This is a genomic window from Pseudomonas sp. B8(2017), assembly GCF_002113575.1.
Taxonomy (GTDB): domain Bacteria; phylum Pseudomonadota; class Gammaproteobacteria; order Pseudomonadales; family Pseudomonadaceae; genus Aquipseudomonas; species Aquipseudomonas putida_Z.
In genome coordinates, this window is record NZ_NEIO01000005.1 from 226745 (window position 1) to 281803 (window position 55059).

At 63.0% G+C, this 55059-nt stretch carries 55 protein-coding genes (2 of these 55 only partly in view); 24 read left to right on the forward strand and 31 right to left on the reverse strand.

What is annotated here, in order from left to right; translation table 11 throughout:
- Both CAG22_RS10695 and CAG22_RS10700 read left to right on the forward strand, forming a co-directional pair.
- A protein-coding gene (locus CAG22_RS10695; RefSeq protein WP_085705450.1) for a lyase family protein crosses the window boundary here: on the forward strand, positions 1 to 1280 show its 3' portion. 97 nt of this gene lie to the left of the window's left edge; 1280 of the gene's 1377 nt are visible here — the last part of the coding sequence; its start codon lies off the left edge, out of view; it ends in the stop codon at positions 1278 to 1280.
- 75 nt (positions 1281 to 1355) lie between these two features.
- Positions 1356 to 1967 (forward strand): superoxide dismutase, encoded by a 612-nt coding sequence (locus tag CAG22_RS10700; protein WP_085705451.1) that lies wholly within the window; start codon positions 1356 to 1358, stop codon positions 1965 to 1967.
- A gap of 360 nt (positions 1968 to 2327) precedes the next feature.
- Here CAG22_RS10700 and CAG22_RS10705 read toward each other — a convergent pair whose 3' ends face one another.
- The 10 genes from CAG22_RS10705 to CAG22_RS10750 all read right to left on the reverse strand — a co-directional run bounded on the left by CAG22_RS10705 (position 2328) and on the right by CAG22_RS10750 (position 9340).
- Positions 2328 to 2600 carry an HPr family phosphocarrier protein gene (locus CAG22_RS10705; protein WP_023660775.1) on the reverse strand — a complete coding sequence of 91 codons (273 nt, stop codon included), beginning with the start codon at positions 2598 to 2600 and terminating at the stop codon, positions 2328 to 2330.
- Between the two features lie 19 nt (positions 2601 to 2619).
- Positions 2620 to 3474: an RNase adapter RapZ gene (gene rapZ / locus CAG22_RS10710; protein WP_085587488.1), complete on the reverse strand. Its 855-nt coding sequence runs from the start codon at positions 3472 to 3474 to the stop codon at positions 2620 to 2622.
- 2 nt (positions 3475 to 3476) lie between these two features.
- On the reverse strand, positions 3477 to 3941 hold the full coding sequence (gene ptsN / locus CAG22_RS10715; RefSeq protein WP_015269060.1) for a PTS IIA-like nitrogen regulatory protein PtsN: 465 nt from the start codon (positions 3939 to 3941) through the stop codon (positions 3477 to 3479).
- A 12-nt stretch (positions 3942 to 3953) separates the two neighbouring features.
- Positions 3954 to 4262: a ribosome hibernation-promoting factor, HPF/YfiA family gene (hpf, locus tag CAG22_RS10720; RefSeq protein ID WP_003255135.1), complete on the reverse strand. Its 309-nt coding sequence runs from the start codon at positions 4260 to 4262 to the stop codon at positions 3954 to 3956.
- A 79-nt stretch (positions 4263 to 4341) separates the two neighbouring features.
- Positions 4342 to 5835 (reverse strand): RNA polymerase factor sigma-54, encoded by a 1494-nt coding sequence (locus CAG22_RS10725; protein WP_015269061.1) that lies wholly within the window; start codon positions 5833 to 5835, stop codon positions 4342 to 4344.
- A gap of 175 nt (positions 5836 to 6010) precedes the next feature.
- Entirely contained in the window at positions 6011 to 6736 is a 726-nt protein-coding gene (gene lptB, locus CAG22_RS10730; protein ID WP_085705452.1) for an LPS export ABC transporter ATP-binding protein, read from the reverse strand.
- Positions 6737 to 7261, reverse strand: coding sequence for a lipopolysaccharide transport periplasmic protein LptA (gene lptA, locus CAG22_RS10735; RefSeq protein WP_015269063.1), 525 nt, complete (start codon positions 7259 to 7261; stop codon positions 6737 to 6739).
- Complete coding sequence (lptC, locus tag CAG22_RS10740) at positions 7248 to 7820, reverse strand: LPS export ABC transporter periplasmic protein LptC (protein ID WP_025337824.1); 573 nt, start codon at positions 7818 to 7820, stop codon at positions 7248 to 7250. Before lptC ends, lptA begins: the two co-directional genes overlap by 14 nt.
- An 8-nt stretch (positions 7821 to 7828) precedes the next feature.
- Positions 7829 to 8353: an HAD family hydrolase gene (locus CAG22_RS10745; protein ID WP_024086339.1), complete on the reverse strand. Its 525-nt coding sequence runs from the start codon at positions 8351 to 8353 to the stop codon at positions 7829 to 7831.
- Between the two features lie 12 nt (positions 8354 to 8365).
- A complete protein-coding gene (locus CAG22_RS10750) occupies positions 8366 to 9340 on the reverse strand; it encodes an SIS domain-containing protein (protein ID WP_003257920.1) in 975 nt (324 codons plus the stop codon).
- Positions 9341 to 9588: 248 nt separating this feature from the next.
- Between CAG22_RS10750 and CAG22_RS10755 the strand changes: the two genes are divergently transcribed.
- From CAG22_RS10755 to CAG22_RS10825, 14 genes are all read left to right on the forward strand, one after another.
- Positions 9589 to 10398: an ATP-binding cassette domain-containing protein gene (locus tag CAG22_RS10755; RefSeq protein ID WP_012270662.1), complete on the forward strand. Its 810-nt coding sequence runs from the start codon at positions 9589 to 9591 to the stop codon at positions 10396 to 10398.
- Complete coding sequence (mlaE, locus tag CAG22_RS10760) at positions 10398 to 11195, forward strand: lipid asymmetry maintenance ABC transporter permease subunit MlaE (protein ID WP_025337825.1); 798 nt, start codon at positions 10398 to 10400, stop codon at positions 11193 to 11195. The genes CAG22_RS10755 and mlaE overlap by 1 nt, the downstream gene beginning before the upstream one ends.
- Complete coding sequence (gene mlaD / locus CAG22_RS10765; RefSeq protein WP_003257921.1) at positions 11195 to 11680, forward strand: outer membrane lipid asymmetry maintenance protein MlaD; 486 nt, start codon at positions 11195 to 11197, stop codon at positions 11678 to 11680. Before mlaE ends, mlaD begins: the two co-directional genes overlap by 1 nt.
- A gap of 9 nt (positions 11681 to 11689) precedes the next feature.
- Positions 11690 to 12337, forward strand: coding sequence for a phospholipid-binding protein MlaC (locus CAG22_RS10770; protein ID WP_025337826.1), 648 nt, complete (start codon positions 11690 to 11692; stop codon positions 12335 to 12337).
- Positions 12334 to 12636, forward strand: a complete 303-nt coding sequence (locus CAG22_RS10775; protein WP_025337827.1) for a lipid asymmetry maintenance protein MlaB — start codon at positions 12334 to 12336, stop codon at positions 12634 to 12636. Before CAG22_RS10770 ends, CAG22_RS10775 begins: the two co-directional genes overlap by 4 nt.
- 117 nt (positions 12637 to 12753) lie before the next feature.
- Positions 12754 to 12993, forward strand: a complete 240-nt coding sequence (locus tag CAG22_RS10780; RefSeq protein WP_003255121.1) for a BolA family protein — start codon at positions 12754 to 12756, stop codon at positions 12991 to 12993.
- 23 nt (positions 12994 to 13016) lie between these two features.
- Complete coding sequence (gene murA / locus CAG22_RS10785; protein WP_085705453.1) at positions 13017 to 14282, forward strand: UDP-N-acetylglucosamine 1-carboxyvinyltransferase; 1266 nt, start codon at positions 13017 to 13019, stop codon at positions 14280 to 14282.
- 167 nt (positions 14283 to 14449) lie between these two features.
- Positions 14450 to 15085 (forward strand): ATP phosphoribosyltransferase, encoded by a 636-nt coding sequence (gene hisG / locus CAG22_RS10790; RefSeq protein WP_003257924.1) that lies wholly within the window; start codon positions 14450 to 14452, stop codon positions 15083 to 15085.
- A 134-nt stretch (positions 15086 to 15219) separates the two neighbouring features.
- Positions 15220 to 16545 carry a histidinol dehydrogenase gene (gene hisD, locus CAG22_RS10795; RefSeq protein WP_085705454.1) on the forward strand — a complete coding sequence of 442 codons (1326 nt, stop codon included), beginning with the start codon at positions 15220 to 15222 and terminating at the stop codon, positions 16543 to 16545.
- A gap of 2 nt (positions 16546 to 16547) precedes the next feature.
- Entirely contained in the window at positions 16548 to 17594 is a 1047-nt protein-coding gene (hisC, locus tag CAG22_RS10800; RefSeq protein WP_075043871.1) for a histidinol-phosphate transaminase, read from the forward strand.
- 241 nt (positions 17595 to 17835) lie between these two features.
- A complete protein-coding gene (locus CAG22_RS10810) occupies positions 17836 to 18486 on the forward strand; it encodes a FadR/GntR family transcriptional regulator (RefSeq protein WP_025337831.1) in 651 nt (216 codons plus the stop codon).
- 13 nt (positions 18487 to 18499) lie between these two features.
- Positions 18500 to 19780 carry an MFS transporter gene (locus tag CAG22_RS10815; protein WP_085705456.1) on the forward strand — a complete coding sequence of 427 codons (1281 nt, stop codon included), beginning with the start codon at positions 18500 to 18502 and terminating at the stop codon, positions 19778 to 19780.
- A gap of 179 nt (positions 19781 to 19959) precedes the next feature.
- Positions 19960 to 20436, forward strand: a complete 477-nt coding sequence (locus CAG22_RS10820; protein WP_085587497.1) for a nuclear transport factor 2 family protein — start codon at positions 19960 to 19962, stop codon at positions 20434 to 20436.
- On the forward strand, positions 20429 to 20725 hold the full coding sequence (locus tag CAG22_RS10825) for a GIY-YIG nuclease family protein (RefSeq protein WP_013971092.1): 297 nt from the start codon (positions 20429 to 20431) through the stop codon (positions 20723 to 20725). Before CAG22_RS10820 ends, CAG22_RS10825 begins: the two co-directional genes overlap by 8 nt.
- Positions 20726 to 20847: 122 nt before the next feature.
- On the opposite strand, the gene yejK is transcribed toward CAG22_RS10825, so the two are convergent.
- On the reverse strand, positions 20848 to 21855 hold the full coding sequence (gene yejK, locus CAG22_RS10830; RefSeq protein ID WP_085664594.1) for a nucleoid-associated protein YejK: 1008 nt from the start codon (positions 21853 to 21855) through the stop codon (positions 20848 to 20850).
- A gap of 370 nt (positions 21856 to 22225) precedes the next feature.
- On the opposite strand from yejK, the gene CAG22_RS10835 reads away from it, so the two are divergent.
- Positions 22226 to 22507: an HU family DNA-binding protein gene (locus tag CAG22_RS10835; protein WP_003257928.1), complete on the forward strand. Its 282-nt coding sequence runs from the start codon at positions 22226 to 22228 to the stop codon at positions 22505 to 22507.
- Positions 22508 to 22557: 50 nt separating this feature from the next.
- On the opposite strand, the gene rlmF is transcribed toward CAG22_RS10835, so the two are convergent.
- The 5 genes from rlmF to CAG22_RS10860 form a co-directional block, all read right to left on the reverse strand.
- Positions 22558 to 23511: a 23S rRNA (adenine(1618)-N(6))-methyltransferase RlmF gene (gene rlmF, locus CAG22_RS10840; protein ID WP_085705457.1), complete on the reverse strand. Its 954-nt coding sequence runs from the start codon at positions 23509 to 23511 to the stop codon at positions 22558 to 22560.
- 179 nt (positions 23512 to 23690) lie between these two features.
- Positions 23691 to 26537 (reverse strand): valine--tRNA ligase, encoded by a 2847-nt coding sequence (locus tag CAG22_RS10845; RefSeq protein WP_013971095.1) that lies wholly within the window; start codon positions 26535 to 26537, stop codon positions 23691 to 23693.
- Between the two features lie 209 nt (positions 26538 to 26746).
- Positions 26747 to 27112 (reverse strand): hypothetical protein, encoded by a 366-nt coding sequence (locus tag CAG22_RS10850; RefSeq protein WP_015269071.1) that lies wholly within the window; start codon positions 27110 to 27112, stop codon positions 26747 to 26749.
- A 5-nt stretch (positions 27113 to 27117) separates the two neighbouring features.
- Positions 27118 to 27549 carry a DNA polymerase III subunit chi gene (locus CAG22_RS10855; RefSeq protein WP_025337838.1) on the reverse strand — a complete coding sequence of 144 codons (432 nt, stop codon included), beginning with the start codon at positions 27547 to 27549 and terminating at the stop codon, positions 27118 to 27120.
- Positions 27550 to 27598: 49 nt separating this feature from the next.
- Complete coding sequence (locus tag CAG22_RS10860) at positions 27599 to 29092, reverse strand: leucyl aminopeptidase (protein WP_085705458.1); 1494 nt, start codon at positions 29090 to 29092, stop codon at positions 27599 to 27601.
- A gap of 301 nt (positions 29093 to 29393) precedes the next feature.
- On the opposite strand from CAG22_RS10860, the gene lptF reads away from it, so the two are divergent.
- On the forward strand, positions 29394 to 30509 hold the full coding sequence (gene lptF, locus CAG22_RS10870; RefSeq protein WP_025337841.1) for an LPS export ABC transporter permease LptF: 1116 nt from the start codon (positions 29394 to 29396) through the stop codon (positions 30507 to 30509).
- On the forward strand, positions 30502 to 31563 hold the full coding sequence (lptG, locus tag CAG22_RS10875; protein WP_025337842.1) for an LPS export ABC transporter permease LptG: 1062 nt from the start codon (positions 30502 to 30504) through the stop codon (positions 31561 to 31563). Before lptF ends, lptG begins: the two co-directional genes overlap by 8 nt.
- Positions 31564 to 31740: 177 nt before the next feature.
- Here the strand turns inward: lptG and CAG22_RS10880 are convergent, their stop codons facing one another.
- From CAG22_RS10880 to gcvH, 6 genes are all read right to left on the reverse strand, one after another.
- Positions 31741 to 32229, reverse strand: coding sequence for an RDD family protein (locus tag CAG22_RS10880; RefSeq protein WP_075043880.1), 489 nt, complete (start codon positions 32227 to 32229; stop codon positions 31741 to 31743).
- A gap of 91 nt (positions 32230 to 32320) precedes the next feature.
- Positions 32321 to 32533, reverse strand: a complete 213-nt coding sequence (locus CAG22_RS10885; RefSeq protein WP_003257941.1) for a cold-shock protein — start codon at positions 32531 to 32533, stop codon at positions 32321 to 32323.
- Positions 32534 to 32889: 356 nt separating this feature from the next.
- A complete protein-coding gene (gene gcvT, locus CAG22_RS10890) occupies positions 32890 to 34011 on the reverse strand; it encodes a glycine cleavage system aminomethyltransferase GcvT (protein WP_085705459.1) in 1122 nt (373 codons plus the stop codon).
- A 27-nt stretch (positions 34012 to 34038) separates the two neighbouring features.
- On the reverse strand, positions 34039 to 35415 hold the full coding sequence (locus tag CAG22_RS10895; RefSeq protein ID WP_085705460.1) for an L-serine ammonia-lyase: 1377 nt from the start codon (positions 35413 to 35415) through the stop codon (positions 34039 to 34041).
- Between the two features lie 153 nt (positions 35416 to 35568).
- The gene (gcvP, locus tag CAG22_RS10900; protein ID WP_085705461.1) at positions 35569 to 38424 is read right to left on the reverse strand and encodes an aminomethyl-transferring glycine dehydrogenase; all 2856 of its coding nucleotides are present in this window, start codon (positions 38422 to 38424) and stop codon (positions 35569 to 35571) included.
- Positions 38425 to 38435: 11 nt separating this feature from the next.
- Positions 38436 to 38819: a glycine cleavage system protein GcvH gene (gene gcvH / locus CAG22_RS10905; RefSeq protein WP_003257943.1), complete on the reverse strand. Its 384-nt coding sequence runs from the start codon at positions 38817 to 38819 to the stop codon at positions 38436 to 38438.
- A gap of 473 nt (positions 38820 to 39292) precedes the next feature.
- On the opposite strand from gcvH, the gene CAG22_RS10910 reads away from it, so the two are divergent.
- From CAG22_RS10910 to CAG22_RS10925, 4 genes are all read left to right on the forward strand, one after another.
- Positions 39293 to 41350 carry a carbon starvation CstA family protein gene (locus tag CAG22_RS10910; RefSeq protein WP_025337847.1) on the forward strand — a complete coding sequence of 686 codons (2058 nt, stop codon included), beginning with the start codon at positions 39293 to 39295 and terminating at the stop codon, positions 41348 to 41350.
- A 13-nt stretch (positions 41351 to 41363) separates the two neighbouring features.
- Positions 41364 to 41567, forward strand: coding sequence for a YbdD/YjiX family protein (locus CAG22_RS10915; RefSeq protein WP_003257949.1), 204 nt, complete (start codon positions 41364 to 41366; stop codon positions 41565 to 41567).
- Positions 41568 to 41675: 108 nt separating this feature from the next.
- Positions 41676 to 43022: a cache domain-containing protein gene (locus CAG22_RS10920; protein ID WP_085705479.1), complete on the forward strand. Its 1347-nt coding sequence runs from the start codon at positions 41676 to 41678 to the stop codon at positions 43020 to 43022.
- A gap of 32 nt (positions 43023 to 43054) precedes the next feature.
- Complete coding sequence (locus tag CAG22_RS10925; RefSeq protein WP_085691748.1) at positions 43055 to 43687, forward strand: response regulator transcription factor; 633 nt, start codon at positions 43055 to 43057, stop codon at positions 43685 to 43687.
- Here CAG22_RS10925 and gltS read toward each other — a convergent pair.
- The 7 genes from gltS to arcD (CAG22_RS10960) form a co-directional block, all read right to left on the reverse strand.
- Positions 43684 to 44883: a sodium/glutamate symporter gene (gltS, locus tag CAG22_RS10930; RefSeq protein ID WP_085705462.1), complete on the reverse strand. Its 1200-nt coding sequence runs from the start codon at positions 44881 to 44883 to the stop codon at positions 43684 to 43686. The genes CAG22_RS10925 and gltS overlap by 4 nt on opposite strands.
- 309 nt (positions 44884 to 45192) lie before the next feature.
- Entirely contained in the window at positions 45193 to 46701 is a 1509-nt protein-coding gene (locus CAG22_RS10935; protein WP_085705480.1) for a sigma-54-dependent transcriptional regulator, read from the reverse strand.
- A 198-nt stretch (positions 46702 to 46899) separates the two neighbouring features.
- Positions 46900 to 47268, reverse strand: coding sequence for a DUF5064 family protein (locus CAG22_RS10940; protein WP_013971111.1), 369 nt, complete (start codon positions 47266 to 47268; stop codon positions 46900 to 46902).
- Between the two features lie 55 nt (positions 47269 to 47323).
- Positions 47324 to 48253, reverse strand: coding sequence for a carbamate kinase (gene arcC, locus CAG22_RS10945; protein WP_003257953.1), 930 nt, complete (start codon positions 48251 to 48253; stop codon positions 47324 to 47326).
- Positions 48254 to 48433: 180 nt separating this feature from the next.
- The gene (locus CAG22_RS10950) at positions 48434 to 49444 is read right to left on the reverse strand and encodes an ornithine carbamoyltransferase (RefSeq protein ID WP_025337853.1); all 1011 of its coding nucleotides are present in this window, start codon (positions 49442 to 49444) and stop codon (positions 48434 to 48436) included.
- Between the two features lie 69 nt (positions 49445 to 49513).
- A complete protein-coding gene (gene arcA, locus CAG22_RS10955) occupies positions 49514 to 50767 on the reverse strand; it encodes an arginine deiminase (RefSeq protein ID WP_075043890.1) in 1254 nt (417 codons plus the stop codon).
- Positions 50768 to 50800: 33 nt separating this feature from the next.
- Entirely contained in the window at positions 50801 to 52228 is a 1428-nt protein-coding gene (gene arcD / locus CAG22_RS10960) for an arginine-ornithine antiporter (protein ID WP_025337855.1), read from the reverse strand.
- Positions 52229 to 52664: 436 nt separating this feature from the next.
- Here arcD (CAG22_RS10960) and arcD (CAG22_RS10970) point away from each other — a divergent pair, with 436 nt between their 5' ends.
- The gene (gene arcD / locus CAG22_RS10970; protein WP_085587515.1) at positions 52665 to 54092 is read left to right on the forward strand and encodes an arginine-ornithine antiporter; all 1428 of its coding nucleotides are present in this window, start codon (positions 52665 to 52667) and stop codon (positions 54090 to 54092) included.
- Here the strand turns inward: arcD (CAG22_RS10970) and CAG22_RS10975 are convergent.
- Both CAG22_RS10975 and CAG22_RS10980 read right to left on the reverse strand, forming a co-directional pair.
- Positions 54072 to 54488 (reverse strand): YbaN family protein, encoded by a 417-nt coding sequence (locus CAG22_RS10975; RefSeq protein ID WP_075043892.1) that lies wholly within the window; start codon positions 54486 to 54488, stop codon positions 54072 to 54074. The two genes, arcD (CAG22_RS10970) and CAG22_RS10975, sit on opposite strands and share 21 nt — an antisense overlap.
- A gap of 54 nt (positions 54489 to 54542) precedes the next feature.
- Positions 54543 to 55059, reverse strand: partial view of a biliverdin-producing heme oxygenase gene (locus CAG22_RS10980; RefSeq protein WP_025337858.1) — the 3' portion only. It continues 77 nt past the right edge of the window; the window shows 517 of its 594 coding nt (coding positions 78–594); the start codon falls outside the window, past its right edge — the gene reads right to left on this strand; its stop codon occupies positions 54543 to 54545.

The following is a 55059-nucleotide window of genomic DNA, read 5'->3' on the forward strand; positions in this document are numbered from 1 at the left end:
TCCCGATCAGCGGCCAGCGCATGCCGGCCCAGTTCATTCGCGCGCTGCTGCTGGCCAAAGCTGCCGCGGCCAAGGCCAACGTCGAACTGGAACAGCTGTCGACCGCGCAGGGTCAGGCCATCGTCACGGCAGTCGAGCAACTGCTGGCGGGTGACTTCATCCAGCATTTCCCGGTGGATATGTTCCAGACCGGCTCCGGCACCAGCTCGAACATGAACGCCAACGAGGTGATCGCGACTCTGGCCAGTCGCGTGCTGGGTGAAGCCGTCAACGCCAACGACCACGTCAACTGCGGCCAGAGCAGCAACGACATCATCCCGACCACCATTCACGTCAGCGCCGCCCTGGCCCTGCACGAGCAACTGCTGCCAGCCCTGGCGCACCTGGTACAGGTGATCGAGGCCAAGTCGGCACAGGTGCATCAGTACGTGAAGACCGGCCGCACCCACCTGATGGACGCCATGCCAGTGCGCATGAGCCAGGTGCTGGATGGCTGGGCGGCGCAGATCAATGGCGCCAAGGCACACATCGAAGCGACCCTGCCGAGCCTGCAGGCGCTGGCCCAGGGTGGCACCGCCGTGGGCACCGGCATCAACGCTCACCCACAGTTCGCTGCCGGTTTCGCCCGCCAGCTCAGCGGCCTGACCCAGGTCGAGTTCACCCCCGGGCAGAACCTGTTCGCCCTGATCGGCTCGCAGGACACCGCCGTGGCCCTGTCCGGCCAGCTCAAGACTGCCGCCGTGGCGCTGATGAAGATCGCCAACGACCTGCGCTGGATGAACTCTGGCCCGCTGGCCGGGCTGGGCGAAATCGAGCTGCAAGGCCTGCAGCCGGGCTCTTCGATCATGCCGGGCAAGGTCAACCCGGTGATTCCGGAGGCCACCGCCATGGTCGCCGCCCAGGTGATCGGCAATGACGCCACCATCGCCATCGCCGGTCAGTCCGGCAACTTCGAACTGAACGTGATGCTGCCGGTGATCGCCCGCAACCTGCTGGAGAGCATCGAGCTGATGGCCAACGTCAGCCGCCTGCTGGCCGACAAGGCCATCGCCAGCTTCAAGGTCAACGAAAGCAAGCTCAAGGAAGCCCTGGCACGCAACCCGATTCTGGTCACGGCGCTGAACCCGATCATCGGCTACCTCAAGGCTGCCGAAATCGCCAAGACCGCCTACAAGCAGGGCCGTCCGATCATCGACGTGGCGCTGGAGCACACCGACCTGTCGCGTGACCAGCTGGAAGCGCTGCTGGACCCGGAGAAGCTTACCGCCGGTGGTATCTGACACTGAGGTACGGCCCAAGCGCCAGCGGTGGCCGCATTGGTCATCGCCCAACCCATGCCTACGGAGTTCACTGATATGCCCCATACCTTGCCTGCACTGCCTTACGCCTACGCTGCGCTGGAACCGCACATCGACGCGCAGACCATGGAAATCCACCACACCAAGCACCACCAGACCTACGTCAATGGCCTCAACGCCGCCATCGAAGGCACCGAGTGGGCTGAGTGGCCGGTGGAAAAACTGCTCGGCGCGGTCGGGCAACTGCCGGAAAACCTGCGTGGTGCGGTGATCAACCATGGCGGCGGGCACGCCAACCACAGCCTGTTCTGGACCGTCATGTCGCCGCAGGGTGGGGGAGAGCCGCAGGGCGCTCTGGCGCAGGCCATCGACGCCCAACTGGGTGGCTTCGATGCCTTCAAGGAGGCCTTCACCAGGGCTGCGCTGACCCGCTTCGGCAGTGGCTGGGCCTGGCTCAGCGTGACCCCGCAGAAAACCCTGGTAGTGGAAAGCAGCGGCAACCAGGACAGCCCGCTGATGCACGGCAACACGCCAATCCTCGGCCTGGACGTGTGGGAGCATGCCTACTACCTGAAGTACCAGAACCGTCGTCCGGAATACATCGGTGCTTTCTACAACGTCATTGACTGGGCAGAAGTGGAGCGCCGCTACCTCGAAACCCTGAAGTGAGTCTCCCCGGTATGCGCTACCAGATGATGTCTGTCAGCCGTGTGCGCCTGTTTCGCCTGTTTCGCCTGGCGCTTGGGACTTTGCTGTTACTGGCAGGCACTGCATTGCTATCGGCGCGCGGCTTCGCCTGGTTGGACCTGGCCTGGCCAGCTTGGGGCTGTGCATCGGTTTGCGCCGGATGATGGGGTGTTCACCGGCTTCGCTGTGGGAGCGGCACATAACTCATTGAATTAGCCGGGACTCTGTGGGAGCGGCTTTAGCCGCGAACACCGGCGGAGCCGGTGCCATGCACCGCGTTGGATTCTTCGCGGCTAAAGCTCCACAGGGTACGCGTACCGCTTGCGAATGAGCCAGCGAAATTCATTCGCCTTCGTCGAAGAAGTTGTTGATCAGCTCGACCAGCGCATCCATGGCATCAACGTCCTGCTCGCCTTCGGTATGCAGGTGCACCTGGGTGCCTTTGCCGGCCGCCAGCATCATCACCGCCATGATGCTCTTGCCATCCACCAGCTTGTCCGGCGCACGGCCAACCCTGACCTGGCAGGGGAAGCGGCCGGCAACGCCGACGAACTTGGCTGCCGCCCGGGCATGCAGACCCAGCTTGTTGATGATGGTGATTTCACGGGCGGGCATCGTGGGGCGGATCCTTGGGCTAGAGGTCGCGGTGGCGGACCTGGACGTTTTTCAGGGATTGCTGCAGCAGCTGGCCAAGGCGTTCGGTGATGTACACCGAGCGGTGGTGACCGCCGGTGCAGCCAATGGCAATGGTGACGTAGGCACGGTTGCTGGCGGCGAAGCGGGGCAGCCACTTGAGCAGGTAGCTGGAAATGTCGTTGAACATCTCTTCGACATCCGGCTGTGCGGCCAGGTAGTCGATTACCGGTTGGTCGAGGCCGGAGTGCTCACGCAGCTCGGGCTTCCAGTAGGGGTTGGGCAGGCAGCGCACATCGAACACCAGGTCGGCATCGACCGGCATTCCGCGCTTGAAACCGAACGACTCGACCAGGAACGCGGTGCCAGGCTCGGGCTGGTTGAGCAGGCGCAGCTTGATCGAATCACGCAACTGGTACAGGTTCAGGCTGGTGGTATCGATCTTCAGGTCGGCCAGGTCCGCAATCGGCCCCAGCAATTCGCTTTCCACCCGAATCGCTTCCGCGAGCGAGCGGTTGGCGTTGGTCAGCGGGTGGCGCCGGCGGGTTTCCGAGAAGCGCTTGAGCAGCATGTCTTCGTCGGCATCCAGGTACAGCACGTCGCACTGGATATGCCGGGCGCGGGCTTCTTCGAGCAACTCGGGGAAACGCGTCAGGTGGCTGGGCAGGTTGCGCGCGTCGATCGACACGGCGACCTTGGGTTGCAGCAACTCGGTATTGATCAGCGCATTTTCCGCCAGCTGTGGCAGCAGCCCGGCGGGCAGGTTGTCAATGCAGTAGAAACCGTTGTCTTCCAGGACATCGAGGGCGGTGCTCTTGCCGGAGCCGGACCGGCCGCTGACGATGATCAGGCGCATGTTCAGTGCTCGTTCTGTACGTCCAGGACAACCTGGAACAGGGCCTCGCTGCTGGTGGCCGCACGCAGGCGATCACGGACCTCCTTGCGATCGAGCATGCTGGCAATCTGGCGCAGCAGTTCCAGATGGGCATCGGTGGCGGCTTCTGGCACCAGCAGGACGAACAGCAGGTCCACCGGCGCGCCATCGATGGCGTCGTAGTCGATAGGGGCTTCCAGGTGCAGCAGGGCGCTGACCGGAGCGGAACATCCTTCAAGCCGGCAGTGCGGGATGGCGATGCCGTTGCCGAAACCGGTCGAGCCGAGTTTTTCCCGGGCGACCAGTTTTTCGAAGACGTCTTGCATCTCCAGTTCGGGCACTTGTTCGGCGATGACGGTGGCGACCTTTTCCAGGGCGCGCTTCTTGCTGCCGCCCGGCACGTTCACGAGGGAACGGCCGGGGGTCAGGATGGTTTCAAGTCGGATCATGGATGAGGGGGATCAGCGGGCAGCTGCACCTTGCAGCAGGCTTTGCTGTTTTTCCTTGTGTTTTTTCAGTTGGCGGTCGAGCTTGTCGGCCAAGGCGTCGATCGCTGCATACATGTCTTCGTGTTCGGCGTTGGCAACCACTTCGCCGCCGGGAATCTGCAAGGTCGCCTCGACCTTCTGCTGCAGCTTCTCGACTTTCATGATGACCTGCACGTTGGTGATCTTGTCGAAGTGACTTTCCACGCGAGCGAGCTTTTCAAGCACATAATCGCGCAGTGGCTGGGTGACTTCTACATGCTGTCCACTGATATTGACTTGCATACAGCTTCTCCTTTGTTGCCCGTGCATAAAGAGGCAGGTCTTGCACCTGCCCCACAAACGCTGTGGCACATCTCAGGGGCTACATCAGTCGCTTGCGCTCGCTCGACGGTGCGATGCCGAGGGACTCGCGGTACTTGGCGACGGTGCGACGGGCTACCTGGATGCCTTGTGCCTCCAGTAAACCAGCGATCTTGCTGTCACTCAATGGCTTTTTCTGATTTTCCGCCGCAACCAGTTTCTTGATGATCGCGCGGATCGCCGTAGACGAGCATTCTCCGCCTTCGGAGGTGCTGACGTGGCTGGAGAAAAAGTATTTCAGTTCGTAGATGCCACGCGGGGTGTGCATGTATTTCTGCGTGGTTACCCGCGAAATGGTCGACTCGTGCATGCCCACCGCTTCGGCGATGTCATGCAGTACCAACGGCTTCATCGCTTCGTCGCCGTGGTCGAGGAAGCCGCGCTGGTGCTCGACGATCTGCGTGGCCACCTTCATCAGGGTTTCGTTGCGGCTTTGCAGGCTCTTGATGAACCAGCGCGCTTCCTGCAGCTGGTTGCGCATGAAGGTGTTGTCGGCGCTGGTGTCGGCCCGGCGCACAAAGCCGGCGTACTGCGGGTTGACGCGCAGGCGCGGAATGGCCTCCTGGTTCAGCTCCACCAGCCAGCGGTCGCTGTCCTTGCGCACGATGACGTCGGGCACCACGTACTCGGGCTCGCTGGACTCGATCTGCGAGCCGGGGCGCGGGTTGAGGCTTTGTACCAGCTCGATGACCTGGCGCAGCTCGTCTTCCTTGATTTTCATGCGACGCATCAGCTGGCTGTAATCACGGCTGCCGAGCAGGTCGATGAAGTCGGTGACCAGGCGCTTGGCTTCGGCCATCCACGGGGTGCTGGCAGGCAGCTGGCGCAGTTGCAGCAACAGGCATTCGCCCAGGGTGCGGGCGGCAACGCCGGCTGGCTCGAACTGCTGAATGCGGTGCAGCACCGCTTCGACCTCGTCCAGCTCGATATCCAGCTCCGGGTCGAAACCGGCGCAGATTTCCTCGAGGGTGTCTTCCAGGTAGCCCTGGCCGTTGATGCTGTCGATCAGGGTGACGGCGATCAGGCGGTCGGTGTCGGACATCGGGGCCAGGTTCAGTTGCCACAGCAGGTGGCTTTGCAGGCTTTCGCCGGCCGATGTGCGGGTGGTGAAGTCCCACTCGTCGTCGTCGTTGCTCGGCAGGCTGCTGGCACTGGTCTGGTAGATGTCTTCCCAGGCGGTGTCGACCGGCAGTTCGTTGGGGATGCGCTCGCTCCACTCGCCGTCTTCCAGGGTGTCGGCACTGGTGGTGCTTTCCTGGAAGCTGTTGTCCTGGACTTCGGCGGCCGGCTTGTTCTCGGCGTTGTCCGCCATCGGGTCGCTGTTGTCGAAGTCGTCGCCGTCTTCCTGACGTTCGAGCATCGGGTTCGACTCCAGCGCTTCCTGGATTTCCTGTTGGAGGTCCAGGGTGGAGAGCTGGAGCAGGCGGATGGCCTGTTGCAACTGCGGTGTCATCGTCAGTTGCTGGCCCATTTTTAGGACGAGCGATGGTTTCATGGCTGGGGCTTAATACCTTGTTCGCCGGCGCGCATGCGCCATCCACTACACGAGGGCGCCGGGGCGCCAGATCAAGCAAGTTTTATGCCTTAAATTGTAGCGTTTGCCTAGAGCACCGTAACACTTTACCCCGGGTTTCAGGGCGATTTGCCAGTACTCCAGGCGCGTGCCAGGCTCAGAGCCGGAACTCGTGGCCCAGGTAAACCTCTTTGACCAGGTCGTTGGTCAGGATGGTTTCGGCGTCGCCTTCGGCGATCAGCCGGCCATCGTTGACGATATAGGCGGTTTCGCAGATATCCAGGGTCTCACGCACGTTGTGGTCGGTGATCAGTACACCGATACCCTTGGCCTTGAGGTGATGGATGATCTGCTTGATGTCGCCGACCGAAATCGGGTCGACACCGGCAAACGGTTCGTCCAGCAGGATGAACTTGGGTGCGGTCGCCAGCGCGCGGGCAATTTCCACGCGGCGGCGCTCACCACCGGACAGGCTCATGCCGAGGTTGTCGCGAATGTGGCTGATGTGGAACTCCTGCAGCAGGCTTTCCAGCTCTTTGCGCCGGCCGTCGCGATCGAGTTCCTTGCGGGTCTCGAGGATGGCCATGATGTTGTCGGCCACCGACAGCTTGCGGAAGATCGAGGCTTCCTGCGGCAGGTAGCCGATGCCGGCGCGGGCGCGACCGTGCATGGGCTGGTGGCTGACATCGAGGTTGTCGATCAGCACGCGCCCCTGATCGGCCTGGACCAGGCCGACGATCATGTAGAAGCAGGTGGTCTTGCCGGCGCCGTTGGGGCCGAGCAGGCCGACGATCTGGCCGCTGTCGATCGACAGGCTGACGTCACGTACGACTTGCCGCCCCTTGTAGCTCTTGGCCAGGTGCTGGGCTTTGAGGGTTGCCATTTACTCGGCCTTCTTCTTGGGCTGGATCACCATGTCGATACGCTGACGCGGCGAGGTCACGTTGCCACCGCGACCGGCGGTTGCCACCTGGGTCTGGGTGTTGTAGACGATCTTCTCGCCTTCGGTGGTGTTGCCTTCGTTCTCGACCTTGGCGCGGTCGGTGAGGATCACCATGTCCTTCTGCGACTGGTACTGGATGGTCACCGCCCAGCCTTTCATCTTGTCTGGCTTGGCTGCGCTCTGCTGCTGCTCGAAGTAGGCCAGGTTGCCCACCGAGGTCACCACGTCGATGTCGCCGGAGGCGGAGCGGGTGATGGTCACGGTGTTGCCTTTGATCATCATCGAACCCTGGGTGATGATCACGTCGCCGGTGTAGGTGGCCACGCCCTGCTTGTCGTCCAGGTGGGCGTTGTCGGCCTGGATGCGGATAGGCTGGTCACGGTCGTTCGGCAGGGCGAGGGCGCTCGCGCTTCCCAGTGCTGCGCTCAGGCTGAGCAAAAGGGGGAGGGTTTTAACGAGCCTCATACTGTCCTCTTACGTTAGAGAGCAAGTCCATCTTGCCTTCTTTCAAATACGCTTTCATTCCTTTGCCCGTAGTTGTGCCACCGGCGCCGTCGATTCTAACGGCTTGCTCGGTCTGCGCATATTGCTTCTGCGGGAACACGGTCATGCGTGAGCTGGTAATGATCATTTCGCGCTGCTTTTCGTCGGTGCGGGCGACCCGTACGTTGTCGATCAGTTCGACTTCGCTGCCGTCCGGGTTGACTTCGGCGCGGGTGCTCTGCACGTGCCACGGGTATTCGGTACCGCGGTACAGGTGCAGGTCCGGCGTGGTCAGCAGGGTGATTTCGCTGGCCTTGAGGTGTTCGACCTTGTCGGCGGTCATTTCGTACTGCAGCTTGCCGTCGGGCAGGAACTGCACACTGTGGGCGTTGACCGCATAGTAGTCGATGGCGCTTTCGTCGACCTGGGTCACCGGCTTGTCGAGGAAGCTTTCCGGGCTGACATTCCAGTAGCCGATCGCCACCAGCAGGGCGGCGATCACCGCGAGCAGCGCAATGTTGCGGGCTTTCTTGCTGAACATGGGCAGCCTTACAGGTAGTTGGCGTTGGCAGCGTCCAGGGTGCCCTGGGCCTGCATGATCAGTTCGCAGAATTCACGGGCCGCGCCTTCGCCGCCACGTGCCTGGGTCACGCCATGGGCGTGCTGGCGAACGAACGGCGCGGCGTTGGCCACCGCCATGCCCAGGGCGACCCGGCGGATTACCGGCAGGTCGGGCAGGTCGTCGCCCAGGTAGGCCACTTGAGCATAGCTCAGGCCCAGTTCGGCGAGCAGGCCGTCCAGCACCACCAGTTTGTCCTCGCGGCCCTGGTACAGGTGCGGGATGCCGAGGTTCTTCGCCCGGCGCTCGACCACCGGGGTCTTGCGCCCGCTGATGATCGCGGTGGTCACGCCTGAGGCCATGAGCATCTTGATGCCCTGGCCGTCGAGGGTGTTGAAGGTCTTGAACTCGCTGCCGTCCTCGAGGAAGTACAGGCGCCCGTCGGTGAGCACGCCGTCCACGTCGAACACTGCCAGCTTGATGTTCTTGCCGCGTTGCATGAGGTCCTGGTTCATTCCATCGCTCCTTTACATCACGCCGGCGCGCAGCAGGTCGTGCATGTTCAGGGCGCCGGTGGGGCGGTCCTCGCGGTCCACCACCACCAGGGCGCCGATCTTGTGGTCTTCCATGATCTTCAGGGCCTCGGCCGCGAGCATTTCGGCGCGGGCCGTCTTGCCGTGCACGGTCATTACCTGGTCGATCAGGGTGGTGTGGACGTCGATGTTGCGGTCCAGGCTGCGGCGCAGGTCGCCGTCGGTGAAGATCCCTGCCAGCTTGCCATCGGCTTCGACGATCACGGTCATGCCCAAGCCTTTGCGGGACATTTCAAGGAGTGCGTCCTTGAGCAGGGTACCGCGGGGCACCTGGGGCAGTTCGTCGCCGGCGTGCATCACGTTCTCCACCTTGAGCAGCAGGCGGCGGCCCAGTGCACCACCCGGGTGCGAGAAGGCAAAGTCCTCGGCGGTGAAGCCGCGGGCTTCGAGCAGGGCAATGGCCAGCGCGTCGCCCAGCACCAGCGATGCGGTGGTGGAGGAGGTGGGGGCCAGGTTCAGCGGGCAGGCCTCTTGCTCGACGCGGGCGTCGAGGTTGACCTCGGCAGCCTGGGCCAGGGGCGAGTCCGGGTTGCCGGTCAGGCTGATCAGCTTGATGCCCAGGCGCTTGATCAGCGGCAGCAGGGTGACGATTTCGGCGGTGCTACCGGAATTCGACAGGGCAAGGATGACATCATCGCGGGTGATCATGCCCATGTCGCCATGGCTGGCTTCGGCCGGGTGCACGAAAAACGCCGGTGTGCCGGTGCTGGCCAGGGTGGCGGCGATCTTGTTGCCGATGTGCCCGGACTTGCCCATGCCGACCACGACGACCCGGCCCTTGCTGGCCAGGATCAGTTCGCAGGCCTTGACGAAATTGTCGTCGATGCGCGCCAGCAGGGCCTCTACGGCCTCGAGTTCCAGGCGCAGGGTGCGTTGGGCGGATTGGATCAGCTCGCTGGATTGGCTCATGTCGAAAAAGCAATGCCTGATGAAAAGGCGGCGATTATAGCTGCAATGAAAGAAACCCTCACGCTTTCGATTGCCGCGGTGAATGTCTCGCTAGCCTGTCGCAGGGCTGAACGACTCGTTAGCCGACCTTGGGGCGGCGCTGTCAGCGGTGCTATAGTTCGCCGCTATTCGGCCTGCCAGGGGCGCTTGTGCCTTCCAGATGGAGGCCGACGTCCATTAGGACGAGGCTGCACTAGCAAGGAGTCTAGATGAGTGTGGATAGCGCCTACGCGGTCGAGTTGAAGGGGGTTACCTTCAAACGCGGTTCGCGCAGCATTTTCAGCAACGTCGACATTCGCATCCCGCGCGGCAAGGTCACCGGTATCATGGGGCCATCGGGTTGCGGCAAGACCACGTTGCTCCGCCTGATGGGCGCGCAGTTGCGCCCCTCCAGCGGTGAGGTCTGGGTTGCCGGGCAAAACCTGCCGACGCTGTCGCGCAGCGACCTGTTCGACGCCCGCAAGCAAATGGGGGTGCTGTTCCAGAGCGGCGCGCTGTTCACCGATCTCGATGTGTTCGAGAACGTCGCGTTCCCGCTGCGCGTGCACACCCAGCTGTCGGACGAGATGATCCGCGATATCGTGCTGATGAAGCTGCAGGCCGTGGGGCTGCGCGGTGCCATCGACCTGATGCCCGACGAGCTGTCCGGTGGCATGAAACGCCGTGTGGCGTTGGCTCGGGCGATTGCCCTGGACCCGCAGATCCTCATGTACGATGAACCGTTCGTCGGCCAGGACCCGATCGCCATGGGTGTATTGGTGCGTCTGATCCGCCTGCTCAACGACGCCCTGGGTATCACCAGCATCGTCGTTTCCCATGACCTGGCGGAAACCGCCAGCATCGCCGACTACATCTATGTGGTAGGTGATGGCCAGGTGCTGGGCCAGGGGACGCCTGACGAGCTGATGGGCTCGGACAACCCGCGCATTCGCCAGTTCATGAAGGGCGATCCGGACGGCCCGGTGCCTTTCCATTTCCCTGCGCCTGACTACCGCGCCGACCTGCTGGGAGCGCGTTGATGCGCAGAAAATCCTTACTAGAACGTGTCCGCCTGCTGGGGCGCTCGGCCATCGACGTGCTGGCGGTGCTGGGGCGCTCCTGTCTGTTCCTGTTCCATGCGCTGATCGGCCGTGGCGGCATCGGTGGCGGCTTCCAGCTGCTGGTCAAGCAGCTGTATTCGGTGGGCGTGCTGTCGTTGGCGATCATCGTCGTGTCCGGCGTGTTCATCGGCATGGTGCTGGCGCTGCAGGGCTTCAGCATCCTGACCAAGTACGGCTCGGAGCAGGCAGTGGGGCAGATGGTTGCCCTGACCCTGCTGCGTGAGCTCGGCCCGGTGGTGACGGCATTGCTGTTCGCCGGCCGTGCCGGTTCGGCGCTGACCGCAGAAATCGGCAACATGAAGTCCACCGAGCAGTTGTCGAGCCTTGAAATGATCGGCGTCGACCCGCTCAAGTACATCGTCGCGCCGCGCCTGTGGGCCGGTTTCATCTCGCTGCCGTTGCTGGCGCTGATCTTCAGCGTGGTCGGCATCTGGGGTGGCTCGTGGGTGGCGGTGGACTGGCTGGGCGTCTACGAGGGCTCGTTCTGGGCCAACATGCAGAACAGTGTTTCGTTCACCGACGACGTGCTCAACGGGCTGATCAAGAGCCTGGTATTTGCCTTCGTCACGACCTGGATCGCCGTATTCCAGGGGTACGACTGTGAGCCCACCTCAGAAGGGATCAGCCGTGCCACCACCAAGACCGTGGTCTATGCCTCGTTGGCAGTGCTGGGTCTGGACTTTATTCTGACCGCCTTGATGTTTGGAGATTTCTGATGCAAAACCGCACCCTGGAAATCGGTGTCGGCCTGTTCCTCCTGGCCGGGATCCTGGCGCTGCTGCTGCTCGCCCTGCGTGTCAGCGGGCTGTCGGCCAGCCCGAGCAGCGATACCTATAAAGTTTATGCCTACTTCGACAATATCGCCGGTTTGACGGTCAGAGCTAAAGTGACCATGGCCGGTGTGACCATCGGCAAGGTTACCGCCATCGATCTGGACCGTGATTCGTACACCGGTCGGGTGACTCTGCAGCTGGACAAGTCGGTGGACAACCTGCCGACCGACTCCACTGCTTCGATCCTGACCGCCGGGTTGCTTGGCGAGAAGTACATCGGCATCAGCGTGGGCGGTGAGGACCAGGTGCTCAAGGACGGCGGGACCATCCACGACACCCAGTCGGCGCTGGTGCTGGAAGATCTGATTGGCAAGTTCCTGCTCAACTCCGTTGGCAAGGAACCGAAAGAAGCGCAACCGGCTAATTAAGGAGTTTCCATGATTTCCATCCTGCGACGTGGCCTGCTGGTCCTGCTGGCGGCCTTCCCCCTGCTGACCATGGCTGCGCAGACGCCTCACGATGTGGTTCAGGGCACCACCACTGAACTGCTGGGCGACCTCAAGGCCAACAAGGAACAGTACAAGTCCAACCCCAACGCCTTCTACGATGCGCTGAACCGCATCCTCGGCCCGGTGGTGGACGCTGACGGTATTTCCAGAAGCATCATGACCGTCAAGTACTCGCGCAAGGCTACCCCCGAGCAGATGCAGCGCTTCCAGGAAAACTTCAAGCGCAGCCTGATGCAGTTCTATGGCAATGCCCTGCTCGAGTACAACAACCAGGGCATCACCGTCGACCCGGCCAAGGCTGATGACGGCAAGCGCGCCAGCGTTGGCATGAAGGTCACCGGCAACAACGGTGCCGTGTATCCGGTGCAGTACACCCTGGAAAACATCGGCGGCGAGTGGAAGGTGCGTAACGTGATCGTCAACGGCATCAACATCGGCAAGCTGTTCCGCGACCAGTTCGCCGACGCCATGCAGCGCAATGGCAACGACCTGGACAAGACCATCGACGGCTGGGCCGGCGAAGTGGCCAAGGCCAAGCAGGCTGCCGACAACTCGCCAGAGAAGACCGTCAAATGAGTGAGGCCGGTGTAAGCATGGCCGAGCCGGGCGTGCTGCGCCTGGCCGGCGTGCTGGACTACCGCAGCGGGCCGGCCCTGCGCAAGCAGGGCAAGGCGCTGATCGCGGCCTGCCGCGAGGCGCAGTTGGTGCTCGATTGCTCGGCAGTGCAGCGCTCCACCAGTGTCGGCCTGTCGTTGCTGCTGGCATTCATGCGTGATGCCCAGGCCGCCGGCAAGGGTTGCCAGGTGCGCAGCATGCCCGACGACATGCGGGAAATTGCCGAGGTTTATGACCTCGATGAAGTGCTGGCAACCTGATGGCCTGGCACGGATGATGGCCCCTCGGTCAGCGAAGCCCTCGTTGGGCTTCGCAGGCGAGGGGCTTTTTTGTATGATGGCCGACCCGTGCGCATCGGGCGCCGATTGAGGTTGAGCATGCAGGCCGTAGAAGTTAAAAGCTTCCTTGAAGAGAAATTGCCGGGTTCCCGGGTCGAAGTTGAAGGCGAAGGCTGCAACTTCCAGTTGAACGTGATCAGCGACGAGTTGGCTGGCCTGAGCCCGGTCAAACGCCAGCAGGCGATCTATGCTCACCTGAATCCGTGGATCGCCAATGGCAGCATCCATGCGGTAACCATGAAATTTTTCAGCAGCGCAGCCTGGGCTGAGCGCACCTGAGCCAACGTGGCGGCGAGATTCCAATGGACAAACTGATTATTACTGGCGGCGCTCGCCTTGATGGCGAGATCCGCATTTCGGGCGCGAAGAACGCAGCCCTGCCGATTCTGGCGGCGACCCTGCTGGCCGACGGCCCGGTCACCGTGGGCAACCTGCCGCACCTGCACGACATCACCACCATGATCGAGCTGTTCGGCCGCATGGGCATCGAGCCGGTGATCGACGAAAAGCTGGCGGTCGAGATCGACCCTCGCACCATCAAGACCCTGGTTGCACCTTACGAGCTGGTCAAGACCATGCGTGCCTCGATCCTGGTGCTGGGCCCGATGGTCGCCCGTTTCGGCGAGGCCGAAGTGGCCCTGCCTGGCGGTTGCGCCATTGGCTCGCGCCCGGTCGACCTGCACATCCGTGGCCTCGAGGCCATGGGCGCGAAGATCGAAGTCGAAGCCGGCTACATCAAGGCCAAGGCGCCTGAGGGTGGCCTGCGCGGTGCGCACTTCTTCTTCGACACCGTGAGCGTGACCGGTACCGAGAACATCATGATGGCCGCTGCCCTGGCCAAGGGCCGCAGCGTGCTGCAGAACGCCGCGCGCGAGCCGGAAGTGGTCGACCTGGCCAACTTCATCAACGCCATGGGCGGCAAGGTTCAGGGCGCTGGTACCGACACCATCGTCATCGATGGCGTCGAGCGCCTGCACTCGGCCAACTACCGCGTGATGCCGGACCGTATCGAGACCGGTACCTACCTGGTTGCCGCTGCCGTGACTGGCGGCCGCGTCAAGGTCAAGGACACCGATCCGACCATCCTTGAAGCCGTACTGGAAAAACTCAAGGAAGCCGGTGCCGACATCAACACTGGCGAAGACTGGATCGAGCTGGACATGCACGGCAAACGGCCGAAAGCCGTCAACCTGCGTACCGCCCCGTACCCGGCGTTCCCGACCGACATGCAGGCGCAGTTCATCTCGCTCAACGCCATTGCCGAAGGCACCGGTGCAGTGATCGAGACGATCTTCGAAAACCGCTTCATGCACGTCTACGAAATGCACCGCATGGGCGCGCAGATCCAGGTCGAAGGCAACACTGCCATCGTCACTGGCGTCAAGGCGCTGAAGGGGGCCCCGGTAATGGCCACCGACCTGCGTGCTTCCGCCAGCCTGGTGCTGTCGGCGCTGGTAGCCGAAGGCGATACCCTGATCGATCGCATCTACCACATCGACCGTGGTTACGAGTGCATCGAAGAAAAACTGCAGATGCTGGGCGCGAAAATCCGTCGCGTACCGGGCTAGTAGCCCTTCGGCATACCGTGTGGGAGCGGGCTTGCCCGCGAATACCGGCAGAGCCGGTGCCATGCACCGCGGTGGTTGCTTTGCGGGCAAGCCCGCTCCCACAATGAATCAAATGCGGTCGGGCTCGACGCCCGGCCGGCAGTAGCCGCTTAAGGACCGACGTTCCAATGTTGACCATCGCGCTTTCCAAAGGCCGTATTCTCGACGATACCCTGCCGTTGCTGGCCGAGGCCGGTATCGTGCCGACCGAGAACCCGGACAAGAGCCGCAAACTGATCATTCCCACCACGCAGGACGATGTGCGCCTGCTGATCGTGCGTGCCACCGACGTGCCGACCTATGTCGAGCATGGTGCCGCCGACCTGGGTGTGGCCGGCAAGGATGTGCTGATGGAGTACGGCGGCCAGGGCCTTTACGAGCCCCTGGACCTGCAGATTGCCCGTTGCAAACTGATGACCGCTGGCGTGGTCGGCGCACCCGAGCCCAAGGGCCGTCTGCGCGTGGCTACCAAGTTCGTCAACGTAGCCAAGCGCTACTACGCCGAACAGGGCCGCCAGGTCGACATCATCAAGCTGTACGGCTCGATGGAACTGGCTCCGCTGATCAACCTGGCCGACAAGATCATCGACGTGGTCGACACCGGCAACACCCTGCGTGCCAACGGCCTGGAGCCCCAGGAGCTGATCGCCACGATCAGCTCGCGCCTGGTGGTCAACAAGGCCTCCATGAAAATGCAGCACGCCCGTATCCAGAGCCTGATCGACACGCTGCGCGGAGCGGTCGAATCGCGACACCGCGGCTGACTCTCTACCGACTGCGCGCGGCCTTCGCTGCCGCGCCCGTCTATCCGCGTCATAGCCATTTTTCTCGGGTGCCCGCGCGGATGGACTGGTAGCCTAGGGCGCCTGAGCATTCGCCAATAATCGAGGCCCTCGCCATGACCGTGTCCACTGCAATTGCCCGTCTCAACGCTGCTGATCCGGATTTCGCCCGACATCTGGATCATCTGCTGAGCTGGGAAAGTGTGTCCGATGACGCGGTCAACCAGCGCGTGCTCGACATCATCAAGGCCGTGCGCGAGCGTGGCGATGCGGCATTGGTGGAATTCACCCAGCGTTTCGATGGTGTCGATGCCAAGTCCATCGATGACCTGATCCTCGATCGCGAGCGCCTGGAACTGGCCCTGACCCGCATTACCCCGGTCCAGCGCGAAGCCCTGGAAAAGGCTGCCAACCGTGTGCGCATGTACCACGAGCGGCAGAAGCAGGATTCCTGGCAGTACACCGAGGCCGACGGCACCGTGCTTGGCCAGAAGGTCACCCCGCTGGACCGCGCCGGCCTGTATGTGCCGGGTGGCAAGGCGTCGTACCCGTCGTCGGTGCTGATGAACGCCATCCCGGCCAAGGTCGCCGGTGTGGCCGAAGTGGTGATGGTGGTGCCGACCCCGCGTGGCGAGGTCAACGAGCTGGTGCTGGCGGCTGCCTGCATCGCCGGTGTCGACCGTGTGTTCACCGTCGGTGGCGCCCAGGCTGTCGCTGCCCTGGCCTACGGTACCGAAAGCGTGCCGCAGGTGGACAAGATCGTCGGCCCGGGCAACATCTACGTCGCCACCGCCAAGCGCCACGTGTTTGGCCAGGTGGGTATCGACATGATCGCCGGCCCGTCGGAAATCCTCGTGGTATGCGACGGCCAGACCGACCCGGACTGGATCGCCATGGACCTGTTCTCCCAGGCCGAGCACGACGAAGATGCCCAGGCCATCCTGGTCAGCCCGGACGCCGCCTTCCTCGACCGCGTTGCCGCCAGCATCGACAAGCTGCTGCCGACCATGGAACGTGCCGAGATCATCGAGAAGTCGATCAATGGCCGTGGTGCGCTGATTCAGGTGCGTGACATGCAGCAGGCCATGGAAGTGGCCAACCGCATCGCACCCGAGCACCTGGAACTGTCGGTGGCCGACCCGCAGGCCTGGCTGCCGCACATCCGCCACGCTGGCGCGATCTTCATGGGTCGCCACACCAGCGAAGCGCTGGGCGACTACTGCGCAGGGCCCAACCACGTACTGCCGACCTCCGGCACCGCGCGTTTCTCGTCGCCGCTGGGGGTGTATGACTTCCAGAAGCGTTCGTCGATCATTTTCTGCTCCGAGCAGGGCGCGTCCGAGCTGGGCCACACCGCCTCGGTCCTGGCCCGTGGCGAGTCGCTGACCGCCCACGCCCGCAGCGCCGAATACCGCATCCTGACCCAAGAGAAGGGGAACTGAGCATGAGTCGATTCTGGAGCCCCTTCGTCAAGGACCTGGTGCCTTACGTGCCGGGCGAGCAGCCCAAGCTGGCCCGCCTGGTCAAGCTGAACACCAACGAAAACCCCTACGGCCCTTCGCCCAAGGCGCTGGAGGCCATGCGCGGCGAGCTGAACGACAACCTGCGCCTGTACCCGGACCCGAACGGTGACCGGCTGAAGCAGGCGGTGGCCGAGTACTACGGCGTGACGCCGGCACAAGTGTTCGTCGGCAACGGCTCGGACGAGGTGCTGGCGCACATCTTCCACGGCCTGTTCCAGCACGACGCACCGCTGCTGTTCCCTGACATCAGCTACAGCTTCTACCCGGTCTACTGCGGCCTGTACGGTATCGCCTTCGAGCAGGTGGCGCTGGACGAGCAGTTCCAGATCCGCATCGAGGACTACAACAAGCCCAATGCCGGCATCATCTTCCCCAACCCCAACGCGCCGACCGGTTGCCTGATGCCGCTGCAAGCGGTGGAGCAGTTGCTGCAGGCCAACCGTGATTCGGTGGTGGTGGTCGATGAAGCCTACATCGACTTCGGTGGCGAAACGGCGATCAGCCTGGTGGACCGCTACGACAACCTGCTGGTCACCCAGACCCTGTCGAAGTCGCGTTCGCTGGCCGGGCTGCGGGTTGGCCTGGCGGTGGGGCACCCGGACTTGATCGAGGCGCTGGAGCGGATCAAGAACAGCTTCAACTCCTACCCGCTGGACCGTGCCGCGATCGTCGGCGCGGCGGTGGCGTTCGAGGACCGCGAGTACTTCGAGGAAACCTGCCGCAAGGTGATCGACAGCCGCGAGGTGTTGGTCGGGCAGCTGCAGGCCAAGGGCTTCGAAGTGCTGCCGTCGGCGGCCAACTTCATCTTCGCCCGCCATCCGCAACAAGATGCCGGTGAGCTGGCTGCACGCCTGCGCGAGCAGGGCGTGATCGTGCGCCACTTCAAGCAGCCGCGCATTGCCCAGTTCCTGCGCATCACCATCGGTACGCCAGAGATGAACCAGGCGCTGCTCGATGCGTTGACCTGACGCCATCCACTGCCCTGCGCGGTCCTTGTAGGAGCGGCCTTGTGTCGCGAAAGGGCCGCAAAGCGGCCCCAGCAGTTTTTGCATCTGCGCTGAAATCCAGGGGCCGCTTTGCGGCCCTATCGCGACACAAGGCCGCTCCCACAAAAAATCGCGTCAGGTTTCTAATCGCTGCTCTCTTCAATGACAAACACTTTGCCCACCGGTATGCTGCGCCAATTCATCGGATGATTGGTTGAGTTGCATGAGTACCGAATTGACCAAGCGCTCCCTGGTCGAACTGGCCGTCGAGCGCATGCGCGAACGCATCGTGCTGGGCGACTGGCAAGTTGGCCAGCGTTTGCCGACCGAGCCGGAACTGGCCCTGCAGCTGGGCATAAGCCGCAACACCGTACGCGAGGCCATGCGTGTGCTGGCGTTCAGTGGCCTGGTGGAGATCCGCCAGGGCGACGGCAGCTACCTGCGCACGGCCCAGGACCCGCTGCAGGCGGTGCAGGCGATGTCACGCTGCACGCCCGAGCAGGCCCGTGAAACCCGGCACATCCTCGAAGCCGAGGCCATCGGCCTGGCCGCGCTGCGCCGAACCGACGCCGACCTGCAGGCGTTGCGTGATGCCCTGGCCAACAGTGCCGGGCATTTTCACGGTGATATCGATGCTTATGTGGCCTGCGACCTGGTGTTTCACCAGCGGCTGGTCGATGCCGCCCACAACCCGGCCTTGAGTGAGCTGTACCGGTACTTTTCCGGGGTGGTGGCTGCCGCGCTGCAGCACAACATGGCGACCGTGCCGCGCTGCCAGGCCACGTTCGACCTGCATGGGCAGATCCTTGCCGCCATCGAGCAACGCGATGCGGAGCAGGCCAAGCGCCTGAGCCGTACCCTTATCGAATCCTGACTCCGAGAAGGCCATGGCTGATTCCATCACCCGTAACACCCCACCGAGCGAGCGGGACCTCGATGAGTTGCTGATCGACGCCGAGGCTGACGACGAACAGGTCCAACAGCAGCCGGTACAGGTACAGCGGCCTTGGCTGTTGTTGCTCGGCCTGGTGCTGGTGGCTTTGAACCTGCGCCCGGCATTGTCGAGCATGGCGCCGGTGCTGGGCCAGGTGTCCGAAGGCCTGGGGCTGAGCGCCTCGCAGGCCGGTTTGCTGACCACCTTGCCAGTGCTGTGCCTGGGCCTGTTCGCCCCCTTGGCGCCGATGCTGGCGCGGCGCTTTGGCAGCGAGCGGGTGATCCTCGGCATCCTCGCCACCCTGGCGCTCGGCATTGTTGTGCGCAGTAGCCTGGGGGCTGCCGGGGTGTTCCTCGGCAGCCTCATGGCGGGGGCCAGCATCGGCATCATTGGCGTGCTGCTGCCGGGCATCGTCAAGCGCGATTTCCCGCAGCACGCTGGCACGCTGACCGGCGTGTACACCATGGCGTTGTGCCTGGGCGCCGCCATGGCGGCTGGCGCCACGGTGCCCCTGGCCCAGCATTTCGACGGCAGCTGGGCGCTGGGGCTTGGCTTCTGGATGCTGCCGGCACTGCTGGCCATGCTGGTATGGCTGCCGCAGGCCCGCCAGGGTCATGGCCTGCACAAGGTGGCCTATCGCGTGCGTGGGCTGTGGCGTGATCCGCTGGCCTGGCAGGTGACCCTGTACATGGGCCTGCAGTCGTCACTGGCCTACATCGTCTTTGGCTGGTTGCCATCGATCCTGATCGGTCGCGGCCTGAGCCCGACCGAGGCGGGGCTGGTGCTGTCGGGGTCGGTGATCGTGCAGCTGGTCAGTTCGCTCAGTGCGCCCTGGCTGGCCACTCGCGGCAAGGACCAGCGCCTGGCGATCGTGCTGGTCATGCTGATTACCCTGGCCGGTCTGTTCGGTTGCCTGTATGCGCCGCTTTCCGGGCTGTGGGGTTGGGCGGTTGTGCTGGGCCTAGGGCAGGGCGGTACCTTTGCCCTGGCGCTGACCTTGATCGTGCTGCGCTCGAAGGATGCCCATGTGGCGGCGAACCTGTCGAGCATGGCGCAGGGGGTGGGTTATACCCTGGCGTCGATGGGGCCGTTTGCGGTGGGGCTGGTGCATGACCTGACCGGGGGCTGGGCGGCAGTGGGGTGGATCTTTGCCGTGCTGGGGGTGGGGGCCATCGTCTTCGGCCTGGGCGCCGGGCGGGCTTTGCATGTGCAGGTGAGCAGCGAGAAAGTCTGAAGCTGATATTGGCAGTGCTGGCCTCTTCGCGGGCACGCCCGCTCCCACAGGAGAGCCACAGGATCAAAGCATGCATGGATCTTGTGGGAGCGGGCGCGCCCGCGAAGAGGCCGGTACTGGCATAAGCAACCGGGGCAGATTATCGTGCTGCTATCATCCCCCAGGACGGACCAGCCCCCATGAGCGACGCCAACCGCGACCTGATCACCCGCTTCTACCAGGCCTTCCAGCGCCTGGACGCCGAGGCCATGGTCGCCTGCTACAGCGACGATATCGTCTTCAGCGACCCGGTCTTCGGCACCTTGCGTGGCAAGGATGCAGGCGACATGTGGCGAATGCTCACCAGCCGGGCCAAGGACTTCACCCTGACCTTCGACAACGTCCGCGCCGATGAACGCACGGGCGCCGCACATTGGGTGGCCACCTACCTGTTCAGCCAGACCGGCCGCATCGTGGTCAACGATATCCAGGCGCGTTTCGTGATTCGTGACGGGCTGATCTGCCAGCACGATGACCAATTCGACTTGTGGAGTTGGTCGCGGCAGGCGCTGGGTGTGCCTGGCATGCTGCTGGGCTGGTCGCCGCTGGTGCAGAACAAGGTGCGCCAGCAGGCGTTCACAGGATTGCGAGCATTCCAGCAGGCCCAGGGTGAGTGAGCCCGTCGAAATTGCCGCGAGCAAACCCTGGTATGTCTACTTGGTAAGGGCTGCCAATGGATCGCTGTATTGCGGTATCAGCGATGACCCGCAGCGGCGCTTTCTGGCGCATCAGAAAGGGCAGGGCGCGCGCTACTTCAAGACCAGCCCGGCCCAGGCGCTGGTGTATGTGGAGCAATGGCCGGACAAGGGCGAGGCGTTACGCCAGGAGCGGCTGGTGAAGCGGCTGCGCAAGTCGGCGAAGGAGGCGTTGGTGGCCTCCTATGGCGCAGTAGTGGCTGCTAATTAGGGCCGCTTCGCGCCCCATCGCCGGCAAGCCAGCTCCCACTTCGACTGCATGGACCTCAGGCCTGTGCAGTACCTGTGGGAGCTGGCTTGCCGGCGATGGGCTGCCCAGCAGCCGCGGGGCCATCAGTCCTTGCGCCGCTTCAACTGATCCACCAAGGTGGTCGGAAGACCCTTGATGATCAAGGTCCCTGCCTCTTCGTCATACTCGACCTTGTCCCCCAGCAGGTGCGCTTCGAAGCTGATCGACAACCCCTCGGCACGGCCGGTAAAACGGCGGAACTGGTTGAGGGTGCGCTTGTCTGCGGGGATTTCCGGCGACAGGCCGTAGTCCTTGTTGCGGATGTGGTCGTAGAACGCCTTGGGCCGGTCCTCGTCGATCAGGCTGGACAGCTCTTCCAGCGTGACCGGCTCGCCCAGCTTGGTCTGGGTAGTGGCGTACTCGACCAGGGTCTGGGTTTTTTCGCGGGCAGACTCTTCCGGCAGGTCTTCGCTCTCGACGAAGTCACTGAAGGCCTTGAGCAGGGTGCGGGTTTCGCCCGGGCCGTCGACGCCTTCCTGGCAGCCGATGAAATCGCGGAAGTAGTCCGAGACCTTCTTGCCGTTCTTGCCCTTGATGAACGAAATGTACTGTTTGGAGTTCTGGTTGTTCTTCCACTCCGACAGGTTGATGCGCGCCGCCAGGTGCAGCTGGCCAAGGTCGAGGTGGCGCGAAGGCATCACGTCGAGCTCGGCGTTCACCGCCACGCCTTCGCTGTGGTGCAGCAGGGCGATCGCCAGGTATTCGGTCATGCCTTGCTGGTAATGGGCAAACAGGATGTGGCCGCCGGTGGACAGGTTGGATTCTTCCATCAGCTTCTGCAGGTGCTCCACGGCCACGCGGCTGAAGGCGGTAAAGTCCTTTTCTTCGTCCAGGTACTGCTTCAGCCAGCCGCTCAGCGGGTAGGCGCCGGACTCACCGTGGAAAAAGCCCCAGGCCTTGCCTTGCTTGGCGTTGTAGCTGTCATTGAGGTCGGCAAGCAGGTTTTCGATGGCGTCGGAGGCAGCCAGTTCGCAATCGCGGGCATGCAGCACGGCGGGGCTGCCATCGGGCTTTTTGTCGATCAGGTGAACGATGCAATGACGGATTGGCATGGAATTCTCGGCGAGCTGCAAAAGTCGTCCAGTTTACCCTAGACACAAGGTGGTGCAGTGGCCGGATGTTGGCAGAAATGCCGGTTGTTCGTTTTTTGTTCAAATTTGTGCGTTTTAGGCTAAAACCCCCGAAAAACCTGCATTAAATCGAAGCGCGCAGCGGATATTTATCCGTTCCTGTGGTAGCTTTGCGCGGTCTTGCGCCCCTTGTGTGGCGCATTGCTGGCAGCGTGCTGTCGTCGTGTCGAACCAAACGTCGATTTGCGTATCTACATACGCGATTGGCGCGGCCCTCCACTTTCAGGGGCTGGCCCGATAACGTCGTAGTCCGCTGCATAACCATCGAATTTGATAGGGAAGGAACACCACCATGGCATTGACCAAAGACCAACTGATTGCCGACATCGCCGAATCGATCGCCGCGCCAAAAGCCACCGCCAAGAACGCTCTGGAGCAACTGGGCCAGATCGTTGCCGACCAGCTGGAAAACGGCGCTGAAATCACTCTGCCAGGCATCGGCAAGCTGAAAGTCGCTGAGCGTCCTGCCCGTACCGGCCGCAACCCTTCGACTGGCGCTGCCATCGAAATCGCTGCCAAGAAAGTCGTCAAGTTCGTTCCAGCCAAAGTGCTGACCGACGCCATCAACAAGTAATTGTTGAAGCTTTGACGAAACCGCGCCCGGCTTGCCCGGGCGCGGTTTTTTCATGCCTGGGTTTTACGCCCGGCGTGCCAGGCCTGGCGCGCGGCGTCGTCGTGGAAGCTCCAGGCGACCATGCGACTTTGCTTCTGCCCTTGGCCCATTTCACTGATGCGCACGGCCTTGGCGCCCGCTTTCCTGAGCGCAGCCTCGATCCCCGGCAGGTTGCTGGCCTTGGACACCAGGCTGGTGAACCACAGTACCCGCTCGGCGTACTGCACGCTTTCGCTGACCAGTTGGCTGACAAAGCGGATTTCGCCGCCTTCGCACCACAGTTCGTTGTTCTGGCCGCCGAAGTTGAGCACCGGCAGCTTGCGCTTGGGGTCCTGCTTACCGAGGTTCTTCCACTTGCGCTGGCTGCCGCGGGTGGCTTCGTCGCGTGAGGAATGGAAGGGCGGGTTGCACAGGGTGAGGTCGAAGCGTTCGCCCTCCTGCAGCAGGCCGCTGAGGATGTGTGCACGGTTGGTCTGCTGGCGCAGGGTGATGGCCTTGCCCAGGCCGTTGGCCTGGACGATGGCCTTGGCCGAAGCCAGGGCCACGGGGTCGATGTCCGAGCCGAGGAAGCGCCAGCGGTAGTCGCTGTGGCCCAGCAGTGGGTAGATGCAGTTGGCCCCCACGCCGATGTCCAGCGCACGCACCTGGGCGCCCTTGGGGATCTCGCCGGCATTGTCGTCGGCCAGCAGGTCGGCGGCCACGTGGATGTAGTCGGCGCGGCCGGGAATCGGCGGGCACAGGTAGTCGGCGGGGATATCCCAGTGCTGGATGCCGTACTGGGCCTTCAGCAGGGCACGGTTGAACACCCGCACGGCCTCGGGGTTGGCGAAGTCGATGCTGGGTTTGCCGTGGGGGTTGGTGATGGTGAAGCGCGCCAGGTCAGGGTGGGCCTTGATCAGGCTGGGGAAGTCGTAGCGGCCCTGGTGGCGGTTGCGCGGGTGCAGGGTGGGTTTGTTCGGGGTCATGGCAGTGTCCAGCCCTATACGAGCGGTGGCTGATAGAGCCTGGGGCTGCTTTGCAGCCCTTTCGCGACACAAGGCCGCTCCTACAGGATAGCGGCGCCCTTCAGACCGGCGCCGTCCCTGTAGGAGCGGCCTTGTGTCGCGAAAGGGCCGCAAAGCGGCCCTAGCTTTTTCTCTAGTGATTAAAGCGCTGCAATCCGCGCATGCTGCTCGGTGAAGTTGGCCAGGGCCTGTTCGGACTCGGCCAGCTTGGCGCGCTCCTTCTCGATCACGGCAGGCGGTGCCTTGTCGACGAAGGCGGCGTTGGACAGCTTGCCACCCACGCGTGCCACTTCACCCTGCAGGCGCTGGATTTCCTTGTTCAGGCGCGCCAGCTCGGCATCCTTGTCGATCAGGCCGGCCATTGGCACCAGCACTTGCAGGTCACCGACCAGGGCGGTGGCCGACAGCGGCGCTTCGTCGGCATCGCCCAGTACGGTGAACGACTCGACCTTGGCCAGCTTCTTCAGCAGGGCTTCGTTTTCCTGCAGGCGACGCTGGTCGTCGGCGTTGGCGTTCTTCAGGAACAGCGGCAGCGGCTTGCCCGGGCCGATGTTCATTTCGGCGCGGATGTTGCGCAGGCCGACCATCAGCTCCTTGAGCCACTCGATGTCGCCTTCGGCGGCAGCATCGATGCGGCTTTCATTGGCCACCGGCCATGGCTGCAGCATGATGGTCTTGCCTTCGATGCCGGCCAGCGGTGCGATGCGCTGCCAGATTTCTTCGGTGATGAACGGCATGAACGGGTGTGCCAGGCGCAGCGCCACTTCCAGCACGCGCACCAGGGTGCGGCGAGTGCCACGGGCGCGCTCGACCGGGGCGTTCTCGTCCCACAGCACTGGCTTGGACAGCTCCAGGTACCAGTCGCAGTACTGGTTCCAGATGAACTCGTACAGCGCCTGGCTGGCCAGGTCGAAGCGGAACTGCTCCAGCTGGCGGGTCACTTCGGCTTCGGTACGCTGCAGCTGCGAGATGATCCAGCGGTCGGCCAACGACAGCTCGTAGGCCTCGCCGTTCTGGCCGCAGTCCTCGCCCTTGTCCAGCACGTAGCGGGCGGCGTTCCAGATCTTGTTGCAGAAGTTGCGGTAGCCTTCGACGCGGCCCATGTCGAACTTGATGTCGCGGCCGGTGGAGGCCAGCGAGCAGAAGGTGAAGCGCAGGGCGTCGGTGCCGTAGCTGGCGATACCTTCGGGGAACTCGGCCTTGGTCTGCTTGGCGATCTTCTCGGCAAGCTTGGGCTGCATCATGCCGCTGGTGCGTTTTTCCAGCAGGGCGTCGAGGGTGATGCCGTCGACGATGTCCAGCGGGTCCAGCACGTTGCCCTTGGACTTGGACATCTTCTGGCCCTGGCCGTCACGTACCAGGCCGTGCACGTACACGGTCTTGAACGGTACCTGCGGGGTGCCATCCTCGTTCTTGATCAGGTGCATGGTCAGCATGATCATGCGCGCAACCCAGAAGAAGATGATGTCGAAGCCGGTCACCAGCACGTCGGTGGAGTGGAACTTCTTGAGGAACTCGGTCTGTTCCGGCCAGCCCAGGGTAGAGAAGGTCCACAGGCCCGAACTGAACCAGGTGTCGAGTACGTCGTCGTCCTGGCGCAGGACCACGTCGGCGCCCAGGTTGTGCTTGGCGCGCACTTCTTCCTCGTTGCGGCCGACATAGACCTGGCCGGCCTCGTCGTACCATGCCGGGATGCGGTGGCCCCACCACAGCTGGCGGCTGATGCACCAGTCCTGGATATCACGCATCCAGGAGAAGTACATGTTCTCGTACTGCTTGGGCACGAACTGGATGCGGCCATCTTCCACGGCGGCGATGGCAGGTTCTGCCAGCGGCTTGGTGGAAACGTACCACTGGTCGGTCAGCCACGGCTCGATGACGGTGCCCGAACGGTCGCCTTTCGGCACTTTCAGCGCGTGGTCATCGATGCTGACCAGCAAGCCCTGGGCATCCAGGTCGGCGACGATCTGCTTGCGCGCGACGAAGCGGTCGAGGTTGGCATACTGGGCCGGCAGGCGGGTGTCCACCTGCTCGTTGACGCTGCCGTCGAGGTTGAAGGCCTGCGCGCTGGCCAGCACGAAGGCGTTCTTGTCGAAGATGTTCAGCAGCGGCAGGTTGTGGCGCTTGCCGACTTCGTAGTCGTTGAAGTCGTGGGCCGGGGTGATCTTCACGCAGCCGGTACCGAACTCGGGGTCGCAGTAGTCGTCGGCGATGATCGGGATGCGGCGGCCGACCAGCGGCAGTTCGACGAACTTGCCGATCAGTGCCTGGTAGCGCTCGTCGTTCGGGTTGACCGCCACGGCGGCGTCACCCAGCAGGGTTTCCGGACGGGTGGTGGCGACTACCAGGTAGTCCTTGCCTTCGGCGGTCTTGGCGCCGTCGGCCAGTGGGTAGCGCAGGTTCCACAGGTGGCCCTTCTCGTCGTGGTTTTCCACTTCGAGGTCGGAGATGGCCGTGTGCAGCTTGGTGTCCCAGTTGACCAGGCGCTTGCCGCGGTAGATCAGGCCATCTTCATGCAGGCGCACGAAGGCTTCCTTGACCGCTTCGGACAGGCCGTCGTCCATGGTGAAGCGCTCGCGGCTCCAGTCGACCGACGAGCCCAGACGGCGGATCTGACGGCTGATGTTGCCACCGGACTGGTCCTTCCATTCCCAGACCTTTTCCAGGAACTTTTCGCGGCCCAGGTCATGCCGGTTCTGGCCCTTGGCCTCGAGCTGGCGCTCGACCAGCATCTGGGTGGCGATACCGGCGTGGTCGGTGCCTGGCTGCCACAGGGTGTCGCGGCCTTGCATGCGGCGGAAACGGATCAGGGCGTCCATGATCGCGTTGTTGAACCCGTGGCCCATGTGCAGGCTGCCGGTCACGTTCGGCGGCGGGATCATGATGGTGTAGGACTCGCCTGCACCTTGTGGGGCGAAATAGTTCTCGGACTCCCAGGTGTTGTACCAGGAAGTTTCGATGGCGTGCGGCTGGTAGGTCTTATCCATGCGCGGCGGGACCCTGTGCATTTATTCGGGAAAGCCGGGAAGTATAACCAAGCTGGGGGCCGCAGGCGACAAGCTGCTGACAACTGTCGGAACAGTGGCGCCTGCTTCGCGGGCTCGCCCGCTCCCACAGGTGCACCACAGGTCTTGTGGGCTGTGGGGCCCTGTGGGAGCGGGCGTGCCCGCGAAGCAGGCGACCCGGATGTTCGGTTTTACTCGGAACGCTTGATCAACCGCTCGATCCGCGCATCCAGCCGGCGCTTGATCTCGTTCTCGATGTGCGGGGTGAAGTCGTTGATCACGTCCTGCATGATCATCTGCGCCGCCGCACGCAGTTCGCTTTCCAGGTGCAGCAGAGTGTCCTGGCGACGAGTCTGCGGGTCATCTTCGGGTTCGGCAGCTATTGGTTCGGCCGCAGGCACATGATTGCCGGGCGCTTCTTCCAGCAGCAACGGGATCTGCTCCACCGTCTCGGTCAGTAGCGGCGGTTGCAGGTCGGCGTCGCCAAGCAACTGGCGTATCGACTCGAGGTCATCGAGCAGATGGGCGGAATCGGGCAGGGGGGAGGGCTTGTCCATCGTCGTCAAAGTCGCTGTAAGCGGTGGTCTTGCAGAGCATAGCCCTGTTCACGGTAGAAACGGAATCGTTCACGGGCCGATTGGCGGATGCCTGGCTCTTCAACGACTATTTCGGCCACCCGTTCGAACTGGCCGACGAAGGCCGGTACGCCGGCACCCAGGTTGATCAACAGGTCGTGGTGGTCGCCTGCACTGTCGGCGGCCAGGCCCAATGCCACGCTGGCATCGGCATGTACCTCCGCGAGGTCGTGGGGCACGAAGGCCTCGCCCTTGAAACGCCACAGGCGTTGGTCCAGCTCGCTGCGCTGCTCGGCGTCCTGGCAATGCAGGTAGACCCGGTGGCCAAGGCGCCAGGCCTTTTCGCACAGCTTGCAGGCGAAATCGAGCCGCGCCGAAAGCGAGTCGGTGGGCAGGATGTAGAAATCGACTTTGCTCATGGTGGTATCGCCGGCCGGTGGCGCGCGGGGCACCACCGGCTTCATGGCGTCAGGCGCCAGCGCGGTCCAGCAGGTACTGGGTCAGCAGGGGCACAGGGCGGCCAGTGGCGCCCTTGTCCTTGCCACCGCTGACCCAGGCGGTGCCGGCGATGTCCATGTGCGCCCAGTCGTAGGCCTTGGCAAAGCGCGACAGGAAGCAGCCGGCGGTGATGGTGCCGGCCTTCGGCCCGCCGATGTTGCCCATGTCGGCGAACGGGCTGTCCAGCTGCTCCTGGTACTCATCGAACAGCGGCAGCTGCCAGGCACGGTCGTCGGCGCGCTTGCCGGCGTCGAGCAACTGGCCGACCAGGTCGTCGTTGTTGCCCATCAGGCCGGTGGTGTGGCTGCCCAGGGCGACGATGCAGGCACCGGTCAGGGTGGCGATGTCGATGACTGCCTGCGGCTTGAAGCGCTCGGCGTAGGTCAGGGTGTCGCACAGCACCAGGCGGCCTTCGGCGTCAGTGTTGAGGATTTCCACGGTCTGCCCGCTCATGGTGGTGACGATGTCACCCGGGCGGGTGGCGCCGCCGCTCGGCATGTTCTCGGCGCAGGCCAGCAGGCACACCAGGTTGATCGGCAGCTGCAGCTCGAGCACCGCACGCAGGGTGCCGAGCACGCTGGCGGCACCGCACATGTCGTACTTCATTTCGTCCATGCCGGCACCAGGCTTGAGGCTGATGCCACCGGTGTCGAAGGTAATGCCCTTGCCCACCAGCACGAACGGCTTGTCCGCCTTCTTGCCGCCCTGGTAGTTGAGCACGATCAGGCGTGGTGGCTGGTCGCTGCCCTGGCCGACGGCGTAGAACGCGCCCATGCCCAGGTCCTTGATCTTCTTCTCGTCCAGCACTTCGACTTTCAGCGCCTTGTGCGCCTTGCCCAGGTCCTTGGCCTGTTCGGCCAGGAAGCTTGGGTGGCACAGGTTGGGCGGCAGGTTGCCCAGGTCGCGGGTGAAAGCCATGCCGGTGGCGATGGCGCTGGCATGCTTGACGGCACGCTCGACCTCGGCCTGGCCGGCCTTGTCGGCCAGCAGGGTGACCTTCTTCAGGGCGCGCGGCTCGGCCTTCTGGCTCTTGAAGCGATCGAACACGTATTCGCCGTCGAGCAGGGTTTCGGCCAGCAGGCGGTACTTGCCATAGTGGGCATCGCGGTTGCTGACCGCGATGTCGTCCAGGGCCAGCACTGCGTCAGCGCCGTTCAGGCCCTTGAGCACGCCGGCGACGCTGGCGACCAGTTTGCGCCAGGCGCGGTCGCCCAGGGCTTCGTCCTTGCCGCTGCCCACCAGCAGCACGCGCTCGGCCTTCAGGCCCGCGAGGTTCTGCAGGAGCAGGGTCTGGCCCGGCTTGCCGGCCAGGTCGCCACGCTTGAGCACGGCACTGATGGCGCCCTCGCTGGCCTGGTCGACGGCCTTGGCCACGGCGCCGAGCTTGCGGTTTTCACCTACCGGGAGGACCAGGGTGGCGGTTTTTACGGATGCAGCAGCTACGCTTTTTACAACCAGTTCCATGTCAGGATCCCCGAATGATCGATACAGTCGGCGCTGTGTGTTCCAGCGCTCTGGACGGGCCTGGCCGCGTCGTCGCGCGCCAGCGGAAAAGCTGCCAGTTTGAGCCTGCGGCGAGCGTGCTGACAACCCCGTTATGCGCCTTCATGCGCGGCGAAGTGACAGGGGCGGTCAATCACAGGATAATGCGCGCACTTTACATGGAGGTTCGCCTTTGGCGAACCGGCATTGGTCTTGGCTGTACTAAGTCATTGTCTGGCGCCATTGATTGGCAGTCCGCCCTGACAACCCAGGAGTGTCTGGTTTGATCGTCTTTCGTTATCTGTCCCGCGAGGTCCTGGTGACCTTGAGCGCCGTCAGCGCCGTGCTGCTGGTGATCATCATGAGTGGGCGCTTCATCAAGTACCTGGCCCAGGCTGCCCAGGGTGTGCTCGACCCGAGCGTGCTGTTCCTGATCATGGGCTTCCGTCTGCCGGGCTTCCTGCAGCTGATCCTGCCTCTGGGGCTGTTCCTCGGCATTCTCCTGGCGTACGGGCGCCTGTATCTGGAAAGCGAGATGACCGTGCTGTCGGCCACCGGCATGAGCCAGCAGCGCCTGCTGGGCCTGACCATGGCACCGGCCGCCCTGGTCGCCCTGCTGGTGGCCTGGCTTAGCCTGAGCCTGGCGCCGCTGGGTGTTGCCCAGGTGCAACAGATCATCAGCCAGCAGGATGCCCTGACCGAGTTCGACACCCTGGTGCCGGGCCGCTTCCAGACCCTGCGCGACGGCTCGCGGGTGACCTACACCGAAGAGCTGTCGGACGACCGCATCAACCTGGCCGGGGTGTTCATTTCCGAGAAGCGCTTCAACCAGGACAAGACCAAGGACCGCGCCCCATCGGTGCTGGTTGCCGAAAAAGGCCACCAGGAAATCCAGGCCGACGGCAACCGCTATCTGGTGCTGGAAAACGGTTACCGTTACGACGGCAACCCGGGCCAGGCCGATTACCGTGCAATCAAGTACGACACCTACGGCGTGCTGCTGCCCAAGCCGGAAGTCGCCGAGGAAGTGACCGATCGCGAAGCCATCCCCACTTCCGAGCTGATCGGCAAGAAAGGCCTGCGTGAGCGCGCCGAGCTGCAATGGCGGCTGTCGCTGCCGATCCTGGTGTTCATCGTCACCATGCTGGCGGTGCCGCTGTCCCGGGTCAACCCGCGCCAGGGCCGCTTCCTCAAGCTGCTGCCGGCAATTCTTCTGTACATGGCCTACCTGACAATGCTGATTTCCGTACGTGGCGCCCTCGAGAAGGGCAAACTGCCGATCGCCCTGGGCATGTGGTGGGTCCACGGCCTGTTCCTGCTGATCGGCCTGGGCCTGATGTACTGGGAGCCGCTGCGTCTCAAGCGCGCCGCCCGTCGTGCGGAGGTGGCCCATGGGTAAGCTCGACCGCTACATCGGCCAGAGCGTGCTGCTGGCCATCCTCGCCGTGCTGGGGATCATCCTCGGCCTGGCTTCGCTGTTTGCCTTCATCGACGAGATGAGCGACCTGAGTGACACCTACACGGTGATGGAGGCGGGCAACTTCGTCCTGCTGACCGCACCGCGGCGCCTGTACGAAATGCTGCCGATGGCTGCCTTGATCGGCTGCCTGATCGGCCTGGGCAGCCTGGCCAGCAGCAGCGAACTGACCATCATGCGTGCTGCCGGGGTTTCCATCGGGCGCATCGTCTGGGCGGTGATGAAGCCGATGCTGGTACTGATGCTGGTCGGCCTGCTGATCGGCGAGTACGTGGCGCCGGTGACCGAGAACAAGGCCCAGGCCGACCGTTCCCTGGCCCAGGGTGGTGGTGATGCGCAAAGCTCCAAGCGCGGCATGTGGCACCGCCAGGGCGAGGAGTACGTGCACATCAACGCCGTGCAGCCTAACGGCCTGCTGCTGGGTGTGACCCGTTACCGCTTCGACAGCGAGCGCAAGATCGTCACCTCGAGCTTTGCCCGCCGTGCACAGTACCAGGACGACCACTGGATGCTCAGCGACGTGCGCACCACCTTCTTCCGTGGCGATCACACCGAAGTGGTGACCGCGCCGCAGGAGCGCTGGGACGTTTCGCTCACGCCGCAGCTGCTCAATACCGTGATCCTGGCGCCGGAGTCGCTGTCCATCACCGGGCTGTGGGACTACATCCACTACCTGTCCGACCAGGGCCTGAACAATGCCCGTTACTGGCTGGCGTTCTGGACCAAGGTGTTGCAGCCGATGGTGACCGCGGCGCTGGTGCTGATGGCCATTTCCTTCATCTTCGGCCCGCTGCGTTCGGTAACCCTTGGCCAGCGCGTGTTCACCGGTGTACTGGTGGGCTTCGTGTTCCGCATCGCCCAGGACCTGCTGGGGCCTTCGAGCCAGGTGTTCGGCTTCCCGCCGCTGCTGGCGGTGGTGATCCCGGCAGGCATCTGCGCGCTGGCCGGTGTGTGGTTGTTGCGCCGGGCAGGTTGATGGCCTGAGCTGTACAAAAAAGCCGACCTCAGGGTCGGCTTTTTGCTGGTATTTGTGTTGCCTTCTTCGCGGGCTTGCCCGCTCCCACAGGTTCATCACAGGTCCTGAGGATGGTGAGGTTCCTGTGGGAGCGGGCAAGCCCGCGAAGAGGCCGGAGCAGGCAATACAAGTCTCAGTTCATTTCTTCTGCTTCGGCACCCGCACCAGCTGGCTTTCCGAATAGATGTCATGCCAGCCCCTCTGGCGCTTGTCGATCAACACCCAGAAAAACCCCAGCCCCAGGCACAGCCACGAGGCAATCGACACCACGAAGCGCAGCAGCGCCTGCCACAGGCTGATGGCCGTGCCATCGGCGTTCTGCACCCGCACGCCCCACACCTGCATGCCCAGGGTCTGCCCGCCATGGGTCCAGAACTTGGCAAAGAAACCGAACAGGACGAACAGCAACACGGTGGACAACAGCGGGTCGCCGTCCAGTGCGCCAGCCTCGGTCAGCTCACGCATGCGGGCTTCGCCGATGATCGCCATCTGGATCATCTTGTAGGCACCGGCGGTCACGATCAGCAGCGCCGTGCACAGCAGGAAGTCGTAGAACATCGCCGCCAGGCGCCGGCCCAGGCCGACCGGCGGAAAATCACCCTGGGGTGTGAGCAGAGGCTTGGACATGCAAAACGGCTCCAGAAGACGAAGCCGCTATTCTACGGGCAAAAAAAAGCCCCTGCACTTGGCAGGGGCTTTTCTCGAAGTCGGGTTCGGCTTAGCCGGCGACCTGAACTTTGTCAGCCTGCATGCCTTTCTGGCCCTGGACTGCTTCGAAGGTGACCTTCTGGCCTTCTTTCAGGCTCTTGAAGCCGTTACCTTCGATAGCGCGGAAGTGCACGAACAGATCCGGACCGCTTTCTGGGGTGATGAAGCCGTAACCTTTTTCGTCATTGAACCACTTGACGGTACCGTTCTGACGCTCAGCCATTGTCTTATTTCCTATGAAGCTTGAATTTTGATGACAGTTTCTTTTGCAATAAAGGAAGCAAAAGATTACTGGGCTGGGTTGCAGGAAAGTAAGAGACGTCGAACGGGTTGTAGCAGATTGCGGCTACTGGCCCAGGTCACGAACTGTTGCGACCCATGCAAACACAGTGCAGTGACTCTACGCCAACTCCCGAGCGAAAAACAAGCCCTTGGTCGTATGGAAAATCGGCCGTTTGCCGATAACCGACCGATTTGTCGGAAACGGCATGGCGCCTGGCCTGGCGCCATGTTCAAAAGTTATTGGACAGGTTCGAAAACGAATATGTCGAACCTGCCCGCAACCTTCACAAAGCGGCTTCAGCCCCGGTAGTAACGTTGTGCCACGAAAGGCATTTTGCTGACTTTCAAGGCAACCTTCTTGCCGCGCACCACGGCAAACAGTGGGGTGTCGATAGCGCTATGTTCACTATCGATATAACCCATTGCTACAGGTGCACCGAGTGTCGGGCCAAAGCCGCCGCTGCACACTTTGCCTACAGGTTTATCGTTTGCATCGACAATATCCGCGCCTTCACGTACTGGGGTACGCTCCTGCGGCAACAGGCCCACACGTTTGCGCTCCACACCATCGCGCTGATGAGCGAAGATGGCCTCGGCACCCGGGAAACCGGCGGCACGCGCGCCATCGGCACGGCGAACCTTGGAAATGGCCCATAACAGGCTGGCTTCCACCGGCGTGGTTTCGGTGTTCATGTCGTGGCCATACAGGCACAGGCCGGCTTCCAGGCGCAGCGAGTCACGCGCACCCAGGCCGATCGGCTGTACTTCGGGCTCGGCCAGCAGGCGGCGGGCCAGGGCTTCGGCGGCATGTACCGGTACCGAGATTTCGTAGCCGTCTTCGCCGGTGTAGCCCGAGCGGCTGACGAAGCAGTCTTCACCCAGCAGTTTCACCGGGCGGAACTGCATGAAGGTCATGCCGGCCACTTCCGGGGCCAGGCGCTCCAGCACCTTGACCGCCGCCGGGCCTTGCAGGGCCAGCAGAGCGCGCTGCTCGAACAGCGGCTGCACCTCGCAACGGCTACCGATGTGCGCTTGCAGGTGGGCCAGGTCCTGGTCCTTGCAGGCGGCGTTGACCACCAGGAACAGCGTGTCGTCGCCCAGGTTGGCGACCATCAGGTCGTCGAGGATGCCGCCTTGCTCATTGGTGAACATGGCATAGCGCTGCATGCCCACCGGCAGGTCGATGATATCTACCGGCACCAGGCTTTCCAGGGCCTTGGCGGCATCGCTGCCGCGCAGGGTGATCTGGCCCATGTGCGAGACATCGAACAGGCCGGCCTGCTCGCGGGTGTGCAGGTGTTCCTTGAGCACGCCCAACGGGTACTGCACCGGCATGTCATAGCCGGCGAACGGCACCATGCGCGCACCCAGTTCCAGGTGCAGGGCGTGCAGTGGGGTCTTGAGCAGTGTTTCGGACATCGGTGACTCCTTGCTGTTGTTGTCGGGTCAACATTCGATGATGTTGACGGCCAGGCCGCCACGGGCGGTCTCTTTGTATTTGCTTTTCATGTCGGCGCCGGTCTGGCGCATGGTGCGGATGACCTTGTCGAGCGACACGTAGTGCTGCCCGTCGCCGCGCAAGGCCATGCGCACCGCGTTGATCGCCTTCACCGAGCCCATGGCGTTGCGCTCGATGCAAGGCACCTGGACCAGCCCGCCAATCGGGTCGCAGGTCAGGCCCAGGTTGTGTTCCATGCCGATTTCGGCAGCGTTCTCCACCTGCTGCACGGTGCCGCCCATCACCTCGCATAGCGCCCCGGCGGCCATCGAGCAGGCCACGCCAACCTCGCCCTGGCAGCCTACTTCGGCGCCGGAGATGGAGGCGTTTTCCTTGTACAGGATGCCGATGGCCGCGGCGGTGAGCAGAAACCGCACCACCCCGTCCTCGTTGGCTCCCGGTACGAAGCGCATGTAGTAATGCAGCACCGCCGGGACAATGCCCGCCGCGCCGTTGGTCGGCGCGGTGACCACACGCCCGCCGTAGGCGTTTTCCTCGTTCACCGCCAGGGCATAGAGGTTGACCCAGTCGAGTACCGACAGGGCATCGCGCAGGCTGGCTTCCGGGTTGCGGCTCAGCTGGCGGTACAACGCCGGTGCCCGGCGCTTGACCTTGAGCCCGCCCGGCAGGATGCCTTCATGCTGGCAACCGGCTTCGACGCAATCCTGCATCACCTGCCAGATGCGCAGCAGCCCGGCACGGGTTTCCGCCTCGGGGCGCCAGGCCGCCTCGTTGGCCAGCATTACCTGGCTGATCGACAGGTTTTGCCCGATGCAATGGCCGAGCAGCTCCTTGGCGGTCTTGAACGGGTAGGTCAGCGGTGTGCTGTCCTCGACGATGCGGTCGTGGCCGGCAGCGTCCTGGTCGACCACGAAACCGCCGCCCACCGAGTAGTACTCGCGGCTGCGGATTTGCAGGCCGGCCTCGTCGAAGGCGCGGAAGATCATGCCGTTGGGGTGGTAGTCCAGCGGCTTGCGGATCATCGCCAGGTGCTGCTTTTCGATGAACGCGATGCTGTGCTCGCCGAGCAGGTTCAGCCGACCGCTGTCGCGGATGGCCTGCAGGCGGGCAGGGATGGTGTCGGTGTCGATGACATCGGGGTGTTCGCCTTCAAGGCCCAGCAGCACGGCCTTGTCGCTGCCGTGGCCCTTGCCGGTGGCGCCGAGCGAGCCATACAGCTCGGCCTTGACGCTGACCGTGCTGGCGAGCAGGCCATCACGGCGCAGCCCTTCGGCGAAGCGCGCGGCGGCGAGCATCGGGCCGACCGTGTGCGAGCTGGAGGGGCCGATGCCGATCTTGAACAGGTCGAAGACGCTCAAAGACATGGTGGACCTCCAGCCAGGAATATTGGGCAAACGGTGAACCCTGTGGGAGCGGGCGTGCCCGCGAATGCGTCGTTGAAGCCAACATCGCATTCGCGGGCACGCCCGCTCCCACAGTGGACCACACCTCGAGTCAGGTGGCGGGCCCGAGGGCTATCAGGCGTCCTGATAGCTCTCGATCGACGGGCAGGCGCACACCAGGTTGCGGTCGCCGAACACGTTGTCGACCCGGCCGACCGGCGGCCAGTACTTGCCTTCCACCAGGCTCGGCAGCGGGTACACCGCCTGCTCGCGGCTGTAGCCATGGGCCCATTCGCCAACCAGCTCGGCCGCAGTGTGCGGGGCGTTCTTCAGCGGGTTGTCGTCCTTGTCCAGGCTACCGTTCTCGACCGCGCGAATTTCTTCGCGGATCTGGATCATCGCGTCGCAGAAACGGTCCAGTTCTTCCTTGGACTCGCTTTCGGTCGGTTCGATCATCAGCGTGCCCGCCACCGGGAAGGACATGGTCGGGGCGTGGAAGCCGAAGTCGATCAGGCGCTTGGCCACGTCGTCGACGCTGATACCGCTGGTGTCCTTGAGCGGGCGCAGGTCGAGGATGCACTCGTGGGCCACCAGGCCATTGCCGCCGGTATACAGAACAGGATAGTGCTCTTCCAGGCGACGGGCGATGTAGTTGGCGTTGAGGATCGCCATCTGCGAGGCACGCTTGAGGCCGGCACCGCCCATCATGCGGATGTACATCCAGGTGATCGGCAGGATGCTGGCGCTGCCGAATGGCGCAGCGCAAACCGCGCCCTCGGTGTTTTCCAGCTGCGCGTGGCCGGGCAGGAACGGCGCCAGGTGCGACTTGACGCCGATCGGGCCGACGCCCGGGCCGCCACCGCCGTGCGGGATGCAGAAGGTCTTGTGCAGGTTCAGGTGGGATACGTCGCCGCCGAACTTGCCCGGGGCGCACAGGCCGACCATGGCGTTCATGTTGGCGCCGTCGATGTACACCTGGCCACCGTTGTCGTGGATGATCGCGCAGATTTCGCCGATCGCTTCCTCGAACACGCCGTGGGTCGACGGGTAGGTGATCATGATCGCGGCCAGGCGCTCGCGGTGCTCGATGGCCTTGGCGCGCAGGTCCTCGACATCGACGTTGCCGCGGGCATCACAGGCGGTGACCACCACGCGCATGCCGGCCATGTGCGCGGTTGCCGGGTTGGTGCCGTGGGCCGACGACGGGATCAGGCAGATGTCGCGGTGGCCTTCGCCACGGCTGCGGTGGTAGGCGCGGATGGCCAGCAGGCCTGCGTACTCGCCCTGGGAACCGGCGTTGGGCTGCAGCGACACGGCGTCGTAGCCTGTGGCGGCGCAGAGCATGGCTTCCAGCTCGGTGGTCATCTGCAGGTAGCCCTGGCTCTGCTCGGCCGGGGCGAACGGGTGCAGGTTGCCGAACTCGGCCCAGGTGACCGGGATCATTTCGCTGGCGGCGTTCAGCTTCATGGTGCACGAGCCCAGCGGGATCATGCTGCGGTCCAGCGCCAGGTCCTTGTCGGCAAGGCGGCGCAGGTAGCGCATCAGCTCTGTTTCGCTGTGGTAGCGGTTGAATACCGGGTGCGCGAGGATGGCCGACTGGCGCAGCAGGGCGGCAGGCAGCAGCGAGCCGGTGCTGGCGGCCAGCGCGTTGAAGTCCGGCTGGGCCTGGTCGCCACCGATCAACTGCCACAGGGCCTCGACATCGGCCTGGCTACTGGTTTCGTCCAGCGACAGGCCCACGTGGGCCGCGTCGATCTGGCGCAGGTTGATGCCCTGGGCGCGCGCCCTGTCATGCAGGCTGGCAGTGGCACTGCCGGTGGCCAGGGTCAGGGTGTCGAAGGCGCTGGCGCCCACTACCTGCGCGCCCAGGGTCTTCAGGCCGGCGGCCAGGATCGCGGTCAGGGCATGGGTACGTTCGGCGATGCGCTTGAGGCCGGCCGGGCCGTGGTATACGGCGAACATGCTGGCGATGTTGGCCAGCAGCACCTGGGCGGTGCAGATGTTGCTGGTGGCCTTTTCGCGGCGGATGTGCTGCTCGCGGGTCTGCATGGCCAGGCGCAGGGCGGTCTTGCCGAAGCGGTCGATCGACACGCCGACCAGGCGGCCCGGCATGTCGCGCTTGAACGCGTCACGGGTGGAGAAGTAGGCCGCGTGCGGGCCACCGAAGCCCAGTGGCACGCCGAAGCGCTGGGCGCTGCCGATGGCTACGTCGGCGCCGAACTCGCCCGGCGGGGTCAGCAGGGTCAGGGCCAGCAGGTCGGCGGCCACGGCGACCAGGGCGTTGGCGGCGTGGAAGCGCTCGACCACTTCGCGGTAGTCGAACACTTCACCGTTGCTGGCCGGGTACTGCAGCAGGGCGCCGAAGAAGGCGCTGACATCGCCCAGCTCGCGCTCGTCGCCGACCACGATCTCGATGCCCAGCGGCTCGGCACGGGTGCGCAGCACGTCGAGGGTTTGCGGGTGGCAGTGCACGGAGGCGAAGAAGGCGTGGCTGGCCTTGTTCTTCGACAGGCGCTTGCAGAAGGTCATGGCCTCGGCCGCAGCGGTGGCTTCGTCGAGCAGGGAGGCGTTGGCGATCGGCAGGCCGGTCAGGTCGCTGATCAGGGTCTGGAAGTTCAGCAGCGCTTCCAGGCGGCCCTGGGAAATTTCTGGCTGGTACGGGGTATAGGCGGTGTACCAGGCCGGGTTTTCCAGCAGGTTGCGCAGGATCGGCGCCGGAGTGTGGGTGTTGTAGTAGCCCTGGCCGATGTAGCTCTTGAACAGCTGGTTCTTGCCGGCGATGGCCTTGAGCGCGGCAAGCGCGTCGGCTTCGCTCTGGCCGTCGTGCGAGCCGAGCACGCTGGTGCCTTTGATGCTGTCGGGAATGACCGCGGCGGTCATGGCTTCCAGCGAGTCGAAGCCGAGGGCGGCCAGCATGGCCTGCTCGTCAGCGGCGCGCGGGCCGATGTGGCGGGCGATGAATTCGTTGGCGGTGCCGAGGTTGATGGTCATGGTGGGGTTCCTCAGGCGTCGTCGTTGGCTTTGATCAGGCGGTCGTAGGCGTCCTGGTCGAGCAGGGCGGCCACGGCGCTGGCGTCGGCGGGAATGAAACGGAAGAACCAGCCTTCGCCCATCGGGTCTTCGTTGACCAGTTCCGGGCTGTCTTCGAGTTGGTCGTTGATCTGGACCACTTCGCCGGTCAGGGGCATGTACACACCACTGGCGGCCTTGACCGACTCGACGGTGGACGCTTCGCTGCCTTTCTCATACTGCTGCAACTCTGGCAGTTGCACGAAAACCACATCGCCAAGGGCGTTCTGGGCGTAGGCGGTGATGCCCACGGTGACGCTGCCATCGGCTTCGACGCGCAGCCATTCGTGATCTTCAGTGAAACGCAACTCGCTCATGGGGAATCCTCGGGAAGCAGGGCGTTAGGCGCAGTGGCTCCGCGCTCTTGGGGTTGGGATTCCCTTAGCAAAAATGCGGCCAATCGTTAAAAATCGTTATAAATCAATATGTTAATTATTTTACGTAATCATTTTGTCATTCTTGTGGAATGAAAACGCTACAGCGGGTGGGGGATGGAAAAGGGTTTGGGGATCAAACCCTTGCACAGCCGTATCCGAATGGATGTGTATCGATTTGAATACGGCGTATCGAAATCGATACGAGCCTGCCTGCAGGGCGCGAGTTACAGCCGCCAGCCCTTCAGGCAGTCCTTTTTGCGATGCGCGGTCTACGTAGTTCTACGTAGATCGCGCCCGTAGTACTGCGAATTTTCTTGTGGACCAGGGATGGCGAAAGTGTCGCCGTCCTTATCCGGACACATACAACAACAAAAGCCGTCGCAGGTTTACCACCCGCGACAGGAGAAAATTCGATGACCACACTGGCTACCCGAATTGCCTGGTTTGCCGTTGCCTTGCTTGGTGCATTTGCGCTGGGCACGCTTGCCCTACGCAGGGGCGAAGCCATCAACGCCCTCTGGATCGTGACCGCAGCAGTTGCCATCTACCTCATTGCCTATCGTTACTACAGCCTGTTCATCGCCAACAAGGTGATGCAACTGGACGCCGCACGCGCCACGCCCGCCGTGCTCAACAACGACGGCCTGGACTACGTACCGACCAACAAGCACATTCTCTTCGGGCACCACTTTGCTGCCATTGCCGGCGCCGGCCCTCTGGTTGGCCCGGTGCTCGCCGCACAAATGGGCTACCTGCCCGGCACGCTCTGGCTGATCGCCGGTGTGGTCCTGGCGGGTGCTGTCCAGGACTTCATGGTGCTGTTCATCTCCACCCGTCGCAATGGTCGCTCCCTGGGCGAACTGGTACGCGAAGAGATGGGCTCCATCCCCGGTACCATCGCCTTGTTCGGTGCCTTCCTGATCATGATCATCATCCTCGCGGTGTTGTCGCTGATCGTGGTCAAGGCGCTGGCGGAGAGCCCCTGGGGCATGTTCACGGTAATGGCCACGTTGCCGATTGCAGTGTTCATGGGTGTCTACATGCGCTACCTGCGCCCAGGGCGTATCGGTGAGATCTCCGTGATCGGCGTGGTCTTGCTGCTGGCGTCCATCTGGTGCGGTGGCCTGGTCGCCGCCGACCCAGTCTGGGGGCCTGCGTTCACCTTCACCGGGTTGCAGATTACCTGGATGCTCATCGGCTATGGCTTCGTTGCCGCGGTACTGCCCGTCTGGCTGATCCTGGCGCCACGGGACTACCTTTCGACCTTCCTCAAGATCGGGACCATCGTCGCCTTGGCAATCGGCATCCTGGTCATCGCCCCCGACCTGAAAATGCCAGCCGTTACCCACTTCATCGATGGCACGGGCCCGGTCTGGAAGGGCGCCCTGTTCCCCTTCCTGTTCATCACCGTGGCTTGCGGCGCGGTGTCTGGCTTCCACGCGTTGATCAGCTCGGGTACCACACCCAAGCTGTTGGCCAATGAAAGTCATGCCCGTTACATCGGCTACGGCGCGATGCTGATGGAGTCCTTTGTCGCGATCATGGCCATTGTCGCGGCATCGGTCATCGAACCTGGAATCTACTTCGCCATGAACAGCCCGGCCGCCGTGGTGGGTGGCGATGTCGCGACCGTGGCGGCTACCGTGAGCAGCTGGGGCTTCACCATAACGCCGGAGATCCTGCAACAGACTGCCGCCGACATTGGCGAGCACACCATTCTGGCTCGCGCCGGAGGAGCGCCGACCTTGGCCGTGGGGATTGCCCAGATCCTCCACCAGGCGCTGCCAGGCGAGAACACCATGGCGTTCTGGTACCACTTTGCAATTCTCTTCGAGGCACTGTTCATCCTCACTGCCGTCGATGCCGGCACCCGTGCGGGACGCTTCATGCTGCAGGACCTGCTCGGCAATTTCGTGCCGGCACTGAAGAAGACCGACTCCTGGACAGCGAACCTGATCGCTACCGCAGGTTGCGTGGCCATGTGGGGCTGGCTGCTGTACCAAGGGGTGATCGACCCGCTGGGTGGCATCAATACCCTGTGGCCGCTGTTCGGCATCTCCAACCAGATGCTGGCCGGGATCGCGCTCATGCTCGGCTGTGTGGTGCTTATCCGCATGAAGCGTCAGCGATACGTCTGGGTTACCTTGATTCCAGCCGTCTGGCTGCTGATCTGCACCACTACGGCCGGTCTTATCAAGCTGCTGGACAAGGACCCCTCGATGGGCTTCCTGGCGCTTGCCAAGAAGTACAGTGATGCTGCCGCCGCAGGCCAGGTACTGGCGCCTGCGAAGGATCTGATGCAAATGCAGCACGTTGTGTTCAATGCCTATACCAACGCGACGCTGACAGCACTGTTCCTGTTGGTGGTCCTGAGCATTCTTTGTTTTGCCGTGAAGGTTGGGCGCCGTGCCTGGGTAATGCCCGAGCGCACCGACAAGGAATCACCGTTCCAGCCACAGCCGGACGCCTGAGGGGGCGCCCGGAATGTTCAATGACCTGAGCAAGATGGGTAAGTACCTGGGGCAAGCCGCCCGGATGCTGGTCGGCATGCCAGACTACGACGCCTATGTGGAGCACATGCAGCTCAAGCACCCGGAAAAGCCGCTGATGTCCTACGAGGCGTTTTTCCGGGAGCGACAGGAGGCACGTTACGGTGGTGGGAAGGGACGCCCTGTTCGTTGCTGCTGAGCGCTGACAAGCCCCGGCAGGCGCAACGTTCATCGTGGTGCTCTCGCATTGTAAGGCCGGCAGCAGGCATAGTGCTGTTGCCGGCCCGCTCCTGCATTGGAAATGACCATGCAACTCAAGCACAAGATCGTCACCCTCAGTGTGCTTCCACTCATCCTTTCGGTCCTGTTCATCTGTGTCCTCGTGTTTGCCCAGAGCCGCAAGCTGGAGGAGGAACAGGCACGCCTGGTCGAAAGCAGCATCATGGCAGCAAAGAAGGCCGAGTTGAAAAACTACCTGGGCCTGGCGATGAGCCTCATCGCGCCGTTGTATGAAGGCAGCACCGATGATGAAGCAACTCGGCAGCGTGCACTGGAGATCCTGTCCCAAGCCAACTTCGGCCTCGACGGCTACTTCTTCGTGTACGACCAGCAGGGCAAGAACCTGATGCACCCGAGGCAGTCCGAGCTGGTTGGCAAGCAACTCATTACGCTGACCGACAAGAACGGGCTACCGGTCATCCAGGCGCTACTCAAGAGCGCCAGGGAGGGCGATGGATACCAGCTGTACGACTGGCAGAAGCCTTCTTCCGGGCAGATTACCGGGAAACTGTCATATGTCGTGATGCTGGACCGTTGGGGCTGGATGCTTGGCACAGGCATATACATCGACGATGTGGAGGTGGCGACCCGCAAGTCTCGGCAAGAAGTCGCTACCGGGGTACTGACCACGGTTCTGGCGATCGCCTCGTTCTCGTTGATTGCCGTACTGGTGATTTTTACCGGTGGCCTGATGCTGAACGTCAGTGAACATCGCCTGGCGGACCGTAAGCTTTCCACGCTCAACCAGCGGATCGTGAACCTGCAGGAGGAGGAGCGCTCGCGGGTTTCGCGTGAACTGCATGACGGGATCAGCCAGGAGCTGGTGTCGATCAAGTTCCAGTATGAGCTGGCCGCCATCGAACTGGCCAACGGCCGAAGCGAGGGCCTGGAAAACCTGCGCAAAGGTACTTGCAGGCTTGGCGCGGCGATCGGTGAGATACGCCGTATTTCCCATGATCTGCGCCCCTCGCTTCTGGACACGTTGGGGTTGTCACCGGCCATCGAGCAACATGTCAGTGAGTTCGAGCAACGTACTTCGATTCACACTCAGTATGAATGTGGAATGGATGCGGCGGACATCGATACCAGCCTCAGGTTGACGCTGTTCCGCATCATTCAAGAGGCCCTGGCGAACGTGGAGCGTCATGCCAAGGCTACTGCAGCGATCGTTTCCGTCACGCAACAGCAGGGCATGATCGTGTTGCGTGTCGAGGACAACGGGGTAGGGTTCGACACCCGTGCAGCAGACGAATGCCACGGTATCGGCCTGAGGAACATTCGCGAACGAGTGGAGCACCACTCGGGTAGCGTCAACATCGCATCCTCTTACGGCCGTACCGAACTACAAGTGCAGATACCGGTTACGATCAGCTGAGCAGCTTTGCCACTCCAACCCTCGAGGCCCCCATGAGCGTAACCCATCCGGTCAGAATCGCCCTGGTCGACGACCACGTCCTTGTGCGTGATGGCGTCAAGGCTCTGCTGTGCGCGATCCCGCATTTCGAGGTGGTCGGCCAGGCCGAGTCAGCGGCCCAGGCAATCGAGTTGGTAGCGAGTACCGAAGTGGACATCCTCCTGGTCGATGTAGGGCTTCAGGACATGAATGGGTTGGAGCTCACGCGCAAGCTGCGCGAACTCTACCCGGATATCAGGATCCTCATGCTGAGCATGTACGACAACCAGGAGTACGTGCGCACTTCAATCAGTTCCGGAGCGCTAGGTTACGTGCTGAAGAACGCGCCCTCCGCAGAGCTTATCGCGGCCATCGAGGCCATCGCCGCGGGAGGACGCTTCTACAGCTCGGAAATCACTCGCAAGCTCGCCGGGAGCAACCGGGACGAGCACGAGCTGACACCCCGTGAACTGCAAGTGCTGTCAATGATCGCCAAGGGGCACAACAACAAGAAAATGGCCCGAGAGCTGGATATCAGTGTCCGAACAGTTGAAACCTACCGGCTGAGCATCAGGCGCAAGCTCAACATCGATACGCCTGCGGCACTGGTGAAATACGCCCTGGAACACGGCCTGACTTCGATCTAGGCAAACCAGGGCAGCGCCAGATATAGCTTGATGACGATGACATTGATGATGTCGATGAAGAACGCCCCCACCATCGGCACCACCAGGAAAGCAATGCGCGAGGCTCCGTAGCGCTGGGTCACCGCTTGCATGTTGGCGATTGCCGTCGGCGTTGCGCCCAGGCCGAAACCACAGTGCCCGGCAGCCAGTACTGCTGCATCATAGTTGCGGCCCATGACCCGGAACGTGACGAATATCGCGAACAGTGCCATGACCAATGTCTGTGCGGCGAGCAATGCAAAGAACGGTAATGCCAGTGCTGAAAGGTCCCACAGTTTGAGCGACATCAAGGCAATAGCCAGGAATAACGACAAGCTCACATTGCCCAATACCGAGACTTCCCGCTCGAAGACTTGATAAAAGCCGAGCGCCGAAAGGCCGTTTCGCAACACCACGCCCACGAACAGTACGCAAACGAACGTTGGCAGTTCAAATGCAGTGCCTTTCAGCAAACCGTTAAGTAACGAGCCTGCGAGCAAACTGACAGCGATCAGCGCCAGTGTTTCGATAAATGAAAACGGTGTAATCAGGCGCTCTTTGTCCGGTTGTTCGAAACCCTTGGGCAGTTGTGGTGCTGCTTCTTCGATACCAGGCGTCGATACCCGCTTGATCAGCAACCTGGCGACCGGGCCACCAATCAGGCCGCCCAGTACCAGGCCGAAGGTAGCTGATGCCATTGCCAGCTCGGAGGCTGAGGCCAGGCCAAACTTTTCGGTAAAAGTGGCCCCCCACGCGGCGCCTGTACCGTGACCGCCGGACAAGGTAATAGAGCCGGCCAGCAGGCCCATCAGCGGGTCGAGGCCCAGTGCCGTTGCCAGGCCGATACCCATGGCGTTCTGGACCAGCAGCAAGCCGGTTACCACCAGCAGGAACACGGTAACCACGCGGCCACCTTTTTTCAGGCTGGCGAAGTCTGCACTCAAACCAATGGTGGCGAAGAATGCCAGCATCAGAGGGGTTTGCAGTGAAGTATCGAATTGCACGTGGATATCGAAACTGCGCAACGCCAAGAGCGCCAAGGCCACTACCAGGCCGCCAGCGACAGGTTCAGGAATATTGTAAGTGCGCAGGAAACCAATACGCGCGACCAGGCCGCGCCCCAATAACAGTACCAAAGAGGCGGCTACAAGCGTCCCGTAAAAATCGAGTTCAAACATCAGGTGCTCTCGTTATATCCAGTAGCGGACCACTTCCCGCTATGGGGCGGACAAGTGGGGTGACAGGTGGGAATACACTGTCACCATTCTACGAGGCATCCGTGGGAGAGTATCTTTCACTGGCGTAGGAAAAGCCTGAATAACAACCGGATTATTACAATAACTATCAGGGGCCGCTTTGCGGCCCATCGCAGGCAAGCCAGCTCCCACAATTACCGAGACAACCTCGAGAGCAACGCCGTACCTGTGGGAGCTGGCTTGCCTGCGATGGGCTGCGTAGCAGCCCCGGTTGACGCTATCTGGCAGGTATCAGGCTTTGCCCGGTATTCCATATTTGCGCAGGCGCTGCGCAATGGCGGTATGTGAAGTTTGCAAGCGCCCGGCCAGTTGCCGCGTCGATGGGTAGCTGGCGTACAGGCGTTGCAGCAGCTCGCGCTCGAAATCGCCCACGGCCTGTTCCAGGCTGGCCACTTCGCCGTCCTGGCCACGGGCCACCGAGGTGCCGGCGATGTCCAGGTCACCGATATCCACCAGGTTGCCCTCGCAGATGGCTGCGGCGCGGAATATCACGTTCTGCAGCTGGCGCACATTGCCCGGCCAAGGGTTGGCCAGCAGTGCCGAATGGGTGGCCGGGGTCAGCCGGCAGGGTGGGCGCTGGATCTGCGTGCAGGCCTGCTGCATGAAGAAATGCGCCAGCATCAGGATGTCCTGGCCACGGTCGCGCAGCGGTGGCACTTGCAGGTTGAGCACGTTCAGGCGGTAGAACAGGTCTTCGCGGAAGCTGCCTTCGGCGACCATGCGCTCCAGGTCGCGGTGGGTGGCGCTGATGATGCGTACATCCACCTTCACTTCGCGGTCGCCACCCACCCGGCGGAAGCTGCCATCGCTGAGAAAACGCAGCAGCTTGGCCTGCAGGTATGGCGACATCTCGCCGATTTCATCGAGAAATACCGTGCCCTGGTTGGCCAGCTCCATCAGCCCGGGCTTGCCGCCCCGTTGCGCGCCGGTGAAGGCGCCGGGGGCGTAGCCGAACAGTTCGCTCTCGGCCAGGCTCTCGGGCAGCGCGGCGCAGTTCAGGGCCAGGAATGGCGCCGCATGGCGGCTGCTGATGGCGTGGCAGGCGCGGGCTACCAGCTCTTTGCCGGTGCCGGTTTCGCCATGCACCAGCAGCGGTGCATCAAGCGCCGCCACGCGCAGGGCGCGGGCCTTGAGGGTGCGGATGGCCGGTGACTCGCCGAGCAGGGCATCGAAGCCTTCGGCATGGTCGTGGTGCATGGCCGACAGGCGTTCGCCCATGCGCGTGGGTGGGTACAGCGTCAGCAGGCCACCGGTGTTGGTGATCGGCATGGCGTCCAGCAGCAGGCTCTGGCCGTTGAGCTGCATCTCGCGCATGGGCAGGTGGAAGTTGTTGTCCAGCAGGGCCTGCAGCAGCGCCGGGTCGCCGAACAGTTCACCCACCGAGCGCCCGGCCGATTCGCGGCCGCACAGCTCGATCAGTGCCGGGTTGGCCAGCAGCACCTTGCCGGCACTGTCCACGGCCAGCACCGGGTCGCTCATCGCCGCCAGCAGGGCATCGAGCTGCAGGTGCCGGCGTTGGCCAGGGAGGATGTCGACCACATCCACCGATTGCACGCCATGTACCTCGAACAGCGCGTCGTGCAGTTCTTCGAGCACGGCGGGGCTGAGGGTAGGGGCGTCGATGTAGACGTTCGGCGGGACCATCTCCACGGCGTCCAGGTTGAGGTTGCGGGCACCGAGCAGGGCGAGGACTTCCTGGGTGATGCCGACGCGGTCGATGAAGCTGACGTGGATGCGCATGGGGACGGTGCGGTTGTGGCTGGGGAGGGCGGTAGTATGCCTCAACATCGCCGGGGCCGCTTTGCGGCCCATCGCCGGCAAGCCAGCTCCCACCTCGGTCTCATCGGCCTCAAGGCCTGCGCAGTACCTGTGGGAGCTGGCTTGTCGTGGCGACGAACCGCGGCGATGGGCTGCAAAGCAGCCCCCCGATTATCGAAATCACTCCAGATGTTCAGGCTTGATCGGATCGCCCGACTTCACATCCAGCTTTTCGCGAATGTCCGCGAACATATGGTCATAAAGCTTGTGCGGCGAACTCAGGCTCTCGAATTTCTTCGGTGGCTTCAGGTACGACTGCGCCCTTCGGCTCAGTTGCATGAGGAAGCTGGGCAACACCTGGTCCTTGGCCAGGAAGAACTTTTCTTCCACTGGCTTGCCTTCGATGCTGCCATGCATCTTGAACTGGATGCCTCTGCCTTCCTTGGGGTCCGACACTGCCTCGTATTCGATGTTCAGGTCATAGCTGTGGTCATTCTGGTTCAGCGCGGTGCGCTCGATGTGTACATGACCGGGCTGGTACTGGGCCATGGCAAGCTCCTTTGGAAGGTCGAAAATGGCGGGCGCTGGCGCCCGCCCACTGCATTCAACGGTAGCTGATCCCCGGCTTCGCGGTGGAAACCCGCGTGCCGGCGGTGCCTTTGACGATGTCTTCGATGTTCTCCAGCGAACTGATCACTGCCACTTTGCCGGTGTTGCGGGCAAAGTCGCAGGCCGCCTGCACCTTCGGCCCCATGGAGCCGGCGGCGAAGCCAAGGCGTTCGAGTTCGTCGGGGTGGGCCTGGGCAATGGCCTTTTGCGTGGGCTTGCCCCAGTCAACATACGCCGCATCGACGTCGGTGGCGATTATCAGAAGGTCGGCGTCCAGCTGCTCTGCCAGCAGGGCCGAGCACAGGTCCTTGTCGATCACCGCCTCGATGCCCTTGAGCTTGCGGTTCTCATCGTACATGGTGGGGATGCCGCCGCCGCCGGCGCAGATCACGATGCTGCTCTTTTCCAGCAGCCACTTGATCGGGCGGATCTCGAAGATGCGTTTGGGTTTCGGGCTGGCCACCACGCGGCGGTACTTGTCGCCGTCGGCCTTGACCACCCAACCCTTTTCCTTGGCCAGGCGCTCGGCCTCTTCCTTGCCATAGACCGGGCCGATGAACTTGGTCGGGTCCTTGAAGGCGGGGTCGTTGGCGTCCACTTCGACCTGGGTCAGCAGGGTGGCGAACGGCACTTCGAAGGCCAGCAGGTTGCCCAGTTCCTGTTCGATCATGTAGCCGATCATGCCCTCGGTCTCGGCACCCAGCACATCCAGCGGGTAGGCCTCGTCGGGCTTGTAGGACAGGCCCTGCAGCGACAGCAGGCCAACTTGCGGGCCGTTGCCGTGGGCGATGACCAGCTCGTTGCCTGGGTGGATCTTGGCGATCTGTTCGGTGGCGGTGCGGATATTGGCGCGCTGGTTGTCAGCGGTCATGGGCTCGCCGCGACGCAGCAGGGCGTTGCCGCCCAATGCAACAACGATACGCATGGGGAATGTCCTTTAACGAAAAGAATGAGCTGCCGCTGCACGGAGGCTGCCGGGTTCCCTGTGGGAGCGGGCGTGCCCGCGAAGAGGCCAGGCCAGACACCATCATTGGTGCGGCTGACGCATTCGCGGGCATGCCCGCTCCCACAAGTACAGAGCAATCCTCCGGTAGGCGGGTATGGCTTACAGGTCAGCCAGTGTCGACACCAGGATCGCCTTGATCGTGTGCATGCGGTTTTCCGCCTGCTCGAAGGCGATGCAGGCCGGCGACTCGAAGACGTCGTCGGTCACTTCGATACCGTTGGCCAGGTCCGGGTACTGTTCGGCGATCTGCTTGCCTACCTTGGTTTCGGAGTTGTGGAACGCCGGCAGGCAGTGCATGAACTTGGTCCGCGGGTTGCCGGTGGACTTCATCAGCTGTGCATTCACCTGATACGGCTTGAGCAGCTTGATGCGCTCACCCCAGGCTTCGATCGGCTCACCCATCGATACCCACACGTCGGTGTGCACGAAGTCCACACCCTTGACCGCGGCAACCGGGTCTTCGGTGAGGGTGATGCGCGCACCGCTTTCCTCGGCGTACTTGCGGCAACGCTCGACCAGGTCATCATGCGGCCACAGCGCCTTGGGCGCGGCGATGCGCACGTCCATGCCGAGCTTGGCGCCAATCAGCAGCAGCGAGTTGCCCATGTTGTTGCGGGCGTCGCCCAGGTAGGCGTAGCTGATGTCGTGCAGCGGCTTGTCGCTGTGCTCACGCATGGTCAGCACGTCGGCGATCATCTGGGTGGGGTGGTATTCGTCGGTCAGGCCGTTGAACACCGGAACGCCGGCGAACTTGGCCAGCTCTTCGACGATTTCCTGCTTGAAGCCACGGTACTCGATGGCGTCGTACATGCGCCCGAGCACGCGGGCGGTGTCTTTCATGCTTTCCTTGTGGCCGATCTGCGAGGAGGTCGGGTCGATGTAGGTGACATTGGCGCCCTGGTCATAGGCAGCCACTTCGAAGGCGCAGCGGGTACGGGTAGAGGTTTTTTCGAAGATCAGCGCGATGTTGTTGCCTTTCAGGTGCTGCTGCTCGGTGCCGGTGTACTTGGCGCGCTTGAGGTCGCGGGACAGGTCCAGCAGGTAGCGCAGCTCGCGGGTGCTGTGGTGTTCCAGGCTGAGCAGGTTGCGGTTGTGAATATTGAACGCCATGACTTTTCTCCTTGAGTTTGGTGAGCACACCGGCCGCCGCTTTGTGAGGGCGGCCGGGGGTAATGGTCGTTAGTAGTCGATCGGGTCGCGCACGATCGGGCAGGTCATGCAGTGGCCGCCGCCACGGCCCCGGCCCAGTTCGCCGGCGCTGATGGTGATGACTTCGATCCCGGCCTTGCGCAGCAGGGTATTGGTGTAGGTGTTGCGGTCGTAGCCAATGACCACGCCCGGCTCGATGGCCACCACGTTGTTGCCGTCATCCCACTGTTCGCGCTCGGCGGCAAAGCTGTTGCCACCGGTCTCCACCACGCGCAGCTTGACCCCAAGCTGCTCGCCCACCACTTCGATGAACGACTTGTTGATGCGGCGCACGTCCATGCCGTAAGGCTTGCTTTCGTCCGGACGGATGATGAACGGCACGATCTCTTTCACCACTTCCGGGAAGACCGTGACCAGGTCGCGGTCGCAGAAGCTGAACACGGTATCCAGGTGCATGGCGGCGCGCGATTTCGGCAGGCCTGCGACGATCACTTCCTTGACGGCGCCCTTGGCGAACAGGTTCTGCGCGAGCTGGCCGATAGCCTGGCGCGAGGTACGCTCGCCCATGCCGATCAGCACGATGCCCTTGCCGATCGGCATGACATCGCCGCCCTCGAGGGTGGACTGGCCATGTTCCTTGTCCGGGTCGCCATACCACACCTGGAAGTCGGCGTTGGTGAACTGTGGGTGGAACTTGTAGATGGCGGTAGTCAGCAGGGTTTCCTGGCGTCGCGCCGGCCAGTACATCGGGTTGAGCGTGACGCCGCCGTAGATCCAGCAGGTGGTGTCGCGGGTGAACTGGGTGTTGGGCAGCGGTGGCAGGATGAAGCTGGAGTGGCCCAGGTAGTCGTTGTACATCTTGACCACCTCGGCACCTTCGCTCTGCGGCAGGTCCTGCCCGGCGACGCCGCCGATCAGGAACTCGGCCAGGTGGCGTGGCTCGAGGCCTTCGAGCCAGCTGCGCACTTCATTGGTCAGGCCCACGCCGACGGTATCGGGGGTGATCTTGCGATCGAGGATCCACTTCAGTGCCTCGGGTTGCTGGACGATGTCGGTCAGCAGGTTGTGCATCTCCAGCACATCCACGCCACGTTCGCGCATCTTGGTGACAAAGTCGAAATGGTCACGCTTGGCCTGGTCGACCCAGATCACGTCGTCGAACAGCAGCTCGTCACAGTTGCTCGGCGTCAGGCGCTTGTGCGCCAGGCCCGGCGAGCAAACCATGACCTTGCGCAGTTTGCCGGCTTCGGAGTGGACACCGTACTTCTGTTTTTCAGCGGACATGATTTCATTCCTCCAGTTGAACGAAGACGTGGGTCAAAGAGTCAGGAAGCCGTCGTACAGGCCAAAGGCTGCCACCAGGGCGCCGATGACCACGGCTGCGAAGATCAGTTTTTCCACGTTGGTGAAGACAGGTTGGCCGACCTCACGCTTGGCCTTGGCGAACAGGATTGCGCCAGGTGCGTAGAGCAGGGCCGAGAGCAGCAGGTATTTCACGCCACCGGCGTACAGCAGCCAGACGGCGTACAACAGGGCGATACCACCGATCACAAGGTCCTTCTGCCGTTCGGCCAGGGCCTGCTCGTAGGTTTCGCTACGCACTGCCAGCAGCACGGCATAGGCTGCCGACCACAGGTAGGGCACCAGGATCATCGAGGTGGCCAGGTAGATCAGCGACAGGTAGGTGCTGTTGGAGAACAGCGTGATCACCAGGAAGATCTGCACCATGGCGTTGGTCAGCCATAGGGCGTTGGCCGGTACCTGGTTGGCGTTCTCGCGGCGCAGGAACTCCGGCATGGTGTGGTCCTTGGCGGCGGCGAACATGATCTCGGCGCACAGCAGCACCCACGACAGCAGGGCCCCGAGCAGCGAGATGATCAGGCCGACGCTGATCAGTACCGCGCCCCAGTGGCCGACCACATGCTCCAGCACGGCAGCCATCGACGGGTTCTGCAGCTTGGCCAGTTCCGGTTGGGTCATGATGCCCAGCGACAGCACGTTGACCAGCACCAGGAACAGCAGCACGGTGACGAAGCCGATGACCGTGGCCTTGCCCACGTCAGAGCGTTTTTCCGCCCGCGACGAGAAGATGCTCGCACCCTCGATGCCGATGAACACCCACACGGTGACCAGCATCATGTTGCGCACCTGGTTCATCACGCTGCCAAGCTCTGGTGTGCCCAAGGCCCAGATGTCGGCGGTGAAGATGTCGAGCTTGAAGGCGAACAGGCAGATCAGGGCGAACAGCAGCAGTGGCACCACCTTGGCCACGGTGGTGACCAGGTTGATGAACGCCGCTTCCTTGATGCCGCGCAGCACCAGGAAATGCACGGCCCACAGCAGCACCGACGCGCCGATGATGGCTGCTGGGGTGTTGCCTTCGCCGAAGATCGGGAAGAAGTAGCCCAGGGTGCTGAACAGCAGCACGAAGTAGCCGACGTTGCCCAGCCAGGCACTGATCCAGTAGCCCCAGGCCGAGGAGAAGCCCATGTAGTCGCCGAAACCGGCCTTGGCGTAGGCATACACCCCGCCATCCAGGTCAGGCTTGCGGTTGGCCAGGGTCTGGAACACGAACGCCAGGGTCAGCATGCCGACCGCGGTGATTGCCCAGCCGATCAGCACAGCGCCAACCCCTGCACTGGCAGCCATGTTTTGCGGCAGCGAGAAGATCCCGCCACCAATCATCGAACCGACGACAAGTGCAACTAACGCGCCGAGCTTTAGTTTTCCGGATGTATCAGACATTTAACAACTCCTGCCAGGAGAAAGTTGACGACAGAGTAAATCCGACGCCGCTGCCATTCGCTGACTTGGGTCAGTTCATGGCGACGTGAAGTAGGAAAATTCCTTCACGAAGCTCCTGGAGAGTGCCGACAACTTCTGCTGCAGGCCTTGCACGCTGGCACCTCCATGTCCTTCTAGAGCAAACGCTCTGTTCAGCCTGCGATGCTTGAAGCTAGCCGCTTTTGCCGCTTTCGCAAATTTTTCACAAGAATTTCGAGTTTTATCGGATTCTTTTCTAGTTGCTCGGGAGCTGCTAGTTTTTACTCAAAGGGTGGCATAGACAAAGCAGTTATTAGTGCTATAGCTTCATTGATCAGGATCATTATAAGTAACAACATTTATATGGCCCGCATGGCTGTTTCAAGCCCATGACAGCGCGCAAAAAAAAGGAAGGCTCATGAGCGAACCGGGACAGAAGCTGCGCCTGGGTGCGCTGATCGCGTTGGTGGTCGGCTCGATGATTGGTGGCGGGATCTTCTCGCTGCCGCAGAACATGGCGGCGCGTGCCGATGTGGGGGCGGTGCTGATCGGCTGGGGTATCACCGCGGTCGGCATGCTGGCCCTCGCCTTCGTGTTCCAGACCTTGGCCAACCGCAAGCCGGAGCTGGACTCGGGGGTGTACGCCTACGCCAAGGCCGGCTTTGGCGAGTACATGGGCTTTTCCTCGGCATGGGGTTACTGGATCAGTGCCTGGCTGGGCAACGTCGGCTACTTCGTGCTGCTGTTCAGCACCCTGGGCTTCTACTTCCCGGTGTTCGGCGAGGGCAACACGCCAATCGCCATCGGCTGCGCCTCGCTGCTGCTGTGGGCGGTGCACTTCCTGGTGCTGCGCGGCATCAAGGAAGCGGCGTTCATCAACCAGGTGACCACCGTGGCCAAGGTGGTGCCGTTGCTGATTTTCGTGGTGATCGCCGCGTTTGCCTTCCGCGCCGACATCTTCACCCGTGACATCTGGGGCCTGAGCAACCCGCAGTTCGGCAGCGTGCTGGAGCAGGTGCGCAACATGATGCTGGTAACCGTGTTCGTGTTCATCGGCATCGAGGGCGCCAGCGTGTATTCCGGGCGTGCCCAGCGCCGCTCGGATGTGGGCAAGGCCACGGTGATCGGTTTCCTGGGGGTACTGGCGCTGCTGGTGCTGGTCAACGTGCTGTCGCTGGGGGTGATGACCCAGCCGGAACTGGCCGGGCTGCAGAACCCGTCACTGGCCTCGGTGCTGGAGCATATCGTCGGGCCCTGGGGCGCCTTGCTGATCAGTATCGGCCTGGCGGTTTCGCTGCTTGGCGCGCTGCTGTCGTGGGCGTTGCTGTGTGCCGAGATCCTCTTTGCCACGGCGCGGGACAAGACCATGCCGCGCTTCCTGGCCAAGGAAAACGCCAACCATGTGCCGGCCAACGCCCTGTGGCTGACCAACTGCATGATCCAGGGCTTCCTGCTGATCACGCTGTTTTCCGCCGGTACCTATACCAGCCTGATCTACCTGGCCTCGTCGATGATCCTGGTGCCCTACCTGTGGTCGGCGGCCTACGCCGTGCTGCTGGCGGTGCGTGCAGAAACCTACGACGGGCAGCCGGCCCTGCGCCGCAAGGACCTGCTGGTGGCGCTGGTTGCCCTGGTGTATGCCGTGTGGCTGTTGTACGCCGGCGGGCTCAAGTACCTGTTGCTGTCGGCGCTGCTGTACGCGCCGGGCGTGATCCTGTTCGCCAGGGCCAAGCATGAGCAGGGAAAAACCTTGTTCACCACCTGGGAAAAGCTGATCTTCGCCGCCGTGCTGGCAGGTGCCGCGCTGGCGGCCTATGCCCTGTACTCAGGGCTGCTGAGCTTGTGACGGGGCAGGGCAGGGGGCGTGCTCGGGGCGGGACCAGATCCACAGGTTGCCCAGGGTCATGCCGGCAATGGCCAGGAACACCGGCCAGCGGTGTTCCAGGAACGTCAGCATCAGGCCCGCGCACAACAGCATGCTGAGGGTCGCGCTGACCTTGGCCCGGCGCTGGATCACCTTGCCATTGCGCCAGTTGTGCAGGATCGGCCCGAACAGCCGGTGGTTCTCCAGCCAGGCAGACAGGCGCGGCGAACTGCGCGTGGCCGCCCAGGCCGCCAGCAGGATGAATTCGGTGGTCGGCAGGCCTGGAATGACGATCGCGACCAGGCCCACGCCCAGGCTCACGTAAGCCAGGAGCGCATACAGCAGGCGGGCGAGTTTCGAGCGGGCGGGTCGGGTCATGGTCTCACTGCATAAAACGGTTCGGCCACCGGTAGGGTGGCCGGCTACGGCGTGTCAAACCAGCGCGGCATCCGCGGCATAGGCGTGCTTGAGCAGCTCGGTGAAGCGCTCGAAGGCAGCAACTGCGCCGCGTTCGGCAGCGGCTTCCTCTTCGGCCGACAGGGCCAGGCCATCAAGAATGCGGGTGAACTGCTTCCAGCCTTCGGCACGGCCACCGGCCGGTTCGCCCAGGTGTCGGGCACCGAAGCTGTCGGACAGTTCCAGGGCCACGGCACGCTTGATCAGAAACGCAGCGCCCAGTTTGGAGCCTTCGGAGACGAAGATCCAGCCCATTGCCTCGCCCAGGCTCGGGTTGCGCAGGGCCCCCGGCACGGCTGGCGGTACTTCGGTGTCGAGGTCGGCGAGGTCCAGGCGGGCCTGTTCGGCGCGGCAGCGCTCCGCCAGGTCGGGGACGATGGCGATCAGTTGCGGGTCGTTGTACAGGGCCTGCAGCTCGGCCTGGAACAGGTACTGGGCGACCACGAAGCGGGCGAAGCTTTCGCGGCTGTCGAAGGGCGCGTGGGCTTTGACC

What these genes read in the sequence shown, in the direction of transcription:
- CAG22_RS10700 (WP_085705451.1), top strand. Translation starts at nt 1,356, where the DNA reads ATGCCCCATACCTTGCCTGCACTGCCTTACGCCTACGCTGCGCTGGAA.
- CAG22_RS10705 (WP_023660775.1), bottom strand. Translation starts at nt 2,600, where the DNA reads ATGCCCGCCCGTGAAATCACCATCATCAACAAGCTGGGTCTGCATGCC.
- rapZ (WP_085587488.1), bottom strand. Translation starts at nt 3,474, where the DNA reads ATGCGCCTGATCATCGTCAGCGGCCGGTCCGGCTCCGGCAAGAGCACC.
- ptsN (WP_015269060.1), bottom strand. Translation starts at nt 3,941, where the DNA reads ATGATCCGACTTGAAACCATCCTGACCCCCGGCCGTTCCCTCGTGAAC.
- hpf (WP_003255135.1), bottom strand. Translation starts at nt 4,262, where the DNA reads ATGCAAGTCAATATCAGTGGACAGCATGTAGAAGTCACCCAGCCACTG.
- CAG22_RS10725 (WP_015269061.1), bottom strand. Translation starts at nt 5,835, where the DNA reads ATGAAACCATCGCTCGTCCTAAAAATGGGCCAGCAACTGACGATGACA.
- lptB (WP_085705452.1), bottom strand. Translation starts at nt 6,736, where the DNA reads ATGGCAACCCTCAAAGCCCAGCACCTGGCCAAGAGCTACAAGGGGCGG.
- lptA (WP_015269063.1), bottom strand. Translation starts at nt 7,261, where the DNA reads ATGAGGCTCGTTAAAACCCTCCCCCTTTTGCTCAGCCTGAGCGCAGCA.
- lptC (WP_025337824.1), bottom strand. Translation starts at nt 7,820, where the DNA reads ATGTTCAGCAAGAAAGCCCGCAACATTGCGCTGCTCGCGGTGATCGCC.
- CAG22_RS10745 (WP_024086339.1), bottom strand. Translation starts at nt 8,353, where the DNA reads ATGAACCAGGACCTCATGCAACGCGGCAAGAACATCAAGCTGGCAGTG.
- CAG22_RS10750 (WP_003257920.1), bottom strand. Translation starts at nt 9,340, where the DNA reads ATGAGCCAATCCAGCGAGCTGATCCAATCCGCCCAACGCACCCTGCGC.
- CAG22_RS10755 (WP_012270662.1), top strand. Translation starts at nt 9,589, where the DNA reads ATGAGTGTGGATAGCGCCTACGCGGTCGAGTTGAAGGGGGTTACCTTC.
- mlaE (WP_025337825.1), top strand. Translation starts at nt 10,398, where the DNA reads ATGCGCAGAAAATCCTTACTAGAACGTGTCCGCCTGCTGGGGCGCTCG.
- mlaD (WP_003257921.1), top strand. Translation starts at nt 11,195, where the DNA reads ATGCAAAACCGCACCCTGGAAATCGGTGTCGGCCTGTTCCTCCTGGCC.
- CAG22_RS10770 (WP_025337826.1), top strand. Translation starts at nt 11,690, where the DNA reads ATGATTTCCATCCTGCGACGTGGCCTGCTGGTCCTGCTGGCGGCCTTC.
- CAG22_RS10775 (WP_025337827.1), top strand. Translation starts at nt 12,334, where the DNA reads ATGAGTGAGGCCGGTGTAAGCATGGCCGAGCCGGGCGTGCTGCGCCTG.
- CAG22_RS10780 (WP_003255121.1), top strand. Translation starts at nt 12,754, where the DNA reads ATGCAGGCCGTAGAAGTTAAAAGCTTCCTTGAAGAGAAATTGCCGGGT.
- murA (WP_085705453.1), top strand. Translation starts at nt 13,017, where the DNA reads ATGGACAAACTGATTATTACTGGCGGCGCTCGCCTTGATGGCGAGATC.
- hisG (WP_003257924.1), top strand. Translation starts at nt 14,450, where the DNA reads ATGTTGACCATCGCGCTTTCCAAAGGCCGTATTCTCGACGATACCCTG.
- hisD (WP_085705454.1), top strand. Translation starts at nt 15,220, where the DNA reads ATGACCGTGTCCACTGCAATTGCCCGTCTCAACGCTGCTGATCCGGAT.
- hisC (WP_075043871.1), top strand. Translation starts at nt 16,548, where the DNA reads ATGAGTCGATTCTGGAGCCCCTTCGTCAAGGACCTGGTGCCTTACGTG.
- CAG22_RS10810 (WP_025337831.1), top strand. Translation starts at nt 17,836, where the DNA reads ATGAGTACCGAATTGACCAAGCGCTCCCTGGTCGAACTGGCCGTCGAG.
- CAG22_RS10815 (WP_085705456.1), top strand. Translation starts at nt 18,500, where the DNA reads ATGGCTGATTCCATCACCCGTAACACCCCACCGAGCGAGCGGGACCTC.
- CAG22_RS10820 (WP_085587497.1), top strand. Translation starts at nt 19,960, where the DNA reads ATGAGCGACGCCAACCGCGACCTGATCACCCGCTTCTACCAGGCCTTC.
- yejK (WP_085664594.1), bottom strand. Translation starts at nt 21,855, where the DNA reads ATGCCAATCCGTCATTGCATCGTTCACCTGATCGACAAAAAGCCCGAT.
- CAG22_RS10835 (WP_003257928.1), top strand. Translation starts at nt 22,226, where the DNA reads ATGGCATTGACCAAAGACCAACTGATTGCCGACATCGCCGAATCGATC.
- rlmF (WP_085705457.1), bottom strand. Translation starts at nt 23,511, where the DNA reads ATGACCCCGAACAAACCCACCCTGCACCCGCGCAACCGCCACCAGGGC.
- CAG22_RS10845 (WP_013971095.1), bottom strand. Translation starts at nt 26,537, where the DNA reads ATGGATAAGACCTACCAGCCGCACGCCATCGAAACTTCCTGGTACAAC.
- CAG22_RS10850 (WP_015269071.1), bottom strand. Translation starts at nt 27,112, where the DNA reads ATGGACAAGCCCTCCCCCCTGCCCGATTCCGCCCATCTGCTCGATGAC.
- CAG22_RS10855 (WP_025337838.1), bottom strand. Translation starts at nt 27,549, where the DNA reads ATGAGCAAAGTCGATTTCTACATCCTGCCCACCGACTCGCTTTCGGCG.
- CAG22_RS10860 (WP_085705458.1), bottom strand. Translation starts at nt 29,092, where the DNA reads ATGGAACTGGTTGTAAAAAGCGTAGCTGCTGCATCCGTAAAAACCGCC.
- lptG (WP_025337842.1), top strand. Translation starts at nt 30,502, where the DNA reads ATGGGTAAGCTCGACCGCTACATCGGCCAGAGCGTGCTGCTGGCCATC.
- CAG22_RS10880 (WP_075043880.1), bottom strand. Translation starts at nt 32,229, where the DNA reads ATGTCCAAGCCTCTGCTCACACCCCAGGGTGATTTTCCGCCGGTCGGC.
- CAG22_RS10885 (WP_003257941.1), bottom strand. Translation starts at nt 32,533, where the DNA reads ATGGCTGAGCGTCAGAACGGTACCGTCAAGTGGTTCAATGACGAAAAA.
- gcvT (WP_085705459.1), bottom strand. Translation starts at nt 34,011, where the DNA reads ATGTCCGAAACACTGCTCAAGACCCCACTGCACGCCCTGCACCTGGAA.
- CAG22_RS10895 (WP_085705460.1), bottom strand. Translation starts at nt 35,415, where the DNA reads ATGTCTTTGAGCGTCTTCGACCTGTTCAAGATCGGCATCGGCCCCTCC.
- gcvP (WP_085705461.1), bottom strand. Translation starts at nt 38,424, where the DNA reads ATGACCATCAACCTCGGCACCGCCAACGAATTCATCGCCCGCCACATC.
- gcvH (WP_003257943.1), bottom strand. Translation starts at nt 38,819, where the DNA reads ATGAGCGAGTTGCGTTTCACTGAAGATCACGAATGGCTGCGCGTCGAA.
- CAG22_RS10910 (WP_025337847.1), top strand. Translation starts at nt 39,293, where the DNA reads ATGACCACACTGGCTACCCGAATTGCCTGGTTTGCCGTTGCCTTGCTT.
- CAG22_RS10915 (WP_003257949.1), top strand. Translation starts at nt 41,364, where the DNA reads ATGTTCAATGACCTGAGCAAGATGGGTAAGTACCTGGGGCAAGCCGCC.
- CAG22_RS10920 (WP_085705479.1), top strand. Translation starts at nt 41,676, where the DNA reads ATGCAACTCAAGCACAAGATCGTCACCCTCAGTGTGCTTCCACTCATC.
- CAG22_RS10925 (WP_085691748.1), top strand. Translation starts at nt 43,055, where the DNA reads ATGAGCGTAACCCATCCGGTCAGAATCGCCCTGGTCGACGACCACGTC.
- gltS (WP_085705462.1), bottom strand. Translation starts at nt 44,883, where the DNA reads ATGTTTGAACTCGATTTTTACGGGACGCTTGTAGCCGCCTCTTTGGTA.
- CAG22_RS10935 (WP_085705480.1), bottom strand. Translation starts at nt 46,701, where the DNA reads ATGCGCATCCACGTCAGCTTCATCGACCGCGTCGGCATCACCCAGGAA.
- CAG22_RS10940 (WP_013971111.1), bottom strand. Translation starts at nt 47,268, where the DNA reads ATGGCCCAGTACCAGCCCGGTCATGTACACATCGAGCGCACCGCGCTG.
- arcC (WP_003257953.1), bottom strand. Translation starts at nt 48,253, where the DNA reads ATGCGTATCGTTGTTGCATTGGGCGGCAACGCCCTGCTGCGTCGCGGC.
- CAG22_RS10950 (WP_025337853.1), bottom strand. Translation starts at nt 49,444, where the DNA reads ATGGCGTTCAATATTCACAACCGCAACCTGCTCAGCCTGGAACACCAC.
- arcA (WP_075043890.1), bottom strand. Translation starts at nt 50,767, where the DNA reads ATGTCCGCTGAAAAACAGAAGTACGGTGTCCACTCCGAAGCCGGCAAA.
- arcD (WP_025337855.1), bottom strand. Translation starts at nt 52,228, where the DNA reads ATGTCTGATACATCCGGAAAACTAAAGCTCGGCGCGTTAGTTGCACTT.
- arcD (WP_085587515.1), top strand. Translation starts at nt 52,665, where the DNA reads ATGAGCGAACCGGGACAGAAGCTGCGCCTGGGTGCGCTGATCGCGTTG.
- CAG22_RS10975 (WP_075043892.1), bottom strand. Translation starts at nt 54,488, where the DNA reads ATGACCCGACCCGCCCGCTCGAAACTCGCCCGCCTGCTGTATGCGCTC.